Below are 57,671 nucleotides of genomic sequence, written 5' to 3' on the forward strand. Positions count from 1 at the left end.
CCGCAATATTATATAGAAAGTACAATTAAGGAATTTTATAATGAAAAAAGAGTGAAAAATGAAATAATTAATATAAGCCAGGAATGGAATGGTTGGTTTGTTGCTGTTGAGGATGGAGAAATTATTGGTGCTGGTGGCGGTGGATTCATTGGTGAAGAAATAGCAGAGTTATTTGTAATATATTTAGACCCACATAGAAAACGAGAAGGAGTAGGCAGTAGATTACTTTCAGTAATTACCAATGATCAAGTTGAACGTGGTGCAAAAGAACAGTGGGTTTCAGTTGCAAAAGACAACTTTATGGGAATACCGTTTTATGAAGCTGTTGGTTTTATATATCAGAATGAGCGTCCTGCATACGGACTTCCAGTAGATGAAGATTTTAAATCAATTAGATATAAACGCAATTTAACAGGTACTTTAGTTAAAAAGTAGTTTGAAAAAGACCTCACAAATTGAGGTCTTTTCTTGCACACTTCTTCATATTTTGAACAGTTGTCTTTTATTGTTGCCTGTTTCCTCTAATAAGAATCGCATAGCATATAAAATACTTCTTTTTTGGTTCATTAATACTTGTATTAAATGAAAGTAACTAATTATTAAAGAGGGTTTTTTCATATCGATTCCTATTGTTTCTAATAACCATGCTAGGGGAGAAGATGTAGAAGTAGAGAAGCATACACATTAAATAGACTCTTTTCATGATGCATGTTTATACAAAATATTTAGAAGAAGAGTGGAGAAAGTGTTGCTAGTAACAGTTAATTTTGTCACATAGATTGAAAATTGAAGAAAATCCAGTAACACCTCTTTTATAGAGGCTTTTTCTATGCACTCCTTAACATCTTCAACGTTGTTTGCAAAGGTTTTTGATAAGCTAAAATAAGCACTTGTTCTACTTGACTTTCAAATCCTAAGTTTTTATCGAGGTATTTAGTTACCAATCATTGAACCATATTTTATGAACCTTTGTATGGTATGGTCAAGAAAGCCACAATTCTTGCTCCGTGGTTAGCGGGTGCTGCGATGGCATTTAGTTCTGTATCAATTGTGTTAAATGCATTATGACTTCAAAGGGTAAAATTGTAGACGGCTTTCGAACTGTCTATTTTATTATGAAAAAGAGCGACATATTCAGCATTTTAACGATAATTTTGTTTTTTGAAGAAGCTGCTGTTACATAAAAAAGTTGGATTTTCTGCAATCTCTTCTGCACTCTAGGTAGGAATTTTTGCATAGAATGTAGAAATTTCCAAAATGGTCTTATCTTTTTAGTTGTAAAGGAGGTATTGTAATGGAAGTTACTATTCGTGCTGTGCAGATACATGATGCTAACGCAATTCATCGTATCTGTACACAAGATGCTGTTCTACCGTATATGGTTTTTCTTCCCAGTATGCGAGTGGATGCTATGGAAAATAGGATTCGTAACTTGGGACATAATCAATTTGAATTTGTTGCGGAGTTTGGTGGTAACGTTGTTGGATTTGTAGGTTTAACCCAAGGACAAGGTCGAAGGTCGCATTCGGGAGATATATTCATTGGCGTAGACAGCGAATATCATAAAAAAGGAATTGGGAAAGCGTTACTTACGAAAATACTTGACCTTGCAGACAATTGGCTAATGCTTGAAAGAGTGGAACTTGGTGTTCTCGTAACAAATCCTGGTGCACAAGCATTGTATGAAAAGTTTGGGTTTTCAGAAGAAGGAAAAAAGAAAGGTAGTTTAAAAGCTCACGGTAGATTTATCGATGAAATAATGATGAGTCGCCTCCGTCCAAACGGCCTTCTCATACATACTTAACTATTATAAGAAAAAAGGGTACTTTCCATGGAAGGTACTCTTTTTTTATGATAGTCATCATTTTACCTTAACAAAGACTACTATTAAAAAACACTTTTTCAAATGTCTTGGATGTTTGACGAAAAATTCCGTCAGGGAAAGGGTTAGCAAAAAAATTATCGATGCCAGATGTAGTCCAAAACTTTAACGAATTAAATGGCAGACTTGAAGAAAAGAAAAAAGCTTCCCCAACTAAAGGGTGCATTAGCTAAAAAATAAAGGAAGACCCATATTAGTTATGTATAATATGAGTCCTCCTTTATTTTTTCATTATAGTATATTTAGCGTTTCATTAGCTTTTTGTGCCAAGTTTGCATGAATCGCAGGAATTTTCTAAGGTCAAATTAGCAAAACATACATTTTACCAATAGGTCTTTTTTAGTATATTTTTCAATAAGACCCAAATGGGATGCGCGCTTTCGTTTTGTTCCATTCACTTTGTCAGTAAGCATATACAGGTAAACCTTGTAGGTATTGAGAAGTTATGAAATCGTATGATAAAAAGCTTTCCGAATAGCGGTTTCTCTTGGATCATCAAACATTTGCATGCCAACTCTTGTCATTGCATAAGCGAAGCCAACTTGATTTATAGGATCTGCGAAACATAAAGAACCGCCTGCACCTGGATGACCAAAACACGAGGGATTTCCGTAATGGGAACCCGTTTCTAGTGGTTTGAAAAAACCTAGAGAAAAAGCGGTATCTACCGTTTGTACAGCATCACGCCATCCGCTATTAGTTTGTGTAGGTGGTTGAGATAGTTCATCCAATGTAGGGGGACTTAAATGTAAAAAAGGACCACCGTTAGCAAATTCACTATAGATTTTCGCCATATCATGTACTACACCGATACCGTTTCCAGATGGGAATTCTACTTCTCGTAGTTCTCTTTTGTTAAAATTATCATGTGCTAGTAATCCCTTTGGATCCACCATACTGCGTTTTGCTAAAGACTTTGGATTCATAAATGCCCATAGTAAGCTTTTGGGAAAGGAACCAAAGCTTTTAAAAATGTCAAAAATGGATTGAATTCCTTTGATAGTCGCAATTCGCTTATCAGGAAGGGATGTTGGTATTCCAATATACATCTCTGCATTTAATGGCTTTGCAATTTCTTCATTAAAAAATCGAGTTAAGTTTCGTCCTTTCGGATCTACATGACGAATTAATTCACTTATAAGCCATCCAATTGTCCATGTATGGTATCCGTGCTGGATTCCAGGTTCCCAAGCTGGTTTCATTTGTTCTAAATAGGGGACAACATGTTTTGTATCAAAATCGCCAAGCTTATGTAATGGTAATTTGTTAATACAACATAACCCTGCTTGGTGTCCAAGCAGCTGCCGAACTGTGATGTTTTCTTTTCCATTTACTCCGAATTCTTTCCAATAAGTAGATACTTTCTCTTCGTAATTTATATAACCTTTTGAATGTGCTAAGGCCAATGCAAGAGCAGCAAATCCTTTTGTTCCAGAAAAGATGAGAACCGCTGTATCTTCTTGCCGAAGTTCTTTTGTATTATGGTCACGATATCCACCCCATAAATCAACAACGCATTCACCTTTGTAATAGATGCAACAAGCTGCCCCTAATTCATCATGAGTTGTAAAATTTTCTGTAAATACATGTTTTACTTGTTCAAATCCAGGTCTTACGAAACCATCAACATGAATAGTTTGTTCCATTTGTACAGCCCCTTATTGTTTTAACTGTAACATGTTAAAATATTAATATATATAACAATACTCCACCAATATATGTAAATCCTGCTTCTCATTTAATAGGGGAAAGGGATAACAGCTTTCAACGACAAAGATGCATATATATTCAGAGAGACTTTCAAGATAAACGGAAATATAATGAATAGTAACATTAAATTTTGTCACATAGATTGAAAATTGAAGAAAATCTAGTAACACCTCTTTTTGTAACAAATAAAAAAATCGCGACCTATATATGCGGGTTTGCGACGAAAGCACCGAATAGGTTAATTAACTACTTGTTTGAGAAAACGAATGTGAAGATTCTTAATGCCGTCGCTCTAACACGTAATATATCCTCGAATAGGGTCATTGAAAAAAGTGGGTTTAATTTCATAAGTAGTATTGAAATTGAAAACGAGGAATACCACTACTACCAACTAAGCAAGCAAATATTTTAAACGGTTTTTAATCTTTCAAAGACGCCATTCTTTTGTATTTTGAAGGATTAAATATAAATTCTAATTAAGCTCCTAGTATCGCAAGACTATTAGGTATTCATGTTGAGCATTAATGATGAGAGGAAATAAAAAATGGAACCAAAAATAATAAGTATTCCAGCAAAGAAAATTGTAGGGATTAGGAAAGAAACAACTTTTATAAAAGATTTCGAAATTACAAGGGGAATATGGCAAACATTTATGCCATTAAGAAATAGCATCCCTCACAGAAGTAACTCTTGTTTTCTTTCCGTAAAGGTGTTAAAAACCCCTTGAATATGGGTGATATGAACTATACTTATCAAAAATGGGCTGCTGTGGAGGTTAAAAGTTTTGACAAAGATATTTCTTCAGAATTATCCACACATACATTAACCGGAGGCTTATATGCTGTTTTTATACATCAAGGAACGGCATCTGATATGAGCACATTCCAGTACATTTTTCAAGAATGGTTACCGAATTCAAATTATAGTTTAGACTTAAGGGAACATTTTGAAGTTATGGATGATACTTATCGCCCGGACGATTTAAACGCAAAAGAAGAGATTTGGATACCAATAAAAGTTAAATGACGAATAAAGATATAAATACTATGAAACGGATTATTAGAATGAAAACATGTATGCATATGGAATCGATAAATAAGAGAGCTGGAATTTTTCTTTCCAGTTCTCTTATTATTTTTAGGAATATATTTAAAAAAATCACGTTTTTATCAAAAAATGACTTCTTACCAAGAGGTCTTTTTTAGTATGTTTTTCAAGAAGAATCTGTTAGTGGGAAATCGAATCATGACTACTGATAACGGGATTTATGTCAACTTAAGATAAAGTTAAAAGTAATACAAAAGACTTATATACTATGAACATCTAAGTCTTTTGTATTACTTCATTCTTATACTAATAAGGGATGTAACGAAACATAGGACTACTCTATACTAATAGATGAAAGCGCTCTTAAAATTATAAGGAGGAAATTGCATGAAAAAGTGGGTTCAGTTTAGAATAGCAAGACCGACAGATAAATTTGAAGAAGTTATAAAATTTTATGAAGAAGGTTTAGGTTTAAAACGCATAGGTGAGTTTCAAAATCATGAAGGTTATGATGGGGTAATGCTTGGATTACCTGATGTAGAGTATCATTTAGAGTTTACAAAGCATATTAACGGAAGCCCGTGTCCTGCTCCAACAAAAGATAACTTACTTGTATTTTATATGCCTGATAAAGCTGAAATTGAAAAAATGAATAATAGACTAAATGCAATGGGGTATTATGAAGTTGAACCCGAAAACCCTTACTGGAAAGAAAAAGGTACTACAATAGAAGATCCTGATGGGTGGAGAATTGTACTAATGAATACAGATGGGTAAAGAGAACTGCCGTATAGTATAGAGACAGTTCATTTCAGTTTCAAGCTAATAGATACGTTTTATAAAGAGTACACGTAAAAGGAGTCTATTTTGATTAAATTGTTTTCAAAAACAGGCTCTTTTTATTGTGGTTAGATTGATGGCTATGTGCGGTACAGCAATTAACAACATACAAACTTATTGCTAAGAATCCTCATCTCATTTTATATTTTCTTCAGCTTGGAGTGCAGTTATTTCTAATGAACCTCAATAGAAAGCTTAGCGATTGTATTTTCATTTTCTTTAATCGTTAAAATAACATTTCCAGTCTCGTTAAACGTATGAGATGAGAGTTGATAAAGCTCTTGTATCTTAAATTTTTCTTTGATTTTTTTTACAGATTCACTTTTTATTAAAGATAAACTAGGTTTCCAAACCTCTTTTTTACCAGAAGGGTAGTTTATTATAATATGAGCATCTTTTAGATTCAGTTCTTTCCAAGAAGCTAAATAAAGTTTTGTCTCTTGTCCGTTTTTTATTAACTGTTCTGAAAAATATCCTAATTCACCGATATCCCCAAGAATAGTATATTGTGTGTTATCTATTTTTATATCTTGAAAGGGAGGTTGATATGTGACGGCATTGTAAATTCCATAAGAAAGAGCTAAAGTAGAAGCAATTGTAAGTCCGATTATAAATTTTTTGAAGCCGCTTCCTTTAAAGCTAGTCATCATTACTGAATTTGGTGTAAACTTCTGGGCTAATAAAAAAATAATCAGGATTACAATGAGAGAAATACCTATAAAAATATACATACTCATAACCCTCCTCTTCATTTTACACCAAACGCTCACTTGATAAATGTAGATGGAATTTGTGACAACTTTTTTTGAATGTTTTTAGTGAAATAAAGTGAAACTTTAATCAGTGGGGGTTTTCTTCATCCCCCACTGATTATTAGCCCTCACCAATCGGGCTTTTACGGGCAGTTTATCCCGCACCTATCTTCTTTGATTTTCTTAGAATCTTGAGGTGGGGGTATTACTGCCCGTTAATGCGGGATAAATTTATATTGTTACTAATATATTAACATAAATATCCAATTATCCTTCTTGATATTACAAAAGATTGTAGATGAATTTCAGCTATCTGATATTGATAGAGAGGAAGTTCTTACTTATAATATTTAGTTACTTCTTTTTTCATTCTCCATATTCCATATGAAAGTAACCCTCTAACAATGATTGCAGTTATCATTAGATTAGTAAACATTACATTTTTATAATGGATTATATTCATTTTACGGGCATAAAAATATTTTTCATGATACTGGATTGTTGTATAGAAGGAAAGTAAGATACTAGTTGCAATTCCCATGAAAACAGCAGATAAATCAATCCAAATATGTGAAAGGGGAGCTGAAAAACCACAAATCGTTGCGAATACTGTGGGCAGTAGAAAACTTAACAATAATTTGCGTGTTTTACTTTTCTTTCAAATGAATTGATGAGAAAAGCTCCCGTATACTTAAAAGTATAAAAGGTAATAAGGGGAAACCAACCATAAGAAGGAGATGCAATCAAAGGAGGCGAAATGGTTGAAGAATGGTATAGATATAAATATTTAAGATGCAAATCAAAAAGAAGAAGGGTTTTCTGATATAATATATCAATAGACAGAGAAGGAGGGTCTCGATGGCATTTCCTATTTTAGAAACAAAAAGGTTACATTTAATTGAGATTGAACAATTACATTGTCAAAAAATATATGATATTTTTTCACTTGAAGAGGTAACGCGTTATAATGGTATGAATTCTTTTACAAAGTTCGGACAAGCTTCTCGAATGATTGAATCTTTTTCGAAAAATTATTTTGAAAAAAGTGCGATTCGTTGGGGAATTGTTGTGAAAGAAACAGGTGCATTTATAGGGACAGCTGGTTTAAATAATTTACAACTTTGGAGTAAACGATCTGAAATTGGATACGAGTTACACCCTTCTTACTGGGGAAAAGGATATGCATCTGAAGCCGTTCGACAAATAGTAACATACATTTTTCAGGAACTAGGTTTATTCCGCATTGGGGCAATTACATACCCTGAAAATATAGCCTCTTCTAGTATGTTATCCAAAATAGGATTTCAAAAAGAAGGATTATTAAGAGGATATATTAATCAAGGTAACCGGCAACGAGATGCTTTTATATATTCTATGTTACTAACTGACTGGGAAAAGAGTTATGGAATATAACTTGCATGGCTCTTTCCTGTGCTACTGTTAATCAGATACAGGGGCATAAAGAACCCCTCTTACAAAAATGTAAGAGGGGTAATGAAAGTATTAACCTAATTTAGGTAATAAACGTTCTCCACTTTTCATGCTACTTTTACATAAAGGGCATTTTGGCTCTTCTTCAAATGAAAAGTTTTTTCTCATCCATCCTAAACAATCTTCAGATTCACATTCCCATACAGGGGTTTCCTCTGGTGGTACTTCTGCTACGTCGTTCTTTCTATTTCGATACATGGGACCACTCCTTTTATGTAAAATATTTTGTTTATATAAGTAAAAAGGTTGTTAACCGTTCGATGTTAACAACCTTTTTATTGTTTAAATTATAGCTTTACAACGTTTTTCGCTTGAGGTCCGCGGTTGCCGTCTTCAACTTCAAAGCTAACTTCTTGACCTTCGTCAAGAGATTTGAAGCCGTCGCCAGTGATAGCTGAGAAGTGAACGAATACGTCGTTACCGTCTGCAACTTCGATGAAACCGAAACCTTTTTCGCTGTTAAACCATTTTACTTTACCTGTTAATGTCATGGTAAATGCCTCCTAAAAATAAGAAAAATGAATTGCAATATGATCCGTCTTATTTCATTGAAAATAAAAATTCACATATTATCAAAAACCCATAAGGAACGTATATTATCCCTAATTGATGCTTGATAATATGTAAAGTAAACCATTTGTGTATTTATCCTACAACATATCTTACAACAAATGGAGAGAAATAGCAAGTGTTGGAAGGATTAGGAATTTTATATCATTTACGTTATTGTAAATAACCTGTAAAAGTATGTGGAATAACAAATAAAGTGTAAAATAAGTAATAGTTATTATAAAATTAGAAATTAATAACAGAGGAGGGACTATTTTGAATAAGGGTTCATTTACAATGATCGAAGCAGCACGAGAAGGACGAAAGAAAATCCATCCCATTTTTGCAGTTATTCTAGCCATTTTATTTTTATCATTCAGTGGAGTATTTATGTTATTCATGCTAGTTTTACCAAAAGTGGAAACTACATTCATGAAAGGTATCTATGACAATTTAAGACTGTTATTAACGTTTGGTGGAACCATTCTATTCGTATTTTTATGGGTTCGCTTTGTTGAAAAGAGACCATTTTCATCAATTGGCTTTTGGAAAGGAGAAGCCTGGAAAAAGTATTTACGCGGGGCTCTGTTAGGTTTTGTTTTCATATCAATTCCAGTGGTATTACTTGTTATTACAGGATTTGCAAAGCTAGAGATGCAACACATTACGAGTACGTTTATTTTAGGTGTATTAGGTTCTTTAGTTGCCTTTTTAGTACAAGGTGCTGCAGAAGAAATTGTTGTACGTGGTTGGTTATTCCCAATCATTTCTGTAAGAAGTCGTATATGGGTTGGGATTGTGGTTACATCGTTTTTATTTGGTTTTCTTCATTTGTTTAATCCTGGAATTACAGTTCTCTCTATATTAAATATTATTTTTGTTGGTGTATTTGCAGCACTTTATGCATTAAAGGAAAATAGTTTATGGGGCATTTGTGCTTGGCATTCCATTTGGAACTGGGCTCAGTATAATATATACGGATTTGCAGTAAGTGGGACGACTATTTATTCTACACCGTTGTTTAAATCAACGATCACTGGCTCAGAGAAATTGAATGGTGGTGCATTTGGAATCGAAGGAAGTATCATTACTACGCTTATGCTTGCAGTTGCTTCATTTGTTTTATGGAAACAAATATGGGGAAGAAAAGCTAAAAAACGTATAAATGGCTAAGATATGCTGAAAGAAATAAGAAATTGGTTAGAACAGAATCAAGCATAAAGAATCGTAATCAAAAACGAGTACTGTTTGAAATATTGATACTCGTTTTCTTAAGAGAATTGAAGTTTAGTTTAGGTAATGAAACACGCTATTGATTTATCTTGTATGACTATAACGTTTGCCTTTTTGTTTTCTCGACATATAAACCGCGGCTATGGATAACAAAAGGTGACCTGCACTCGTTTTCTCTCTTTGTTTTCACTTGGCATGGGACAGGAAAAGGATCTGACCGCTTCTATGCATGGCCGGATACTCTTTCCCACCTAAAAAGAAGGGGTTTATGTCGGTTTTTTAATTTGTATTTATATAGATAACTGTTTTTTACTTGCTGCAAGACCGTTTTTTCGCAGTCAAATTTGAATGTTCTAGATTTCGAAAATCGATATCTTCATGTGAATAAGAATGGAGTTTATTTTATAAAATCATTATCTTTTTACAGAATAATCTTGCAATATTAAAATGGAAACAAATACAATAAAAGGAAATGTATATAGTGATTTTGGGGAGAGCGTATGAACGAAGCTAGTTTATGGAGAGAAGAACTTGCACGCAGTATCTGTTTGGCGTATACACAAAATACGTCTGTCGATGCAGTCATGATTGCTGGCTCTGTGTCTCGCGGAATGGCTGACAAATATTCCGATATTGAAGTGCATATTTTTTGGTCGCAGTCACCTTCAGATGAAGAACGAATTGCAGCTATGAAACGTGCAGATGGCATTTTAGTAGACTTTTATCCATATGAAGAAGATGAATGGTCTGAAGTATATAAAGTTCAAGGGGTCAAAATTGAAGTAAGTCAATTTCTTTCTAATACAATAGAGCAATACATAAAAGAGGTAGTGGAAGACTGTAATATGAATATTGATAAGCAAGTTTTATTAGCATCTGTCCAATATGGGTTGCCTATATATGGTCATGATAAAGTAAATGGGTGGAAAAAATGCATTGAATATTATCCTGATTCATTAGTAAATGCTGTAGTAGAACAGCATTTGAATTTCGATGCTTTATGGTATTATGAATCTTTAGCTTATCGTGAAGACTGGTTGATGTCTTGTGAAGTATACAGTAGTGTAATTAAAAATATGATAGGTGTTCTACATGGGTTAAACCGAATGTATATTGCTCATCCCCGGTATAAATGGGTGAATCAATCTCTAGAAGAGATGAAAATCAAACCTCACAATTTAAACAATCGTCTACAACAAAGTATTTGTAATCTATCTTTTTGGGGAGTTTCTGAATTACAGTGTATTGCAGAAGAAATTTATACGCTAGTAGAACAGCAGTTACCGATGTTAGAAGTGAAGCGGCCAAAGCAAAGAGAGTTTTGGGATAAAAAGCCTGATTTATTGTAGTAATTTGTATAATAAAGTTATTCTGTTTTAAAAAAAAGAGAGGTGGGCTTCATGAAGAAACTTCTAAATGAGATTGAAGTTATTCACATCGTACAAGTTGGAATTGCTTTTCTTGTATGGATTTGTACGACGCTTATTAGTTGGTATGAGGGAAGTAAATTATTAGATAATCCATGGGAGTGGAAATACACAGCCAAGTTTACAAAGTTTTTTCTAGGTCATGCAACGAATGAAGGAGATATTCTTCAGTTAGATTTTTTCATTTATAGTGCGAAATTTATCCCGCTTCCTTTTTTTATGATGATTATTAGTTTTTGCTATATGTTGTTAGTCATGCTGCACGTGTGCTTAAAAGCTTTCTATTTCAAAAAAATTATAGAAGTGTGATTCATTATGAAACTAGGTGATGGGGTGCATTTAGTTTCGATTAACTGAATATAAGGAAAAATAAAGGGAATGAAATGAATGGGGAGGGAATAGATACAGTGAAAACACTATTAAAAACACTAGGGGTACTTGCTGGCATGGTCGCATTAGGTGTAGCACTGACTTATGGCATGTTACATTTTTTCGATTATAAAAAATCAACTACTAAAAAAACGTCATCCTTATCTTCAGCAGCAGTTTTAGCGAATAGTGAGGTGAAAGCTGAGGATGCGAAGATGATGGACAATGGTAATTACTCATTGCCAAATAGTGAGTTTAATACAAACTTTACTTGGAAGGATACAGAGGTGCAAATCGCATTACACGAGATGGCACATCAAAAAGTAAAGGCGGATCAAAAGTGGGGATTTATTATGATTACACAAGAGCGTATCGAGAGTTTATTAGGTATTGTTAAAACTAGTAATATGAATCATAAAAATACATACATGGAAATATTAGAACGATGGAAGCAAGGGAAATATGAGACTGTTGATGATGATCATAATGCGATATGGAAACTACAAAGTGGAAACCTAGGAGAAGGGAAAGGCGTTATGTCACCAGAAGAACAGAAAGAGTTGGTTCAGAAAGTGTTTATGCAAAAAGAGACATTTTCCGGGAGTACATTAATAGCGGGTGTTGAACAAGTTGAAAAATGATATATATAGAAATTAAATTAATCATTTGACATATGAAATATATAAGGAAGTGCTTTTTCAGATGGATGAGAAAAAAGGAACCTATACGGAAATATTCGAGATGTCTATCATCAGCTGCAAAAGAATTTAGATAAAGAAATAGAAGAATATGATATAAGCTATGTACAATTTGGCGTTATTCAAGTACTTGCGAAGTCTGGAAAAGTATCAATGTCTAGACTAATTGAAAATATGGGGTGTGTCCCAAGTAATATGACGACGATGATTCAAAGGATGAAGAGAGACGGTTATGTTGCAACGCAAAAAAATCCAAATGATCAACGAGAAACACTTGTGTTTTTAACGGAAAAGGGAGAACAAGCGAGAGAACAAGTAGATGTAAAATATGCAGTTTTTTTACAGGAAAACTTTAGTGTATTCACTGAAGAAGAAGAGCAACAACTACAAAAATTATTACAAAAGTGGAAGCGTCAGTCAAACTCATTCTGATATAAAAGTAAAAGTAAAAGTGTAATAGTCCGTTACCTTTTTAATTCAGATTCAAAATTCAGTTATTTATGAAAAATGATATGATAATATAAATGGTAAGGGAGGGATATGCAATGATGCCAATCATATTATCAATTATTCTTATTATGAGCCTCATAATTTCAATATATTTTATCTATAATAAAAGAAAAAAAGCAGGAATAACGGGATTAAAAAGCGCTTTAACCTCCATTTGTTGCTTGCTTATTGCAATTTTAAATCTATTGGCATATTGGCTCAGCTTTGTAGGCATTTTAAGTTGGTTATTGTCAATAAGTTTACTGCTAGTAGGCGCTTATTTTACAAAATATATTCCGATATCTAAGAAGGTACATTAATGAAATAGAGGAAACGTTGGATATGTAACATACATATTATCAAATTCAGTTTAATAATGTAAGCTCCATCATATAAAGGGGCTAGTCTAAAAGATCGCTATTCAATGATTTTTTAGACTAGCCTCTTTTATATTTAAATAGTTAAATGACGTTTTTGTAAGTTTCATTCATAAATTGTAAGGGAAATCGATGTAAAAAAACGAAAATGAATTTTAAAATTTAAATAGAAGTTACGGAAAGCAGAGGTGAAATGAGTGAATCAAGCAAACTTTTCGACCAATTCCATTATTCTTTTTGATGGCGTTTGTAATTTATGTAACTTTTGGGTGCAGTTTGTTATTGAAAGGGATCCGAAAGCAGTATTTAAGTTTGCTCCGTTACAATCAGAAATAGCGAAAAGTTTAATCATGAAATATGGAAAAGAATACAAAAGAGAAGACTCTATCATTTTATTTGAGGAAGGAAAACTTTATACAAAATCAACAGCAGTTTTAAAAATTCTTCGGAAGTTGAGAGGACCAATAAAAGTATTATACATATTTATTTTTATCCCAAAATTTATTCGAGATAAGATATACGATATTGTTGCTCGAAACCGGTATCGTTGGTTTGGGAAACAGAAATCTTGTATGATTTCAACGCAGGGTGTACAGAATCGTTTTTTGGAAGAGGATATCTAAATGAAAGAAGGGATTCGAATGGAAAAAAGGATTATAAGAATAAAGCTGAAAAAGAGTGTAATTACATCTTTTAGGTGGTTTTTAGCAATTATGTTTATCATATATGGCATTGCAAAAATTTATCCAGGTCAATTCTCAACTGGAGATTTTATTTTTGATTCAACAAAGGATTCACCGATGAAATTAGCATGGTATTTCTTTGGGTATTCTAATTTTTATAATTTATTTATTGCTTTTGGTGAGTTAACAGCTGCACTTTTATTACTTATCCCACGAACAGCAACAGTAGGGAATATCATTTACTTGCCGATTACTGTTAATATTACAGTTTTAAATTACTGTTTTGATATCCCAGCACTTCCTATCAGTATTATGTTAACGTCATTAAGTATTTTATTACTTTTACTTGAGTATTCAAAATTGAAAAGAGTGTTTTTTGAAAACGGAGTTGTAGATAAGCAGAGAGATACAGAAGAAAGGTGGATGAATGTAAGATGACAATCTTTAATATAATTCTTTTATTCGTTATTTTTGTGATTTCTTGTTGTTATTACTTTTTTATAGATAAGAAAAGTGAATAATAGAAAATGTGAAAATAGAGGGAGTTATATACAGACTCTCTCTATTTTTAATGTGAACATATTCATATTTGTTAAAAAGAATCTACAATCGCCTTTAATTGCTTAATAAACATCTGTGTAGATGCACTCATATATTTATCTTTTCTATAAATAACGCCAATTTCTACGATTGGAGTAGGATTCGTAATTTTTATTGCTTGAATACGATCGTGGTTTAGAAAGTCTATATATGGTTTAGGTAAGACTGTAATTCCCATTCCTTTTGAAACCATGTGAATTAGTGATTCCATTGTACTTATTTCTAATATTGGCTTTGGTGTAAATCCGAAATTTTGACAATGTGTTGAAATAAGCTGTGTTAAAAAGAAATTTTTTGGTAGGAGTACAACGGGATATCTTTGCAATACTTCCATCATCACAGTAGTGTGTTGTGCTAATTCGTGACCAAATGGAACCACTAAAGTAAGTTCATTTTGATAAAGCGGTTTGTGTATACTCCAATAATCACTATTCGTATTGGGAAAAAGAATTAAATCGAAAGCTTACATACGGTGCTTTTGGTGAAAATATGACAGTGCACGAAATGCTTGAAGGGGATATATGTATAGGGGATATTTTTCAAATTGGTGAAGCTGTGGTGCAAGTAAGTCAGCCAAGGCAGCCTTGTTTTAAATTGGCAGAGAAGTATGATATTCCGCAATTACCACTTTACTTTCAAAACACGGGATATACGGGGTTTTATTTTCGTGTTTTGAAAGAGGGGTGGGTATCACCAACAGATACTCTTATACAACTTGAGTCACATAGTAATGGAATAACAATTGCTTTTGCAAACTGTATGATGCATAAAGAGAAACGTAACTTTGAAGGAGTACGGAGAATTTTAGAAGTAGAGGCACTTTCAGCAAGTTGGAGAAAAACATTTGAAAAACGATTGGAAGGGCAAGAAGTAGATTCGAAAGCACGATTAGAAGGAATTAGTGAATAATGGATACATAGATGGTTTACATGGTAATGGAGTTCAGCTCATTGTATAAATCATCAGTCGATAATAATGGGGAATGAAGAAAAAGGTGTTTTTGAAGGAGCTATTTAGCTACTTTAGGAACACTTTTTTTATAACGAAAATATAGCTCTTTTCCCATATAGATCACCATCTTGGAATGGAAGTCACTTTTAATCCTAAGTTACAAATGTTAAGAGTGACTTTCATGCATCTACCTGGATGGATTCGTGCAAAATATATTTGTAGTGAAAAATAAAATTTTGGATAAATATCGGCTGTTTGTAAGAAGAAAGATAAATAGCATAGTTCTCATACCAAAATTTTGTTTATAAAGGTACGTTTAGGAGGAAATGAAGATGAAAATTGGGTTGATTGGTTTAGGGAAAATGGGATTAAATTTAGGACAAAATTTAATTGATAAAAACTATGAAGTAGTGGCGTTTGATTTGAATGTAGATGCTGTGAAAGAAATAAAAGAATATGGAGCGGAAGGTACATCCAGTCTCAGTGAACTTATCCAATCATTAGAAAAACCGAGAGTGCTTTGGATTATGGTTCCACATGCGGTTGTAGATTCTGTTATTAGTGACATTACACCACACTTAAGTGAAGGAGATATTGTAATTGAAGCGGGGAATTCGCATTATAAAGAATCGACACGTCGCTACAATGAGCTCAAGGAATCTGGCGTGCATTTTATGGACGCTGGAACATCTGGTGGAACAGAAGGGGCACGTCATGGAGCTTGTTATATGATTGGTGGAGATCCCGAAGCCTGGGACATCGTAGAACCTGTGTTTCGAGATACAGCGGTAGAAAATGGATATTTATATGCTGGAAAAGCAGGAAGTGGTCATTTTTTAAAGATGGTTCATAATGGAATTGAATATGGAATGATGGCTGCAATTGGTGAAGGTTTTGAAGTATTAGAGAAAAGTGAATTTGATTATGACTATGAAAAAGTAGCAAAAGTGTGGAATAATGGTTCTGTTATTCGTTCATGGCTTATGGATTTAACGGAACGTGCATTCTCAAAAGATGCAAAATTAGATGAAATTAAAGGGATTATGCATTCTTCTGGTGAAGGGAAATGGACGGTTGAAACGGCTCTTGATTTACAAGCAGCGACTCCAGTTATTGCTTTGTCCTTATTAATGCGATATCGTTCATTAGAAAATGATACCTTTACAGGTAAAGTAGTAGCGGCACTGCGTAATGAATTTGGTGGACATGCGGTAGAAAAAAGCGAAAAAAACTAAATCGTCATCATGATTGAAAAGATTTTCTAGTATGAAAGCAAAATAAACAACCCTGTTCACATGAGAACAGGGTTGTTTATTTATTATTTAAATTTAAATTCCCTTCAAAAGAAGAACACGTGCTGGAGAAGCATCTGTCCCAACTAATTTTAATGGTGCTGCCACCATAAAATAATGGCCCGCGGGTACGTTTTTTAAACGTAATCCTTCAATGACGATAATATTCGCACCGAATAACGCTTTATGAGTAGGGTGTCCTGGTTGATTGCGTTCAACGCCAAGAGCATCAATGCCAACGCCTCTAATTTTACGTGCTGCTAGATAATGGGCGCCATCTTCTTTTAAAAAAATAAATTCATAATTAAAGTCATCTTCAAAAGAATTACGGGTTTGAAATAAAATAAAATCATTTTCTTGAATATCAAGTTTTTCTAAATCTGTTTTTGAAATCCCATCTTCAACGGTTGTTAGGTCAAAAATTTTAGCAGGTCCAACTAATTTCTCTAACGGAATACTTTCAAACGTTTCTCCTTCATTGATCATATGTAAAGGTGCATCAATATGCGTACCTGTATGGGCGTCTAATGCGATACGTGACTCGGTCACATGTGCATTTGTTGTCCTTGAAAACTTTGGTTGTTTTTCAGGTTTATTTTTATAAACGGTCATTCCTTCAAAAACAGGTGCTGTTATATCATATATTTCCATTCGTATTTTCTCCTTTTAAATGAGCAGTTACCGTTGGCCACCAATGAAAACCATCGTTTTCTAGTAAAGCATCTGATTCTTTAGGGCCCATTGATCCCGACTCATAGTTAGGAAAATGTTTAGCACTTTTGTTATTCCAAACATTTGAGATAACATCAACAAATTGCCAAGAAAGGGATACCTCATCCCAATGTGTAAAGTTAGTTGAATCACCACGCATACAATCATAAAGAAGAACTTCGTATGCTTCAGGTGTGTTCATTTTATCCGTACAATTATTACAATAACTTAATTGAATGGGTGTCGAAGCAATTCCGCTCTCCGCTTTTTTTGCATTTAAATATAGTGTGATTCCTTCTTCGGGCTGAATGTGAATTACCAGCAAATTAGGGTGAACTTTGTTTTCATTATTAAAATATAGGTTCATTGGTAAGTCTTTAAATTGTATAACGATTTCAGTGCATTTTTCCTGCATTCGTTTTCCTGTTCGAATATAGAAAGGGACTCCTGACCACCTGAAATCTTCAATCATTAGCTTTCCAGCAACAAATGTTTCTGTGTTCGATTCTGGATCTACTGCATTTTCTTCACGATAGCCGATTACTTTGTTTTCATCTACAATACCTGGTCCATACTGTCCACGGATAAAATCACGATCCACTGCATCTTCTGAAAGAGGTTTTAACGCACGAAGGACTTTTACCTTTTCACTTCTGATTTCCTCTGCGGTCAGTTTAATTGGCGGTTCCATTGCAAGGAGAGCTACCATTTGTAACACATGATTTTGCACCATGTCACGTAGTGCCCCTGAATCTTCGTAATAGCGCCCACGATCTTCTACTCCTAATACTTCACTTGAAGTGATTTGGATGTTAGCAATATATTGATTGTTCCAAAGAGGTTCGAAAATAGCATTCGCAAAGCGAATAACTTTAATATTTTGAACCATCTCTTTTCCTAAATAGTGATCAATACGATAAATTTCGTCTTCTGTGAAGGCGTGGCGAATTTGATTATTTAACACTTGTGCGGATTCATAATCATGGCCAAATGGTTTTTCAATGACTAAGCGAATCCAGCCTTCCGTAGAAGTTAATCCTTCTGATTTTAAATGAGTAGCAATTGTACCGAAGAAATCAGGAGCCATCGCTAAATAAAACATACGATTTCCTTCTGTATGATAACTTCCATCAAGAGTAGTTAACAAATTTTTAAGCTCCTGATAAGAAGATATATTTGTGACATCGAAAGGATGATAATAGAAATGTGAAGCAAATGTATCGTGGCTCATATCCTCTTTGTGGAAGTCACGAATAGACGTTTTTACGTTTTCACGAAACTCGTCATTCGATAAAGGTCTCCTCGCTACGCCAACTACGGCAAAGTCTTCAGAGATTTTCCCTTTTCGAAAGAGTCTGTAAAGGGAAGGGAATAATTTGCGCTTCGCTAAATCACCTGTTGCACCAAAAATAACGATAATACATTTAGGAGTATGAATTTTCATGGTTAAATAGCCCTCACTTTATCCGAAATTAATTCCCACTTAGTATGTTAATTATTTAATAATACATGTAAGAGCAACATGAAATAATTTTATAACTTATACAAACAGGCATACAGAATTTCAGTCTAAATAACATTTGAAAGGACAATTCATAAGATCAGGGGCCTGCTGGATAGTTCATACAGTGTAGTTGACTTTCTTTGCACCAAAAATAATAACAGCAGGAGCTGATATCATTACTATACTTGGAGCAGCTGGAGACATGTCAATCAAGGGTGCGGTAGACTTAATAGCTGATGAAGAAGCTGATAAGTTGGTAAATAAAATTCTTAAATCGAAGAAAGTTTTTATTTGAAGGAGTCATTTAAATCCTAATATCATCTTATTATAATTTTTTAAAAATTCGCTAAACTTTTAAAAAATACACCCTTTTGGTATATTTTATGATACTATGTTGAATTGTAAGAATTATTCTTTCATTTATAGATTATGGAATATGACTAAATTATGAGAGATAAATTAATGGAGGACCAACATGGGGAACTTTACTCTTTCTGAAAGTTTTATTTTGGAAGAACCAAAAAAGGAACAGTTATATCAATTATTCGAAGATGTATTTGGCATTCCTGTTCAAACGCTACAAAATTTTGAGGCAAGGGGATTTTGGGATTGTACATATAGACCTTTTGCATATTTGAAAGATGAGCAAGTAATTGCAAATGTGTCGATGTTTTCGCTTCCGATGCTTGTGAATGGAGAGCGGATAAAGGCCGCTGGAATTCAATCTGTCATGACGCATCCGGATTATCAGAGAAAAGGTTTGATGAAACAAATTTTCAACGAAGTGTTAAAAGAAGTAGATAAACAATATGAATGTGCTGTGCTATTTACTGAATACCCAGAGTTATACACACCATTTGGTTTTCGCGTTGTACAAGAACATCTGATGACATTATCATATGAAGATATTCAAAATAAAACGACGTCTCTACGAAAATTAGATTTCTATGATGAAACAGATATGCAGTTAGTGAAGGGAATCTTAGAAAACGGACAATCGCTTTCTCAAGAATTTACAACCTTAAATTACCAACCTTCTTTTTATTTTAATATGTATGATGCGAGATGGAATGATAAGCTATATTATTCAGAGAAGTTGGATACGGTTATTGTATATGAAGTGAAAGATCAAGTGTTGAAACTATTTGGTGTTTTTGCACCTATTATTCCAATATTAGATGAAGTGTGTGCCGAAATACATGAATCATTTGTAGAGATTAAGTTTTACTTTTATCCCGATGAGTTAGGGGTTGAAGATGCAAAGCATAAAGAGTATCAATCTAAAAAGCATTTGATGATTCGCGGGGACGATAATATTGAGTTTAAAGGATATAAGTTCCCAATTCTTGCTGAGTTTTAAATGAAAAAATATATGTAGAAAGCAGCTTGTGAAAGCTGCTTTTTTTGTTTGTAAGCAGGAAATAATTGATGAATGGAGAAGAAGTGTTGGATATATGGAATTTGAAGAGCAATCCTACTAGTCAACTACCCACCACTTAAACGCTAACGCGTTTTGAAGTGGGGGCTTGTAAAAAGCCCTGGTTGTCTAGCCTCAGCCTTTTGTAGACTACGTTCGTAGGTTGCATACCCAAGAATAATTCCCTAGTTCTTGGCTCTATGATGGCTCTGTAACAGTTCTGGTTGGGAAGGAACGGTCAACCACAAGCCTTCTTTCATAAAAAGTTGCTAACACCTACAAACATTGGCGAAGGGAAACAAACTCTTAGGAGGGACAAAGCATGCGTGTATTTGTCAAGAATTTACGAGGAGAACCGCTCATGCCTTGCAGTACTCGTAAGGCACGGCTTCTTCTCAAACAAGGGAAAGCAAAAATTATAGGTTACACACCGTTTACCATTCAATTGCAATATGTGACTGGTGAAACAGTACAACCTGTTACAATCGGTGTCGATAGCGGTGCAAAATATGTGGGAATCGCAATTACAACAGAGGAAAAAGTACTAATCAAAGGAACCATTGAATTACGTCAGGATGTCAAAGAAAATCTCACGCTTAGAGCCACACTACGTAGAAGCAGAAGACAACGTAAAACTCGCTACCGAAAAGCACGCTTTCTGAATCGAAAAAAGAAAGAGGGCTGGCTTCCACCATCGATTCAAAGCCGAACTGATAACATCATTCATTGGATTGAAACATTCAAATTACTATTACCTTCTCCAAAAGTCATTGTAGAAGTTGGCAAGTTTGATGCCCAAAAACTAAAGAACCCTGATATACAAGGGAAAGCGTATCAACAAGGAGACGCATTTGGCTTTTGGAATACAAGATACTATGTGTTTGCGAGAGACCATTATACGTGTCAAATCTGTAAGAAAAAAGGTGGCGTTTTGCATACGCACCATGTGATTGAGCGATGTAATGGCGGTTCAGATATGGCAGATAACCTCGCGACAGTACATGAAGACTGTCATCGAAAATTCCATCAAGGGAAAATTAAGCACGTTTTTAAGGAACCAAAACAGTATAAAGAGACCGCCTTTATGAATATTTTGCGGCTTCAAATCATGAAGCGTTTAGAATGTGAGATTACGTATGGAAGTTGCACAACACCGAAGCGAAAAGAATTAGGATTATCGAAAACTCATGTGAATGATGCGATTGCGATTACCAATCTGAAACAATTACAAGAATATCAGCAAAGTGGTGAGTTTCGCATCAAACAATTTAGAAAGAAAAAGCGTTCTCTTCATGAAGCAACTGCAAGAAAAGGAAGAAAAACGAAAAATAGAACAGCGAAAAGAAATAATAAAAATACACCGTATGTAGGCACAATGTATCTAGGTGATAAGGTGAAAGCGTTTGGACAAATAGGATTTGTGACAGGATTTACAGGGAAGATGGTGTATGTGCAAGATTTGGACGGCCATTATATACAAAATCCTGCTAAATCTTATAAACAAGTGAATATATCGGATATTGAATGTATGCACCACAATCATAATTGGTTATTCTTACAAGTCAGTTAGGCGATGCCTAACCGAAATTCATCCCCACCTTATCGCTTGGCTATCGCCCGTCACGCGCTTGAAGATGGGGACTTCTTTCGGGAAATACGTTAAATGGAGGCACTATGAAAACATCTTACATACCAAATTATACACAGCAACTTACCATCATGAATGAACCTAAACATTGGGACGTGAAAGAAAGTACTCTTATTGTCCATTCAAAAGAAGAGACTGATTTTTGGTTAAAGACACATTACGGCTTTGAAGTGATGAACGGTCATGTGTTTTACGAGGAAATTTCTACGGACTTTGAAGCAAAGGTTTTGTTAAGTATGAATCCAAAATCAACATACGATCAAGCTGGTCTGTTTATCATGGTATCTCAAGAATGTTGGCTAAAAACATCTCTTGAATATATACCGAATGGATCGTCTCATTTAGGAGCTGTTGTGACGAATGCTGGATATTCAGATTGGTCAACACGAAATTTTCCGAATGAACTTGTTACTCAAAAATTACATTTTCGTGTTATTCGAAAGAATGGTGATTATACTATCTATGTAAAAACAGAACAATTGCACAATGAATGGGAACAGATTCGAATTGCGCATCTCATTGAAGATTATGGTAATAGACCTATAAAAGTAGGGTTTTATACATGTAGCCCAACAAAAAATAACGGTTTTGAAACGACTTTTTATGATTTTTCTATTGAAATCAAATAGACTATCTCATCAATCTTATTACTTTTAGCAATCTATATAATCATTTTTTATGAAAAACCGCATTTTGAAATAAAAGAATGCGGTTTTATACATATGATAGTAAAGCACATTTATTGACGAAAATATTGAGGATGGTTATCATTTAATAATGTTAAATATTAATATGTGGAATAGAATAAAATCATGATGAGAATGTTTCATGAATGAATAAAAAGGAGGAAGATTTTTAATTTACATATGACAAATACATAAGAAAAGGAGACAATGTATGAAATCATTTCGCAAATTGTTACAGTATTTAAAACCATACATGTTCTTCGCTATAATCGGACCACTGTTTATGGTACTTGAGGTTGCGATGGATTTAATTCAGCCAACCATTATGCAGCATATCATTGATGTTGGCATCGCAAATCAAGATTTGAATTATGTGATCAAAATGGGACTTCTAATGATTGGAGCAGCAGCGCTAGGATTGATTGGTGGACTTGGGTGCATGATGTATTCCACGAAAGCTGCCGTTAACTTTGCGACAGACATAAGAAAAGAAGTCTTTACAAAAATCGAGACGTTTTCTGGAAAGAACCGTGATACGTTTGGAACAGGAAAATTGCTTACAATCGTGACAAATGATGTTACGTCCATTCAAGCTGCAATGACAATGACACTGCGCGTTCTTGTTCGTGGACCTTTATTATTTATAGGAAGTATTGTGATTGTATTTGTAACAGCAAGGGACTTATTTTCTATTTTACTTGTGGTAGTACCTATTTTATTAGTAGCAATTGTTCTCATTGCCGGTCAAGCGAGTGGGTCCTTTAAGAGGGTGCAAGAAGCGCTAGATAAAGTAAATACAAAGCTACAAGAAAACTTATCTGGTGTGCGTGTGGTAAAGGCGTATGTAAGACAAAATCATGAAATTTCCCAATTTGAAAAAGTTAATAAAAACTTAACAGGAATCAACATTCATGCGGTGCAAATTATTTCATTGATGATGCCAATCATTATGCTTGTCGTAAATGGTGGTATTGTAGCCACATTATGGATAGGCGGCGTAAAACTCTTTAACGGAACGCTTCAAGTTGGTGCGATTTTAGCATTTATTAACTATTTAAATATTATTTTAATGTCACTCATGTCCATCAGTATGGTATTTATCCAAATTGCTCGTGCTTTCCCATCTGCTGATCGTGTACAAAATGTACTGGAAACAGAAGTGGATATTACAAATGAAGTAGAAGCGTATAAACCAGAGCAAATGAACGGAAAAGTTGAATTTAAAAATGTAAGTTACAGCTACAGTAAAAATGATGAGTACGTTCTAAAGAACATTTCATTTACCGCAAGGGAAGGTGAAAAAATAGGCATCATCGGTTCTACAGGAAGCGGGAAGTCTACAATGGTTAAATTGCTTCCACGCCTGTATGACGTTGATCATGGCGATATTTTTATTGATAGTGTAAATGTGAAAGAGTACGATTTACAAACATTGCGTTCCTCGATTGGGTTCGTACCACAAAAGGCTTTATTATTCTCAGGAAGTATAGAAGAGAATATGCGATATGGAAAAGAAGAGGCTACGCTTGGTGAAATTGAAACAGCAGCTGAAGCAGCATGTGCGATGGAATTTATTGAAAAGCTTGAAGATACATACCAGTATAATTTAACGCAAGGTGCAACGAATCTTTCCGGTGGACAAAAACAGCGTCTTTCTATCGCAAGAGCACTTGTACGAAAACCATCTATTCTTGTTTTAGATGACTCTACATCGGCAGTAGATGCAAATTCAGAAGCAATTATCCAAGGAGCATTGAAAGAGGAATATACAGGAACGACAACATTTCTGATTGCCTCTAAAATTTCATCGATTTTGGATGCAGATCAAATTCTCGTTCTTGATAACGGTGAGCTAGTTGGAGCTGGCAAGCATGAAGAACTTTTAGAAACTTGCAGTGTGTACCAAGAAATTTATCTTTCCCAAGGTGGAAGTTTGCATCGAGAAGGGGGAAGAGAACATGCGTAATTTTCAAGGACAGTTTGGAAATAAAAACGGACGTAACAATTCAAGAACAGGAAAAACAAAAGATACAAAAGGAACAGTAATGCGGGTTTGGAACTATATGGGTTACCAAAAAGCAGCACTTATTTTTGTTATTGTTCTTGTATTTGTAACGACGCTACTTGGGTTACTTGGTCCTTATTATATGGGAGTTATTATTGACGAGTACATTGTACCAAGAGACTTAAATGGAACGGCAAGAATGTGTATGCTGCTCATTGGTATCTACGGTGTTACAGTATTATTAACGTGGTTACAAACGTACGTAATGGTAAACGTTGCATTAAAAACGATACAAAAAATACGACAAGACATTTTTGAGAAAATCCAAACTCTTTCTCTTCGTTTTTTTGATGTTCGCTCACAAGGAGACTTAATGAGCCGTGTGACAAATGATATTGACAGTTTAAATCAAGCGCTGACGCAAAGTGTTGTGCAAATTATTTCTTCCGCTTTAACATTTGTCGGTGTAACAATTGCGATGTTTTCATTAGATTGGATTTTAGCAATCGTAACATTAATTACGGTACCGATTATGTTTATCGTTACGAAAAAATTAGTTGCGTATAGTAGTAAAAACTTTGCGAAGCGGCAAAAAGATTTAGGAGAATTGAACGGTTTTATTGAAGAAGCCATTACAGGTGCAGATGTCATAACGTTATATGGAAAAGAAAAAGAGACTGTAAATAAGTTTCATGCAATTAATGAACAGCTGAGAAGCTCTGCAACGAAGGCAGATACATTTTCTGCCTTTATTTTCCCAAGTATGAACTTTATTAATAACTTAGGAATGGGACTTGTAATTGGAACAGGTGCAGTTATGGTGTTAAACGGTATGACAACGGTTGGGGTCATTGCTGCATTTATTAACTATTCTCGTCAATTTTCAAGACCACTTAGCCAATTTGCAACGCTTATGAATACAATTCAAGCAGCGGTTGCTGGTGGAGAGCGTGTTTTTGAAATTATGGATGAAGTACCAGAAATTCAAAACAAAAAAGCTGCGGTTGTAGCGGAGAAAATGCAAGGAAATGTTGCGTTTCAACATGTATCTTTTGGGTATACGAAAGAAAAAGAAATTTTAAAAGATGTAAACTTACATGCAAGTCCAGGAGAAACCATTGCGCTTGTTGGACCAACTGGTTCAGGAAAAACAACAGTTATTAATTTATTAACACGTTTTTATGATATTCAAAAAGGACAAATTATGATTGATGGGAAAGACATAAAAGATTACGAGGTTAGCTCGTTACGAAGTAAAATCGGCGTAGTCCTGCAGGATACGTACTTGTTCGCTGGAACGATTATGGATAACATTCGTTATGGCCGATTAGAGGCGACAGATGAAGAAGTAATTGCTGCAGCGAAAGCGGCTTCTGCTCACTCCTTTATTAAACATTTGCCAAAGCAATATGAAACAAAGATTGCTTCAGAAGGATCTAATTTAAGCCAAGGACAAAAGCAATTACTTGCGATTGCAAGAGCCATTTTAGCGGATGCAGATATACTGATTCTTGATGAGGCAACTTCTAACATTGATACGAGAACAGAGCTGCAAATTCAAGCGGGATTAAACAACTTAATGAAGGGCCGTACAAGCTTTGTCATTGCCCACCGTTTAAAAACGATTGAAAAAGCAGATCAAATTCTTGTCATTCAAAATGGAGAAATTATTGAGAGAGGAAATCATGAATCTCTTATGGAGAACAATGGTTTTTATTACGGTCTGTATACAAGTCAATTTAAGATTTAAGGAAGAGAGGTCTTGTGATCTCTCTTTTTTTATTCCACATTAATGGGTAGTAAAAAATCTGATTGGTGGGGAAAATGATGAGTAGGGATGAAGAATCCCCACTGATGTAAGTTTCACTTTATCATTTTACATTATCTATTCTATCTTTTGATGTTAATTCTTTATTTGTTTCATTTACATTTTTTATATGTGTAAAATCCGTATGTTCTTCCGAGAATTCTGTTGCATATCTGTTATGATTAAGGGTTGAAAATTCTGCTTTTTCAGTAGTATGATTTAAAACAAGCTTCTTCATATAAATATGAAACAGTATTTCAACTACTCCAATGATTGCTGCTGAAAAGAATGCTTCTGCTGCAATGTTACGAGTTGTGTCTATTAGCAGATAGTTTAAAAACCAAATCCCTAAAAAGCTCATCCCAAAGTCTGTGATTGTTGCAATAGCATTTCCATACTGAGGTAAGATAAACAGGTCGCCAACTACATACGCTGCGCCTGTAATTAATAATGAAATTACCAATATTCTCGGAATGGTTGCATCTCCCAAAATACCTAAAATAAAAAGTAATACGGCACTAATTGCAGTGTACTTAATTAATAGTGCAACAAGATGATTCATTATTGTCCCTCCATTTTAACTCATGTCATTTTACTTATGATTTCATTTTTTCATTTCCTTATTAGACTGTCTGAATGTATGTGAAGAATTCAGGGAATTGTATCCAAAACTTTAATAACTCAGTTTTTTTTCATGTCATAAGCATTTATTCTTCTTCAGCAGAATTTACATTCCGATTTTCAAACTATTTCCGGATATGCACTCATACTTTTGATTGATGTAACTGTTAAGGAAAAAAGGTATTCTATCTTTACATCCATGATTATAAAGGAGTGAGTTGTTTTGTCGCTTAGTGAAATGATTAGAAAAGAAATTCTAAGCTGGGAAGGTGTGTCTGAAAAGCCGCATCGATTTGGTGGGATTGAATTGAATTATAAAAATAAAGAACTAGGTCATCTTCACGGAGATACGTTAGCTGATCTTCCATTTCCAAAATCAACAAGGGATGAAATAATAAAACAAGGATTAGCCCAACCACATCATGTATTACCTGATTCGGGATGGATTAGTTATCATATGAAAAGTGAAGCTGATCTTCCTTTGCTCATTCAACTTTTTCGTATGCAATATGATAGATTCGTAAAAAAATTAGAAAAAAGATGAAGTTGATACTTCACTTAGATACAAAAGAACTAGGTATATATACCTAGTTCTTTTGTGAATTATAGAGGATTTCTTACTATTTTGGAGTAACTAACTTTATTTTAAAACGACAGCTGTCGATAATGGGAATTATGTGAACTACAAAACCCTCCATTTGAAAATAATGAAGGGTTTAATCATGAAGTATTCTTACTTAAATACAAATATTTATATCCCCGTCTCAAATTTCTGCAGAAAGCAAAGAAGTTAGGTGGGGGAGGAAGAAAACCCCCACTTATTAAAGTTTCACTTTATTTCTCTAACATTTCTAGAGGAACATCTTTTTCCCCTAATACCTCGAATTCAATTTCTCCGTTCTCTTGGTAAATTCTTTTAATTATCGGTATAGTTATCATGTGAGTTTTTTTCTGCTTTCGTTTTCTAGCAGCTTCTAGATCAATCACGTTCATGTTTTAGCATCCTTTCTGAATATGGTTATAAACAAAAGAAAATGCGTCCATAAAGGGCGCGCTTCTTCGATCTGCAATACCGATAAATAGTATGAAAAATCCTAAGTCCAGGTAATAATTATCTGACTATATTAATCTTATAATTTCATTCGGGAAATGAAATGGTGTATCGTTGTTGATTATCACGTAGAAATTAACTTTACCAAAAAATAAAACGAAGTGCTACAAAAATTTCAATAGTTCTTTTTATTGTAGGAAAAAATTCCTTCCTTAGTATATAATTGTAAGTAGATATACATAATCAACTTTCTCATCAATTATGATTTTCTATGAAAATTTGTTGGAAAGGTGATGAACAAAATGAGTGATATAGAAATGCTTTTGTTAGAATTAGAAAAACATGGAGATGATTATGATCGAACAAAGGAAAAACGTGAAGATAGGCTACGAAATATCTCGCGTGAAATGGGACAATTTTTATCTATCTTAGTAAAGGGTTGTAACGCACAAAGAGTATTAGAAGTAGGTACATCAAACGGTTTCTCTACATTATGGCTTGCCCATGCAGTGCAAGAAACAAATGGTATCGTAACAACCATTGAAATTTCTACTGAACGCGTTTCACAAGCGCTTGAAAATTTTAGAAAAGCAAATCTCATGAATCGAATTGATATTCATAACCAAGAAGCTAGCGCGTTTTTAGATGCACAAATTGATTGTTCATTTGATTTTATTTTCTTAGACTCAGAGCGGACGCAGTATATGTGGTGGTGGGAAAATATAAAGCGTATTTTAGAACCAGCAGGATTTCTTGTAATTGATAATGCAACTTCACATGCGGAAGAATTAAAAAACTTTATTCAGCTAATTGAAGAAGATTCTAAATATGAAACAGTATTACTTGCGTTTAATAGTGGTGCTTTCGTTGTTCGGAAAAGAGAAGAATCGGCCTTGAGCACGTAGCCTTCTAGGTCTTAAGTCTGAGGAAAATTATGTGTAGAACAGGTATACTTATGATAAGAAACAGGGAATGACTGCATTAACTGGGGATTTTAATGAAAGTTGATATATTCAAAACAGATTTTGAGCATTGAATCCTCTAACATGGTTGTTCCATTTTGAATATATTAGATAGAATATATAAGATACGAAATATAGTGCATATAATTTCGCACATATAAATAAAGGAGCGATTTTGTTGACTGAATTACAAAAAAAAGAAACCGTATCCGGATCACAAGATAATCTGCAAGTTGTAGTGGATACAGTAATTAAAGATGAAGAACTTGTAGAACTGAATAAAGAAGCTGATTTATATGTACAAAAGTTAAATAGTGAACAAAACATGGATCTTTCGAAAGTATTATCACAGCTTGGTGATTTAGGGGATAAAGAACAGCGCGATGCAGGGCAGACATTGTCAGCATTAAAGAGACCGGTTACAGCAATGATGAACGGGAAAAATGAAGATATTCCAAATACATTATTGGATTTGCGTAAAGTTGTATCAGAGTTAGATCCAAACTCGTTAAAAACAACGGGAATGAAGAAGATTATGTATAAAGTGTTTAAGAAAAATCCGATGGAAACATACGTCCATAAATATCAATCCATCGATAAGCAAATTGAAGAAATTATTCGATCGTTACTTGTTGGCCGTGATAATCTACAAGAAGATACCGTGGGCTTAGAAATGTTAAAAGAGCAATCGTATGCTAAAATTCATGGGCTAGATAAACAAGTATATCTTGGAAGAAAACTTGCTGGGATGCTTGAGGTTGAAAAGCAAAATCCAGAGCGCCAAAAAGATATTCCGTTAATAAACGATGCATTAGAAAAAATTCTTGTACGTACGCGCAACATGCAGCAAGCAAAAAGCGTCTTATTACAATCCATTGCATCTGTTGATATCATTAAGAAAAATAATGAAAAGTTATCAGAAGCGATTCGTAATGCGATTACAATGACACAAAACGTTGTGACTGTTTCTGCCGCAATTCAGCTTGCATTAACGAATCAACGTAAAACAATTGATGCGGTTAATGCTACAAATGAAGCAATTGAATCTATGGTGTTAAGTAACTCACAAGCTTTGAAACAAAATACAGAAGAAACAACAAAATTGCTTGAAAATCCAGCAATTGGTATGGATAAGCTTCGTGAATCATTCCAAAACGTTTTTGCAGCAATTGAAGCATCTGAAAAATCATCAGAGCGTATCATCGAGTCTAGTAAAAAGTTTGTAATCGAACTTGATACATTTAACGATGAAATGAAGCAGAAGCTCATTCGGCGTCCAACGAAATAATGGATGATTAGAGGAGGTGAAGATATGGGTTTCTTTGAATTTATTTTAATGCTTGTCGGAATCGTGCTTTTAGTAGGATTCACAGCAGTGGTTTTACTTGTTTACTTCGGACGAAAATTCTTTTTATCATGGACGAAGCCGTATAAACGAGCGAACGAATCAATTGAGAAATTGTCAAACAAATCAACGCCATTTTTACAAGAATTTACGCAACACCCCCTATATTATCGCTGGATACGTACGGAAGGAAAAAAGGAACAAAAAGCATTTAATACTCTTTTCTGTGCGGCGGACCAACGAACAAGGGAACAAGTTTTCTCAATGCTGCCGAAAGAAAAACAGAAAAAAGTGCATGCTGTTGCAAAAACGACAAAGCAGATTACAAACGAAGATATTGACGTAGCAGCGATGAAAGTAAAAGACTTTTTACGACAAGAGTCACAACAATCATCGAAGCCGACGGATCTGTCGTTCTACAAATTGTACTTTTATGATCGTTACCCCGATGCATTAAAAACAATCGAAGCGTACAAACGATCAGTCAATCCTTCGTTACAAAAAACGATTAATGATATTACAATTTCTGTATTAAATGCGATTCCGTATTATCAAGAACACCGCATGTTTGAACAACAACACAAACTGGAAACGTTCTTAATGAAAGATTTGACGGACATGTTGTCGTTAATCGCACAACTGCCGCCATCACAGCGCCCAGAAAAGGAAGAAGAACTAACGGTCTACTTACAAAACTTCAAAAAAGAAATGGAAGAAGTAGAACGTAACATTCGCGATTCTATCGATCACGATTTGAATGTGAAGATGAGAGCGGCGAAGAAGAAGTTTAAAAGTTGAAAGAAGCTGCCCTAAAAGGTCAATGAAAGTTACCTTTTAGAAGGCAGCTTCTTCTTTTGGTGTTTTCTCTTTCTGTAATTTCAATATAATCCATCTATCTCCAAGAAACGGTAAGTTATGAATATGTATATTGTAAATATTTCTAAATGGTGTCTACTCTTACTTTTTTGTAAGCGGTTACAACTAAACGTAAACTGTTCTTATTTGTATAAAATTGATGTAGTAAATATTTTACATATATTTTCTGTAAATTAAATGGTAAAATATAGAATGTTATATTGGGATTTTTAAATGCTAATCGGAGAGTGATTATAATTTGTATATTTAAAATGGGGTACTTAAAATGAAAAAACATTTTGAGGAAAACAGTAATAAAGAGAATGAGAGTTTTAAGCAAGCGCTAATTGTTATCATATTATTTGTTGTAGAAATAACACTTCTTTGTACAATGATCTATTGTACAAGTGAAGATTATGAAGAGAAAAGCACTAATCATATAAAAAATGAAGAACAGAGCGCGCAAGAAAATTCTAGCGGAATACAAGATAACAACACTAACAATGAAACCAATGAAACAAAGATGGACGAAAGTAAAAATGAAACGAATAATAGTTTGGATGATAACGAGAATATAGATGATAATACGATAAAAGTAGAGACGACTGAATCAAACCTAGCTTTTATTGGGAGAGATATTTTCTATCAGTATGTATTGAAAATGTCTAGCAAAGAAGATGGAAATGAAAAATGGCAAGGCTCAGCTCAAGTAGTTGATCAAATGTTAGTAACAGAAAAAGAAAACAATTATTCTGTAGCAATAAAATTTAAAGTTGACTCTTTACAAGAAAAAAATAAGTACCATGCAGAGTGGGATGCAACTGACAATGAAGGAGAAATTACAGACAATCAATGGATTATAAAATTTAATAAAGTAAATCCGTATACTTACACATTTTTGAGTAAAGAAAAGGCACCCGCTACATTAAAATGGGAGAATGGTCTAAATGATAGTGAAATAGAAAATATAAAGATAAAGAAACATGACAAAAATTATATGATTGAGAATTCAATTCTGAAAGTTACGTATGACGGAAAGAAACCGTTTAGAAAAGTCCCTGTTGATATTGATCAATTCATGCGTGAAGATGGACGAGTAAATGAAGATGAATTACAAGAAGGAAGCTATTATATTACACCAGCAAAGACTGCTTTTGTACATGGTGGTCATCATAGCCCAGTAAAAGTTACTATGTCTGATGATGAAGGAAAGACATGGGAGACTGTAACAGTGGGGGATGATATTGATAACCGGAGACTTAGTTTTATTGGGTTCACCTCAAAAGAGAATGGTTATATCGTTATAACTGGTGATAGAACGATGAGCTTTGAAACGAATATTGTATATCAAACAACTAATGGTGGGAAATCATGGATGAAAATGGGAAGTACATATGATCTTACACAATTTTTTGCGACGGGAGTAAGTTTTGCTACTGATCAAATTGGATTTATTACATTTAAGGATTCAGGTGGAGATCCTGATGTTTATCGTACAGAAGATGGCGGGAAAACATGGGCTAAGTTAGATATTAAATTGCCAAATAAATACCATAGTATTTTTACATCTGTAATGCCTCCTACTTTTGCTGGATCAAAAGGTACGTTACTCGTATCACAAGAAGAGGGAAGAATGGATCGAGAAGGAAAGATGGCGAGATTTGTATCAGAAGATTTTGGTGCTACATGGACATTTGAAAAAGTAGTAAATATCTCTTATGAAAAATAGATCAAAATAAGGAGAGCATCGTATTGTGCTAATGATTATTTTTATGTTTCTCGCATTATTATTATTTATTATCCCAATTGAGAGGATTTGGAAAAGTTTTTTACAAGAAGGAGAGATTACCTCAAGTGTATTCCAAGTTAAGAAATTGGAATTTATATCTATTTGCATAAGCTATTTTATATTATGGCTAGGCATAATGGGAAATCTAAGCGACGTACAAGCAGGACAGCCTTTACACAAATATGAATATAATGACCTTATGCAAGATCAATATGCTTCTTTAGCTTCAGATCATATTTTTATTGTCGTTTTGTTGTTCATTTTAGGTGGTTTTTCATATTGGAAATTAAGTTCAGATATAGAAAAGCTTTCGCCTGTTATGTATATTGTTTATAGTTCGTTATTGATCTTAAATGTTATATTTACAGTGGTTTATATAACACATACGGGTATTGCTGTTTTTGCAGAACTTCTAAGGTTCAGATATATTTCAGTCTTGTTTATTCAAGCGAGCACTCTCTCAATCAGTTTATTATTCATATCTAAATTAAAAGATTCCTTGAATTATTTTATTCAGTGTCAGAAAAACAGAGACTATAAACAGGAAAATATGTTTATGATGTTTTTATACCGTATTTCTTTTGGATATCAAAAGATGTCGAGAATTTGGATGGTTAGTTTATTTCCTATTTTATTGATTATTCAATTCATATTAGTACTTTTTGGACAAAGGCCAGATAGTTTTATTCGAGTGTTTTTTGAAACGAGCAGTTTTAATTATTCGAAAATTGCTGCGCCTAGTCCCGAAATTCTTCATGGTGATGGGCATTACTTGTGTACGGTCTCTGTAAAAGGACATAAAAAAATTGTTAAACCTCTTAGAGCAGGTATTAGGCACGGAGAAAGAATTACTGTAAATCGGCAGCTATTAGTTGCGAACGCTTTTGAAAATATTATTGAGGAACGTGCTCCAAAATGTCATAAAGTCATTCGGGATTTTTACGATAAATACGGCTATCCAATTAGTCAGCATATAAATACAAAGTGGTCAGCCGATTTCATTTATATCATAATGAAGCCGTTAGAATGGTTTTTCTTACTTGTATTGTATACAGTAGATAAAAATCCTGAAAATAGAATTCATATTCAATATAGTGAACTGAGAAAATAGTACTTGGCTTATATATAAATACAAATGAAAAAACCGACATAAAACCCTTCTTTTTAGGTGAGAGAGAGCATCCGGCCATGCATAGAAGCGGTTAGATCCTTTTCCTGCCCAGACATAGTGAAAACAAAGAGAGAAAACCATAGCCACGGCTATATGTCGAAAAATCAAAATGGATTTATATAGAATATACGCATGATAATAATAAAATCCCCCACGTTGCATGTGGGGGATTTTATTATTATTTAGCTTTAATAGTAGTTTTGCTAGAAGGAACACTTTCATTATGCAATCGATCTACAGCAGTCACCACATACGTATACGTCTCACCAGGCTTTGCGGTATTATCTACAAATAGTTCCCCAGGTTTCGTTTTCCGTACAGTTGTTAGTAAATTCTCTGCTTTTTGAATATCCACGTCGTTTTTTCCAGTTGTTCGATAGATTGCATAATACGTAGAATCATTGTTTATATCATCTACGATTCCTAAAGCGATTCCATCGTTTCTTGGTATGGCCCCTTTTAAAGTGAGCTGTTTAGGTGGTTCATTGTCTAGCCATGGCATAGATGGAATTAAAGCAGGTTGTTTATAAATGTCATTTTGCAGGCGATCTTTAATTCCAAGTGGATTACGATTAATATCTTTTAAGCTAAAGTGCATGCTACCTTTTATTTGTGAATATTGATGGTTTAATGCAATTTGTCTTGGATATTCTTCAGGATCTGACCAGGCAGGAACCGAGTTGTTGTTTATTTTGTAGGCAGCTTGTCCGATGTATAAGTGAATTGGTTTGTCTGCCGTTTCTTTTACCCACCAATCAAGTAAAATGTCATACGCTGCAGGAGCAAAGCCAATATTCCAATAGATTTGCGGGGTGATATAGTCAATGTAACCTTTTTGAATCCATTCTCTCGTGTCAGCATATAAATCGTCATAGTTTGTTTGTCCAGCAGTCGTATTGGAACCGGTCGGATCATTTGCTATATTTCGCCATACACCAAAAGGGCTAATGCCAAACTTCACATAAGATTTTTCCTGTTTAATTGCGGTGTTCAAGTCACGTACGAGTTGATTGACATTATCACGACGCCAATCTTCAATGGTAGGAAATTTTCCGTTATTGTATGTTTCATAAGTGTTTTGATCTGGAAATATTTCTCCAGCAACTTTATATGGATAAAAGTAATCGTCCATATGAACCCCATCAATATCATAATTTTTTACAACCTCTAATACACCATCGGTTATAAAGTTTTTCACTTCTGGAATACCAGGGTTATAGTATAGTTTTCCACCATAGGAGACTACCCAATCAGGATGCTTTTTAGCTGGGTGATTATCAGCTAAGCGGTTTGAGTCTGTATGATTCATTGTAATTCTGTAAGGGTTAAACCAAGCGTGAAATTCAAGGTTTCGTTTATGAGCTTCTTCAACCATAAATGCGAGTGGATCATAGCGGGGGTCTTTTCCTTGTACACCAGTAAGATATTCGGACCAAGGACCATATTCGGAAGGATAGAAAGCGTCAGCGGTAGGTTTGATTTGGACGACAACTGCATTCATTCCTAATTTTTTTACATCATCTAGTAAATTGATAAATTCTTGTTTTTGTTGTTTGGTAGATAATGCTGGTTTGGAAGGCCAATCAATATTTAGAACAGATGCAATCCATGCAGCACGGAGTTCTCGCTTTTGATAAGAGGTAGACACTTCGGCATGTACAGACTTAGAGGCAGTGAAAAGTAAAGGAATAAAAAAGATGACACTACAACAAACAATCAATATTTCTCGTAAAATCATCATAAACCTCCTTACTTAATCTATTATCGGAACTACTATAACATGGAGATAATAGATTAACAATTGAAAAAGACAGAATATTGAAACTTTTATTCGGTGCAAAAAAATATTTTTATTGAAATTTCATTTCACGAGAACTATTATGCCTGCATTCTTCATATGATTTTTAATAAAGTAAAATTTCAACTAGTGAAGTTTTAATCCCTGTTAGAGCCCTAGTACATATTGAAACAGTTAGGAGGATTGAGAGATGAGAGTATTGTTCGTCTGTTCTGGAGGAATGTCCAGTTCCATTGTTGTAAACGCTTTAAAAAAAGAAGCGGAAAAGAAAGGTATGAATATGGATGTGCTAGCGATTGGCACGAGTGAAGTAGAAGAAGAAGTGAAAAAAGGCTGGGATGTTGTAATGGTTGCGCCGCAAATTAGGCACAGGTTTGAATCTGTGAAAAAAGCAGCGGATCAAGAGTCCATTCCATGTGGTACCATTCCGCCGCAAGCGTATACACCACTTGGAGGTCCAACGTTATTAAAAGCAGTGAAAGAATTGATAGGATAGGAGGATGCCTTATGAATAAGTTTATCTCATTTCTTGATAATAACTTATCTGGACCAATGGCAAGGCTGTCCGAGCAAAGACATTTGCAAGCCATTCGTGATGGTGTTATTTCAGCATTGCCATTTATTATTGTAGGTAGTTTCTTTTTAATATTCGCGTTTCCACCCGTTCCAAAGGATAGTTTTATTGCGGAGTGGGCAGCGAAAAACATAACAAGCATTTTAATACCATATCGCTTAACGATGTTTATTATGTCACTTTATATAGCCTTTGGTATTGGATATAATTTAGCGAAAAGTTATAAATTAGATGCGCTGTCAGGCGCACAAATTGCCGTGTGTTCATTGCTTTTGACGTTAACACCGGAATTGATTAAGGATAAAGGATTCATGCTTCCAATGACAAACCTTGGCGGGCATGGATTATTTGTGGCCATGATTGTTTCCATATTATCAGTAGAAATTTTAAGATTTTGTAAGACAAAAAATGTGATAATCAAGATGCCAGAACAAGTACCACCATCTGTATCTCGTTCGTTTGAGGCACTTATACCTGTTGCTTTCGTTATTATTCTTATGAGCATTATTTCCGTTGTATTTCGCATTGATTTACATCATGTAGTGGATCAAGTGGCTGCACCGTTAGTGAAAGCTGGAGATAGCTACTTTGGTGTTATCATTCCGGTATTTTTAATTACCTTTTTTTGGTCTTTTGGAATTCACGGTGTATCGGTAGTTGGCACAGTTGCTCGTCCATTATGGGAAGTATATATAGGGAAAAATGCCGAAGCGGTTGCGGATGGTGCGAGTAGTATTCCTTTTATAGCGCCAGAACCATTATACCAATGGTTTATTTGGATTGGCGGCTCAGGAGCAACGCTAGGACTCGTATTAGCAATGATTGTTTTTGGTAGATCAAAATATTCTAAAGCATTATCAAGAGCGTGTATTGTTCCTGGTATTTTTAATATTAACGAGCCGGTTATATTTGGATTACCAATTGTCTTAAATCCGATTCTTATTATTCCATTTGTTATTACGCCACTAGTTACTGCTACAATAGCTTACACTGCAACAGCAATGGGTCTCGTTTCTCCAACCTATATTATGCCGCCATGGACATTACCCGCCCCAATTGGTGCCTATTTAGCAACAGGTGGGGACTGGAGGGCTGTTGTATTAGTCTTTATTAATATTGCAATCTCATTCTGTATCTATCTTCCTTTCTTTAAAATGTATGATAGAAACATGGTTGAGGTTGAAAAGAGCGGTGATGGAGACCAGGATTCTGTAACTGTGTAATTAAAAAGTGGGATCATTTTTATGATCTCACTTTTTTCATAACATGATATAGGAGATGGAAAGATATGAGCGTAAAATTTAGTTATAAAGGCATATTTTTATTTCTATTTGGAGTGGTTTGTTCAAATTTTATTTTCACTCCTCTTTTACGTATGTTCCACGTATCTTCTCAACAGAGTATTTGGATCGTTACAAGTATTTCCGCAAGCATTATGCTGACGATTGTCGTTTCTTTTATAGATGGAACGTACAAATCGAAATTTCAATTATTTGTGAGATTTCTATTCTTTTTAGCAGGATGTACCTTTCTCACATATATTCTTGTTTTTTAAACTGGGAACATGTTTTGCAAATGCTGTGAAAAGGGTATGTAAACAAGCTGAATTCCACTGATTTACCGCTGTTAATAAAGGGATATTGTAAAAAATGTTGAAAATAAGAATATAGAAAGGAGGTGAAAGAAAGAGAAACGGTAGAAAGTAAAAAATACTTATTCTGAGAAAGTGATTGAGAGTATGATAAGTATAAATCAATTCATGTACCTAATAGGTGCATATGCAATAGGTAGTATATTAACTGCATATATCCTTACAAAGTGGAAATATGATTTGGATATTCGTGAAGAAGGTAGTGGGAATCCGGGTGCAAGGAATATGGGGCGCCTGTATGGGAAAGGTTTTTTTGTGGCTACATTTTTAGGTGATGCGCTAAAGGGAGCGATCATTGTTTATATAGCAGATCTTTTGTTTAAAGATCCTAGTTATCTATTACTTTCACTGCTTATTGTTATTGTAGGACATTTATATCCCATTTGGTTCCGCTTTAAAGGTGGAAAAGGGATATCGACATTTATCGGAGGATTACTTGTCTTTAACCCTTTGATAGCGCTTTCTCTCGTTGGGGTGTTTATTTTGTTTTATGTAATTTTTAAAAGTTTCACAAAAGCAGGTTTAATAGCAATCGCTTGTTTACCTCTTTGTATGTTTTTGTTTTCTTACACCACGGGAGCGATTGTGTTAAGTGTTCTTATCATTGGACTTATTTTATACGCACATAGAAAATAAAGGGGATTGCAGCATGGGATTAATATATAAAGTCGCAGATCAAGCTTGGGAATTTGAAAGTATACACAAACTGAATTACAAAACGTTCGTAGAAGAGATTCCGCAGCATGAGCAAACAGAAGAACGAATACGAATAGATGCGTTTCATGAACAGAATACGTATTTAATTTGTTTAGATGATGATAAGTTAGCTGGTATGGTTGCGGTGCGAGGACAGCGGCCATTTTCTCTAGATAATAAAATTTCAAATTTGAATGCATGTTTACCAGAACATGGTGATACGATATATGAGATTCGTTTATTAGCTGTTGAGCAAGAGTACCGAAACGGAAGAGCTTTGTTAGGGTTAGTCCGATTTTTACATCGTTATTTGCTTCTAAATGGATATGATATGGCGATTATTTCAGGGACAACACGTCAGCTTTCCGTTTATGAACAAATGGGCTTTCGTCCTTTTTATCAACTTGTTGGAACAGAAGAAGCAGCCTATCAGCCGATGTATCTAACGCCGGCATTATTTCAACAGTCTAGAATTGCGAGTATCGTAACAAAAGAATATACGTTTTTACCAGGACCTGTTGAAATTGCAGCTAATGTACACCAAGCATTTTGTTCGAATCCGATTTCTCATCGGTCGAATCAATTTAAAGTAACGCTGACAAATGTTAAGAAACGATTGTTACAGATGACGAAAGCGAAGCATGTCCAAATTATGCTTGGAACAGGAACGTTAGCAAATGATTCAATTGCTTTACAGCTAAGTTTGTTAAAGGGACGAGGACTTATTTTAACAAATGGAGAGTTTGGAAATCGTTTAGTTCAGCATGGCATTCGGGCAGGATTATCGTTCGATACGTATGAAAGAGAAATGGGAAGTCCTTTTCTATATGACGAAATAGAAGAGTTACTGACTAATCAAACGTACGAATGGCTATGGTTTGTTCATCATGAAACATCCACTGGTATGCTGAATGATATGGAGAAGATAGTTCGGCTATGTAAGCAGTATCATATAAAACTATGCGTAGATTGTATTAGCTCTATAGGAGCATGTCCTATCTATTTGCAAGATGTATACTTTGCGAGTGGTGTAAGTGGAAAAGCAATTGGAGCATATACGGGGTTATCATTTGTTTTCTACAATCACACTATTGAACCAAATGAAAAATTGCCAAGATACATGGATATAGGAATGTATGAGTTGAACGAGAGTGTACCATATTCTCAGTCTTGGAATTTAATGCGTGCACTGCAGGAAGCGTTAAAGAAGTTTGCAGACGACCGTGTATATGAGAAGGTATGTGAGACTCACTCATTTATAGAGAAAGCTATTATAAAAATGGGGTTACAAATTGTTACACCGAAGGAACATGCTTCGTCAATTATTATTACAATCGCATTACATAAAGAGCTTTGTTCTAAACATATAGGAGATACATTAGCGCTACAAGGGTTTATCTTACATTATGAATCTACCTATTTACAAAAAAATAATTGGATTCAAATCGCTTGTATCAATCATTACAAAGAACGGGAAATGAATAGCATGCTGAATTGCTTGCGAATGTATGCGGAAAGTGTACATGCATATTAAAAAAAGACGGTTCATAAGCCGTCTTTTTTTAATTGCAGAAAACATAAGATTCATATTATTTCATACAAATAAGGAGAAGAATGACGTTTAAGGGGGGAGTAAAATAGGGTTCTTCATCGACATGATTTCAAATATAATTCTGCTATATCCAAGAGCTGATTTGAAATTAAGGCATCATATTGCAATGTTAAGCGAAGAAGAGTGGTTTCGAGCGTTGCATGAAGATGCAAGATTCACAAGTCTTATATGGAATAATAGGCGAATAAAGAAGTTTCTTTTATTATCTTCTAATATGGAATTGTTAACAAAATCAAAAAGTAAGCAGCAAGAACTGACTCAATTAATACATAGCGAGTATGAAAGGAGGAGATAAGAATTTTCTTATTTTTCATATTTAGGCGAACAAATGGTACAATAAAAACTTAATGTGAAAAATAAGGAAAAGAAGTGATACGTTTGAAAGATTTTTTAGAATTAGGAATTAGTGAAACGTTTAATGATACATTACGTGAAAACGGTATTGCAGAAGCAACGCCAATACAAGAGAAAGCAATCCCAGTCGTATTATCTGGAAAAGATATAATTGGTCAAGCGAAAACAGGAACTGGAAAGACGTTGGCGTTTATATTGCCAATTTTAGAGAAGATTGATCCGAATTCAAGCGATGTACAAGCTTTAATTGTTGCACCAACGCGGGAATTAGCACTACAAATTACAAGTGAAATTGAAAAAATGCTTGTTCATAAAGAAGATATCAATGTTCTTGCAGTATATGGTGGGCAAGATGTTGCGCAGCAAATGAGAAAGTTAAAAGGAAACACACATATTGTTGTGGCGACACCAGGTCGCTTATTAGATCATTTACGCCGTGAAACAATTGAACTGTCAAATGTTTCGATGCTTGTATTAGATGAGGCAGATCAAATGCTTCATTTTGGCTTTTTATATGATATAGAAGAAATTTTAGAAGCAACACCAGAGAGTAGACAGACGATGCTATTTTCAGCAACGATGCCAAAGGAAATTAAAAAGCTTGCAAAGCGATATATGCAAGGGCCAGAGGTTATTCAAATTCAAAGCGCAGAAGTAACAGTAAACAACATTGAACAACGTGTTGTTGAAACAACTGATCGAGCAAAACAGGACGCATTACGTCAATTAATGGAACAAAATCAACCGTTTTTAGCAATTATATTCTGTCGTACAAAGCGTAGAGCGAGTACTTTATATGCAGCGCTAAAAGGGTATGGCTATAATTGTGATGAACTTCATGGTGATTTATCACAAGGAAAACGTGAACGTGTTATGAAAAGTTTCCGTGATGCAAAAATCCAATATTTAATCGCAACAGATGTAGCAGCTCGAGGATTAGATGTGGAAGGTGTAACACATGTATTTAACTACGATATCCCAGAAGATGTAGAGAGCTATATTCACCGCATCGGCCGAACAGGACGTGCTGGCGGAGCTGGACTTGCAATCACATTTGTGGCTCCAAAAGATGAAATGTATTTGAAAGACATTGAAAAAGGGATTGGCGCAACATTACAAAGACAAGTGTTAGAACAATCAGAAGCTGCAAAGAGTGAACAAAAACAGAAACAACATACGAAGACGCCGAAAAAAACAAATAATTATGGGCAAAAAGACAAACGAGAAGGAACAAAGAATTCGAAACAACGTTCATTTGATCCAAGTAGAAAGAAACGCAGTGCAAATTCAGGTCAGCAGAAACGCGGCCGATAAAATAGAATCGTTTTTGATGCAATAGGCCGTTTTCCTTTAGAAGAGGAAGCGGCTTTTTCTTATGTTTGCAGGATTTTTTTGCGAAGATAGTAAATAGAGTAAGTTATATAAATTGATGGATATAAAGAAAATAGAAATCACATTGCAATTATTGAACTTTTCGGATTCTTATGTATAATTAGAAAGAATTATATAAATTGTTGAATGTAAGAATAACTAAAATTATGGATATGATTGATTTTTAATTTTGGATTTCTTGTGTAATCGTGTGTAATCGTGTAGATACATGTTACATCAGGTAATCCTACTGTTACATCTTAAAGAGAGTTTCTAAGTAGTAACGGAATCGTAGAAAAAGGGAGAGAGCGGAATGGAAATAGGGAAAGAAAGTCTAGTAAATGCTCTAAAAGTTGTGCTTTCAGAAAGTCAGGTAACGGTAAATCTGACGGTAAGAGAGCAGCGTGGTAAGGATGAATCGTACCATGCTGTCAGTTTACCAGATGTTGTCGTTTTTCCAGCAACCACAAAAGAAGTGAGTGATGTAATGAAAATAGCAAACAAGTACCAAGTTCCAGTTGTACCGTTTGGATTGGGATCTAGTTTGGAAGGCCACGTTATTCCATATGAAAAGGGGATTACAATTGATTTTTCACTCATGAATAAAGTGTTAGAGGTAAGGGAGAATGACTTTCTTGTTAAAGTGCAACCTGGAGTAACTCGTTTACAGCTAAATAAAGAGCTAAAAAAGTACGGTTTGTTTTTCTCTGTAGATCCAGGAGCTGATGCTACACTAGGTGGAATGGCGGCTACGAATGCGAGTGGAACGACGTCAGTAAAATATGGTGTCATGCGTGATCAAGTTCGTGATCTAGAAACAGTTCTTGCTGATGGAACGATTATTCATACAGGGAATTTAGCCGAAAAATCTTCATCCGGTTATCATTTAAATGGCCTTTTTGTAGGGTCAGAGGGGACGCTGGGTTGCTTCACTGAATTAACGCTAAGAGTATACGGGATACCCGAGCACATTATGGCAGCAAGAGCATCATTTCCAACAGTAAATCATGCAGTGGAAGCCGTCATCGCTATTTTACAAGCTGGTATTCCAATCGCAAGGATTGAACTCGTTGATGAGCCCTCAATGAAACAGGTTAATCATTTTAGTGAAACTAACTATAACGAAAAACCAACACTGTTTTTAGAATTTCACGGAAATGAAGCCGGACTGAAGCAAGACATTGAATTCACGAAAGAAATTGTAGGAGATAATCAGTGTGAAGGCATTGAGTTTGAGACAGATAATGCGGCTAGAAACAAGCTATGGGAGGCTCGGCACAATTTAGCTTATGCCTATGTCCATGGATATCCTGGGAAAAAGCTGATGGTTACAGATGTTTGTCTGCCAATTTCGGAGTTAGCTGGTGCGATTCGTCATGCGAGGGAGACGCTTGACTCTTTAGGCCTTAACGGTGGAATTGTTGGCCACGTAGGTGATGGGAACTTTCATGCTCTCTTGATGATTGATACGAATGATAAACAAGAGATTAACAAGGCTGAACAATTAAATGAACAGATTGTTATGTATGCTCTTGCACGCGGCGGAACATGTACAGGTGAACATGGAGTAGGCATTGGTAAACAAAAATATCAGGAGAAAGAACATGGAGATGCACTGCTTGTTATGGAAAAGATTAAACAAGCACTTGATCCACATAATCTTCTTAATCCAAATAAAATTTTAAAATCAAAACATAAAGTGTGATCGTATGCAGATTTTAGAAAGAAGTCGTAGTCTTTAGGAACGACATGAATCACAGTTTTTTCATAATAAATCATAGGAGCAACGAGAGTAAAAAAGCGCACGCTCAATAAAAAGGGACGTACGCTTTTTGTTTTATAGAGTATTAAGAATTTTGTTTTGCAAATCGCTGTGCAAGTTTTGCTAACAATTCTGGTTTATCATCACGGTCGATAACGACTTCAATGAAGATAAGGTGTTTTGTATCGTGAGCGACTTTCGTTAAAACGTCTTCAAATTCAATTTCATTTTTGACTTTAAAGGAAAGGCTGTTTTCTTCAGGGCCAAGAACGGAAGGTAATTTATGATATTGCCACATTTGAATATCATTGTAAGATTGATTTTCACCATGTATTGCACGTTCTACTGTATATCCATTGTTATTAATTAAGAAAATAATTGGTTTAATGTTTTGTCGCAACATAGTTGATAATTCTTGACCTGTCAGTTGGAAAGAACCATCTCCAATAATTAAAACATTTCGGCGCGTTTGATCAGCAATTTGTGTTCCTAATAGGGCAGGGAGTGTATAACCAATTGAGCCCCATAACGGTTGGCTCACAAAGGTTACTTTGCTTGGTAATGGCATAGTGGTTGCGCCAAAAAATGGTGTACCTTGTTCAGCGAGTAATACGTCACCTTCTTGTAAAAAGTGATGCATACGTTGCCAAAAACGTTTTTGCGTTAATAATGTATTTGGCTCAGCTGTGAATTTTTCGGTAAATGAAGGGGATTCAGAGACGAACGGACGAATGTCTAGTTCTTCTACATCACGGTGGTGTAAATATGTACTTAATTGTTGTAATACGTCCTTCATAACGACTGGTGCATATTTTTTGTTTTGGACTTTCACCGTAAAAGGATGAATTTCAATCACTTGATTTTCAGAAAAACCTTGAGAAAATCCACCTGTAATCAAATCTGTTAGTTTTACACCAATGCTAATGATGCAGTCTGAATCATCTATCCGTTTTTGAATATAAGGAGAGCTAACATCCCCATTATAAACACCAATAAATTGTGAATGTGTTTCAGGAAAGACACCTTTCCCCATGCTTAATGATGCGACAGGAAAGCCTGTTTTTTCTGCAAATTCATATAGAGTTGGCTCAGCGTGATAACGATTAACTTCATAGTCTGCTAAAATAATTGGTTTTTTTGCTGCTTCAATCATCGAAATAATATGTTGAAGCAGCTCGGTCATTGCTTCTGCATTACTTGTAATTGGTTCATCTAGTAATGGTTTTGTCGGTTTGTTAATTGGTTTGTTGTACACATCGATTGGCAAATTAATATGGACAGGGCGTTTTTCATTCCAACAAGAAAGTAAGACACGATCAATTTCTCCAGCGGCGTGTTCAACTGTTAAAAATGTTTGAGCAACTGTTACTTCTTGAAACATGTTTGCGAAGTGATCAAATTTTCCGTCTCCTAATGTGTGATGTACATATAATCCGTTTTCCATAACGTTTGTAGTTGGTGTGCTAGTAATTTTTACGACAGGTACGTTTTCAGCATAAGAGCCGGCGATCCCATTAATAGCACTTAATTCCCCAACACCGAATGTTGTGGCAAGTGCTGAAATTCCATTTATACGAGCATATCCATCTGCTGCGTATGCAGCATTGAGTTCATTACAGTTTCCAATCCATTCTAAACCTTCGTAATTGATAATATCGTCTAAAAAGGTGAGATTATAATCACCTGGTACGCCGAATATGTGCTGGATTCCCAATTCGTAAAGACGGTCTAATAAATAGTTGCTTACTGTGTATTGAGTATTCAAATGAATCACCTTCCTTTAGGTTGATACGTCTAATTAGGTCAAATGTATTGACTTAATTACTTGAGAATGAAATGTGGTATAATTTACATATAGGGGGAAAGAAGATGACTCAACATAAAGAAGAGCAGATGAATCAAGCACTTGCTTTGTTTTATTTTGCATATAAAACATTTACGGAAAAACCAGATCAAATTATTAAAGAATATGATATTCAGCGTGTGCATCATCGTATTTTATTTTTTATCGCTCGTTTCCCGGGAATAAGTATAAATGAATTATTGTCCTTATTAGAAATAAGTAAACAAGCTCTTCATGGGCCACTGCGTCAGCTTCTTGAAAAGGGGCTTATTGAAAGCAAAGAAGCAGAGCATGATCGCCGTGTAAAACAGCTTGTTTTGACTAAAGAAGGAACAGAATTAGAAAAGAAACTAAGTGACGTGCAAAGAGAACAAATGGGAAGTATTTTCACGCAATTTGGTGAAGCCTATGAAGAAAATTGGCTGCAAGTCATGACAGAGTTAGCAAATAGTCGCTTAGGATTTGATGCATGGTCTTCAAAGCGGAAAGAAAAATCAGACCAAGAATAGTCCCCGTTTGTTTATAGAATTTGAAATAACGCTCATTTTGATTCAGCTATAATTCATCAAAAGTGGAAATATCATTTTCAGAAAGGGGATTACAATGATTAAGCTTGTACTCATTCGTCACGGCCAAAGTGTATGGAATCTTGAAAATCGTTTTACAGGATGGACAGATGTAGACTTATCGAAAAATGGTTTGAATGAAGCAAGGGAAGCGGGTGTAATCTTAAAGAAAAATGGATATACGTTTGATGTTGCCTATACTTCTGTATTAAAACGTGCAATTCGAACTTTATGGATTATTCTTCATGAAATGGATCTCGTGTGGGTTCCTATACATAAATCATGGAAGTTAAATGAAAGACATTACGGAGCACTGCAAGGCTTAAATAAAGATGAAACAGCAAAAAAATATGGTGATGAGCAAGTCCATATTTGGAGAAGAAGTATAGACGTAAGACCACCAGCACTTACGGAGACAGACCCGCGATATGAGGCTGCTGATCCAAGATATAAAGGGCTAGAAAAAGATGAATTCCCGCTTAGTGAATGTTTAGAGGACACTGAAAAAAGAGTGTTGAACTACTGGCATCAAGAAATCCTATCAACGCTGAAATCTGGTGAAAAAGTCATTATTTCTTCGCATGGTAATACGATTCGGTCGCTCGTGAAATATTTAGACAATCTATCAAATGATGGGGTTATGACATTAAATATTCCGACAAGTATTCCACTCGTATATGAATTAGATGATAATTTAAAACCAATTCGTCACTATTATTTAAGCATGGACGGAGAAGTTCCAGAAGGGGTAATACCGAAACATATACCCCTTTTAAAAAATATGTTTGAAAATTTGAAATGACGGCTTGTCTACATATACAATAAAAGTTCACTCGTGGTTAAAAACGTGGCTTCCTTCTCAGTATATGCAGTGTGACTGACTTTAGAAGGTTGTCCATGTCTTTTGTCATAATGAAATCAAAACGAGCATGTAATAATGTATCGTGAGATGTTTTTGAATGGAGGGTGAGGCGGTTGACAGTCTCTAACATTCGAATTGGTCTATTTCTCCTCGTGGTAGCCTTTTTATTTCTCATTTTATTTTATTGGAAAAATGAAGAACTGTACGAAGAAAAAAAGCAGCTGATTCGGAAAACATGGTATGGTGTGTTTATTTCGACAGTCACTGTGTATTTTATGGTAAAAGGAATTGATTTGACCCTCTGGAAAAACATATTAATGTTTGTGGCAATGGTAATTTTTGTTGACATCGCGTTTATTTTAACACCGAATATTTCAGAAATATGGGGTGCTAAATTTAGCGATATTGGAAGGACTGTGCAATCAATTAAAAGGTCTCTTATTGCTTCGAAAGCACGTGGAGAAATCTATACGACACTCATTCAAAACGTAAATCCAGCAGCATTTGGAAGGATGGAATGGCGAACAGAAGCAGAATACGCTGAAAGTTTAAATGCATTTCTAGATACTTATGCCGAAAAAATTGGAGCAAAGGTCGTTGTATTTGTTGCTTCAGATGAATTAAACACAAACTTTCGCGGCGTACGTTCCCAATTTAGTATCATGTTACCACTAGAACATATAGAAAAACTAAATGAACAGAAAGCAGTTCAAGTTGAAAATGTCGGGATCATCCCAGTGAAAATTTTAAAAGATGTCTTTATTGTAATTGACGGTCAAAAGAATAATTTACAAGATCGTGACTTTGAAAATGTATATAATTTAACGATTCATCATAGTTATTTTAGTAAGTAAGAGGACAGAATCAGGATTTCTGTCCTTTCCTTCATACATAAGTTCGGACAAATTTCGTGAAAATGAAACAAAATTGAATAAAATAGGACAATCACCCCAACAATAGTACGTAGAGGTGATTGTAGTGGAAAAACAATATGACAACGATTTTTTCAAAGAAGAGAAGGATGATGCGACGGATTTCTCTTTAATAAAAGGAGATACGATGCAGCAAGTAGAAGACTTAGAAGAAGAGTTAAAAAGAAAAGGATAAAAATGCACGCTGCCTATTTCTGATATATAATAAAGATAGATAAATAAAAAAAGTTAGCATCTATTAACAAGAAGGGGGAGTAGAAATGAAAGAGATACAGCAACAAAGCTATTCTTTTTTTAAGGAAAAGAAAGAAGAACCAAATACAGACTTCTCTCTTGTAAAAGGTGCATTGACGGAAAATATAAATCGATTAGAAAAATTAATGAATAATAGTTCCTCTAAATATATACAAGGGAAAAAATTAAAAGAAAATGCATAGAGGCATTTTCTTTTTTCATTTTAGTTGTAAATACTTCAAAGTCCAGTTTCTCATAATACGAAATGTCCTCTTCTGTACAAAATAACTGTAATCGGAACTTTTGCTAACGGATGTTATGGTAATCTGGATTTAAACTAGGACAAGGAAAGAGAGCGTACATCATGTTGCAATTTACAATTGGAGAAATATTAACATTTGAAGAAATTCTTATCAGAGCAGTTAAAGTGAATAAAGAGTTTATTAGTTTTGAAGTTTTATCAAGTGATTATGAGGGAGATGAAGGCGATATAATTGATATTCCTTTATCATACCTTGAAGATAATAAAGAATGGATTAAACGATAAGCAACTTTCGATAAACTGACTTATGTGAACTAGAAAATCTCCTGAAAATGAGGTAGTAAGGAGGATAAAGTGGAGATCCTTGAATTTAGAGATTGGAAGTTAGAAATAAACCCAGAGCTAACAAGAACATTTTATACAGATTTACCTTTTATAGGTGAAGACCCGCACTGTTCTTGTATATATTGTAGAAATTATGTATTTACTACCAAATTGTTTCCTAAAGAAATTCAACAATTATGCTCTAGTTTAGGCATCGATTTAACAAAACAAGGTGAAGTAAACCATTTCTATCAAGATGAAGATGGTAGTCATTTTTACCTAACCTTTTATCACTTTGTAGGAAGAATATTAAAACAACCAATGAATGAAGAAGATATTACAATATATAACGGTAGCAAACAAATGGTATTAGATATTTCTAATACAGTTGACTTATTTGATCAGAGTTTCACCTCTCCTGTACTACAACTGAATATAGAAGCATATCTACCTTGGCTGCTGAAGGAGTTGCCTGAGCCAACATAAGTCAATATACATTATTTATTTTATTTTGAGTGTATACTTTTGTTAGTGTTTTTGTAGAAAATGGACAAAGTATAATAAACTCAATATGGGGACAAAGACTTTTGAATTTCTTCTGTAAATAGTTGTAACTCATCAGATACAGAAACGGGCATAAAAAAACGTTATTCTTTCCTATGGTTCACAGAAAGGATAACGTTTTTTATTTTTTGCTTTCTCAAAAGTTTTTCGATTTGTTTTTTGAAGGTAGGATGCGTTGTTCAGTCTTTTCATAAAGAGAAAGTAATTGCGTTATGAAAGAGACTTTCGGCATTAACCAGTACACAAATAAGGCTGAAATAATGCCGAAAAGAGCTCCTGTAGCGACATCGACAGGGTAGTGAACACCTACCCAAATTCGGGAGAAGGCTACACAGAATGCAAGCACAAGCCATAGCCATCCTTCCTTTTTGCGAACAAGCCAGAATGAAACGCAAATTGAAAAGAACATAATCGAATGGTCACTCGGAAACGAATTATCTATATCATGTTCAATAAGTTTATTGACGTGCGATAGTACTGCAAATGGCTGGTAATGAGAATGAAGGTGACCAACCATTTTCCCTAGGATTTCAGCAAGAATGAAAGCAGTCACCGCATGAATGACCATCATTCTGTTTGTATTGGTTCGAGTGAACCAATATACAACAATACCCAAACACAAAAAATATAACATATATTCTGCTAAAAAGACTACAATTGGATTTAGGGAAGAATACTGTTTACCTAAATCATTAATCGATCGAAAGACATCAATATTTAACTGGGAAAAAGACATTTTTCAATTCCTCCTATTTCAAAAAATATTTAATTTATATATTAATCTAAATAAATTTTATCCGCCTTTTTAAAGTAGACGATTGTTGCTATGAATCCAATAAAAGATGTAGCAATAATCGATATAAGAAATAATGGCGGATATGTTGGGAGAAGTGTATTTTTTGCTATGCCGAGTGCAGAGCTGCTTAAGGCAATCTTTATGTTCTGAGCCCGATGTCATTACGTTTATCATCGTTATAATGATAGTCAATACGATAGGGGGACATACGTCTTCATTACAAGTTTGATAAGTATGATAGGATAAAAAGAAATCCTCAAGCTCATATTTACATTATAAGAAAGCGGATTTAATTGCTTCTTAACGATTTCTTAATTATTTCTTAAAATCCGTTTTAATAGAGGCAAGGAAATTTAACTGTAAAGAGATAAAATTTTCGTTCTGGAGGGGTGCTTCAAAAGTTTAGTTTGATGACGATAGAATAGCACTCCATATAGGATTAAATAAATAGTTAGAGGCACAAGCATGGTATAATGATATGGAGCAGTAAGCTTTCTAATTAAAACTAAGAATTTGATATCCTAGAAATTTATAATTTCGAAAGGGGCATTAGTATGTATACTAATCTAGAACAACTAACAAAACATCCTGTATTTCATCATTTTGCAGAAATTTCAAAGATTCCAAGAGGATCTGGTAATGAGCAAGAAATTAGTGATTATTTAGTGAAGTTTGCACAAGAGCGAAATTTAGAGGTTGTGCAAGATAAAGCCTTAAACGTGATTATAAAAAAACCAGCAACTGCGGGTTATGAGAATGTGCCTGCTATTATTATTCAAGGTCATATGGATATGGTTTGTGAAAAGAACCAAGCAACAGTTCATGATTTTGAGAAGGACCCGATTCAATTACGAATAGTTGGAGATATGTTGTATGCAAACCAAACAACATTAGGTGCTGACAATGGGATTGCAGTTGGTTATGCGTTAGCATTGTTAGACGCAAAAGACATTCCGCATCCAGCTCTTGAAGTTGTCATTACTACAGAGGAAGAAACAACAATGGGCGGTGCTTTTGCGGTTGATCCGAAGCATTTTGATGGGAAAATCTTTATTAATATCGATTCTGAAGAAGATCATAAATTGTTAGTGAGCAGTGCGGGTGGAGCAAAAGCAGTTGAAACCATTCCAGTTGTATGGGAAGAAGTGCCTGCTGATACGGCAGCATATCGTTTATACGTTGGTGGCCTAAAAGGTGGTCATTCCGGTATGGAAATTGATAAAGAACGCGGAAATGCTAATAAAGTGCTAGGTAGAGTGCTTCATGATTTATCAAATGAAATCTCATTTGATATTAGTGAAATTCATGGTGGATTAAAAACAAACGCAATTCCACGTGAAAGTATCGCGACAATTTTACTTTCTGCAGGTGATGTGCAAAAGGTAGAAGAGAAAGTAGAAGAATGGACACGCATTTTACAAGAAGAACTACGTGCGGTTGATCCAGATGTCCATGTTTCTCTTACAAAGTTAGAAGAAATTGTGGAAACAGTATTTGCAAAAGAAACACAAAAACAGCTTATTTCTTCTTTATTCTTAATTCCAAATGGTATTCAAAGCATGAGTATGGATATTAAAGGACTTGTTGTAAGTTCTACAAACTTAGGTGTTGTCGAAACGTTACATAATGAAATCAAGTTAAGAAACGAAGTAAGAAGTTCTGTAAGTAGCTTAAAACAACATATTGTAGATGAAATTAAGCACATTGCAGAATTAGTTGGTGCGCAGTTCGAGAAGGAATCTGAGTATCCAGAATGGCCCTATAATCCAAATTCACCAATTCGTGATTTATTTGAAAAGGTGCATAAAGAAAAATATAATAAAGATGCTGAAATCTTTGCAGTACATGCAGGCATTGAATGTGGTGTGTTTGTCCAAAAAATGCATGGATTAGATGCAATTTCACTTGGACCAGACATTTTTAATGTTCATACACCAGATGAACATATTAGTATTTCGTCTGTAATCAATAACTGGGAATACTTTATCGAAGTAATGCGAGAAACAAAATCACTTGTTTAATAGCTCGAAAAAACTGTCTAAGATTTTCTTAGGCAGTTTTTTCGTGTTAAAAATAGTAAATAATCGATGGATTCAACTCATTATGTGGTAAAAGTGTGTGTTGTTAAATATTAGATGGCTATTATAAAGTGAAACTTTTATCAGTGGGGTTTTCTTCATTTCCACTGATAATTAGCCCTCACCAATCGGGCTTTTACGGGCAGTTATCTCCTACCTATCTTCTTTGTTTCTCTCTCTCTGAATCTTGATATTACTGCCCGTTAATGCGGGATAAAAGAACAACTGGCAACGAGTATATTACGTATATGAATTTTTAGCACGGAGATCACTATAATTATAACTTTCATTCGTTTTTTTATAATAAATGCCTTTATAGTTCATATGTGTATACAGTTCTTGGATTGTCTGCATAACTTATAATAGTCATATATATAGTGAAACTTTTATCAGTGGAGGGAGGGCTTTTACGAGCAGTTTATCTTCCACCTAACTTCTTTGCTTCCTGCCGAACTTTGAGGTGGGGGTGTGACTGCCTGTTAATACGGGAGAAAAATAGAAGTGTGACAGGAGAGATATTATGAAAGTCATAATTTTGTGTGGAGGAAAAGGGTTAAGAATGAGGGGAGTTCTAGAGGATGTGCCTAAACCATTGGTGCGAGTCCAAGGGAAACCAATCATTTGGCATATTATGGACTGGTATAGTAAATTTGGCCATGAAGAATTTATTTTACCATTAGGATATAAGGGAGAAAAAATTAAAGAATATTTCATGGATTATAACTGGAAAGAACATGATTTTATGCTAGATTCCTCGAAAAATCAATATCAATTATTAGAGAAAATGGAGCAGTGGAATATAACGTTCATTGATACAGGAATAGAAACAATGACTGGAGCAAGGGTGAAAAAAATTGAAAAGTACGTAGATGATGAGATGTTTTTATTAACTTATGGGGATGGATTAGCTCATATAGATATTAATGAACTTATAAAATTCCATAAGGAAAAGGGGAAAATTGCAACATTAACTGGAATCAAGAAGAATAGTCAGTATGGTGTATTAGAGGTTGAAAATGGAATTGCAAAAGATTTTAAGGAAAAGCCAATACTTGATGCTTTAATAAATGGAGGGTTTTTTGTATTCAATAAAGAGATATTTACTTATTTAAGCGATGAGAATGAGTGTATTCTTGAAGAAGAACCCTTACGTAATTTAATAAAAAATAATGAACTAGCAGTTTTTGAATATGATGGATTCTGGATTGGAATTGATACACCGAAAGATCTTAAAGATGCGAATGAAAAATGGGTTCCTGACAGAAGAAATTAGTTGAAAGGAGCGAATAGACATTGAATTTCAAACATGAACTAGAGTTTTTACCAGATATTTATATTCCTTCTGAAGTAAAAAAAGATATTCAACCATCTCAAGACCATCCAATAACAAATCAAATAAAAAACCATGTAGTGAATAAAAGTATCCAATTAGCTCGTAATAAGCAATCCAAACACGGAAAACATGTTTGTGTCATAGTAGGAAAAGAATATGTATTGAAGGTAATTGCATTACAGCAATCCCTAATACAGAACACAAAAGAGTTTACATTGTGGATTTGTTGTATAGATTCATTTGCGTATTCAATATTGGAAAAATTAAATTTAAATAATGTTATCCTCTTGCAAGTAGAAGAATTGGAAGATGAACAACTAAAAAATGTTAAGAAAAAAAGAAAAATTAATGAATATTGTTGGACTTTAAAGGCTGTGCTTATTGAGTATTTGTTGGTAAATTATAATTTATCATCTGTTCTTTATTGTGATGGAGATTTATTTTTCTTCGCTGATCCTTCACCTATATTTGATGAATGGGGAGATAATTCGGTTTTTCTTTGTCCTCAAAGGGACCGTGATTGGGTAGAACAAAAATATGGGAAATACCAAGCGGGATTAATAGGGTTTAAAAATGATGTATATGGGTTAAAGAGTGTAAGGTGGTGGAAAGAAAAATGTTTAGATTGGTGCAGTGCTGAACCTGATAGGGGAAGATTTGGAGACCAAAAGTATTTAGATTATATCCCTATTTATTTTCCAAAAGTAAAGATATCAAGAAATCTAGGAATAAACGCAGCTCCATGGAATTGTATTTATAATAACGATTATAATATTTCTAAAAATCTTAATGAAGTATATATCGAGACAGATAAATTAGTTGTTTATCATTTTGCATGTATCACAATTTTTAGTGAAAATGATTTTGATCTTTGGTCCTTAGGAGAAATCTCAATACCTAATAATATATTGGATTGTATTTATACTCCTTATTTAAATCAAATCCAGTTAATTCTTGAAGAATTAAAACCAAAAATTGGTGAACAAACAAGGGAACTCTTAAGTACAAAAGAGGTACAAGAAGCACAAACTTTATATAAAGATTCTCAATTAAGAAGAAAAATGAATCAATGGGAGAAATTCTTGAACTTTTCATTAATTATAAGTCGAGAATATTTAATTAAAGGATTAGCTTGTTACTATTCACTAGAAAAACAAGGGAAAAACTTTACTGTTTGGATTTGTTGTATGGATGATCTAACTTATCGGATTTTAACAGAAATGGAATTAAAAAATGCCATACTCATTCACGTAAAAGAAATAGAAAATAAAGAACTCTTAGATATAAAGGATGAAAGAAGCTTACAAGAGTACTGTTGGACGTTAAAAGCTCCTTTATGTCTCCATATTTTTAATTATTATTCTGAGGTTGATCATATTATATATTGTGATGCAGATATGTACTTTTTCTCAAATCCTAATGTAATTCTAGATGAATGGTGGAAGTATTCCGTTTTTCTATGTCCACAGAGAGGCACAACAGAACTTGAAAGTGTACACGGTATGTATCAAGCTGGGTTAATTGGATTTAAAAATGATAAAAATAGTAAGGATATTCTAAACTGGTGGAAGGACAAGTGTCTAGAATATTGTCGAGATATATATGATGTTGAATTTAATAGATGGGGAGATCAAAAATATTTAAATCATATTCCTGATTTATTTTCTAATATTAAAATCATGAATCACAAAGGAATTGATGCTGCACCGTGGAATTTGATTTTGAATAATCATGATTATGTAGGAAGAGAAGACAACAAGGTTTTTGTGGATAATGATGAATTAATTGCTTTTCACTTTGGGAGCATGCAAATTTTTAATACAGATGAATTTGATTTATGGAAACAGGAAGCTATAAAAATTGATCAACCAATTTTTGAAAATATTTATATTCCTTATATTGAAGAGATAAGAAATACATGTCACATACTTCGTAATACTTTTAGAAACCCTCTTACTCCTTTATATGTAGAAACATCAGATAAATCCTCAGCGAAAAACTATGTTAGGTATCCATCCTTCCGTTTAAGGCGTAATTCATTTTTCAGTTTGGTTTAAAAATTAGTAAGGTTTATTCTTCGTTTTTAACATCCTAATTAAATCAACAGGTCTTGTTCGATTATTAGGGAGCATTCAAATATATTAAAAGCTATTTAAAAGGGGAAAATAATAATTTTCAATTCAATCGTATAGTTTATCCCCCACCTCAAAGTTCTGCAAGAAGGAAAGAAGTTAGGTGGGGGATAAACAGCCCGTTAAATCCCGATTGGTGAGGGTTAATGATCAGTAGGTGATGAAGACCCCCCCACTGATCAAAGTTTCACTTTATATTTTCTACAAAAAAATTCACAAATGAGATTGTTATTTTTCTCTTATGCTTATGAAGATAATTATATAAATACAAATTAAAAAACCGACATAAAACCTTTCTTTTTAGGTGGGAGAGAGCATCCGGCCATGCATAGAAGCGGTCAGATCCTATTCCTGCCCAGACATAGTGAAAACAAAAAGAGAAAACGAGTGCAGGTCACCTTTTGTTATCCATAGCCGCGCTATATGTCGAAAAATCAAAATGGATTTATATAAATAGGTGTAAAAAAAGGATGAAATGATGATGACTGACCCTTTTAAAGATAAAAAGGTAATTGTTACGGGTGGATACGGATTTGTTGGTTCCCATTTAGTACAGAGATTATTAAAACAACAGGCAAAAGTAGCTGTTTTAACAAGAGAAACATCAAATCCTTGGCGCCTTAAAGAAGTATTAAGAAGTATTGAACTATATAAGGTAGATATACGAGATAAAATTCAAGTTCAAAATGCCATAAAAAAATTCAATCCAGATTACATTTTTCATCTTGCGGCATATGGAGTAAATTCGTCTAATACAAACTACATGAGTGCTGTTGAAACGAATGTTATAGGTACCATTAATATCATTCAAGCTGCAAAACTAGTAGATTGCAAAAAAATTATTAATATTGGAAGTAGCTCGGAATATGGAAATAAGACAGAACTGATTCATGAAAATATGGTATTAACACCTGTAGATATTTATGGAAGTAGTAAAGCATCGGCCACAATAATAGCTCATCAAATTGCCTCTGAAAATAATATTAATATTATAACTCTCAGACCCTTTGGGATATTTGGTGAAGGTGAAGAATCACATAAATTATTTTGCCATATCATTTTACATGTATTGCACAAGAGAGACGTAAATTTAACGTTATGTAATCAATTGAGGGATTACTGCTATGTTGAAAATATCATAGATGTTTGTATGTTAGCAGTTGAAAAGGAATCTGTACAGAATGATATTTTTAATATTGGAAGTGGTGAAATCTATCCATTAAGGTACTATGTGGAATTACTCTTTAAACACTTGCAGACAGATAAAAAACCGAATTATGGTGTATTACCTTATAGAGACAATGAAAGATGGGTTCCTAAACCAAATATTAATAAAGTTAAAAAGATGCTTTCCTGGGAGCCGAAAATAGCTATTGAAGAAGGAATAATCAGAACTATTAATTGGTATAAACATAATAAGCATTTGTATCCGGATATGTAAAACTAGAAAATTACAGTCAAAAGGTGTGAATCACTTGTTAAACAATGGCTTTAATAATGTATTTAAAGGAAAGAGAGTTTTAATTACAGGTCACACAGGCTTCAAGGGTTCTTGGTTATCGATATGGTTACAAGAATTGGGAGCGACCGTTATTGGATATTCTTTGGACCCTGAAAATAAAAATGATAATTTTGTTTTAACGAATATCCAAAATGAAATGATTGATATTCGCGGAGATATTAGAGATTTTAATAAGGTGAATGAAGTTTTTAGTCAATATAAACCTGAAATTGTATTTCATTTGGCTGCACAATCACTTGTTAAATATTCATATCATCATCCAAAATATACGTATGAAGTAAATGTTATGGGAACGATGAATGTATTGGAAGCAATCAGATTACATGAATCAGTTAAAGTTGGAATTATGGTTACAAGTGACAAATGTTATGAGAATAAAGAATGGGTTTGGGGATACCGAGAAAATGACCCTATGGGCGGGCATGATCCATATAGTTCTAGCA

General features: G+C 34.3%; 57 protein-coding genes and 5 pseudogenes (2 of these 62 running past the window's edge). 50 read left to right on the forward strand and 12 right to left on the reverse strand.

Annotation, left to right across the window (positions count from 1 at the left end):
• The 3 genes and pseudogenes from QRE67_RS11660 to QRE67_RS11665 all read left to right on the forward strand — a co-directional run.
• Window positions 1-435 carry the 3' portion of a GNAT family N-acetyltransferase gene (locus tag QRE67_RS11660; RefSeq protein ID WP_286124987.1) on the forward strand. The gene continues 93 nt to the left of window position 1, outside the view, so the window shows 435 of its 528 coding nt (coding positions 94-528); its start codon lies off the left edge, out of view; the stop codon is at window positions 433-435.
• Between the two features lie 564 nt (window positions 436-999).
• Window positions 1,000-1,068 (forward strand): annotated as a pseudogene (locus QRE67_RS28870) (hypothetical protein); the annotation flags it as partial.
• Between the two features lie 226 nt (window positions 1,069-1,294).
• Complete coding sequence (locus QRE67_RS11665) at window positions 1,295-1,804, forward strand: GNAT family N-acetyltransferase (RefSeq protein ID WP_286124988.1); 510 nt, start codon at window positions 1,295-1,297, stop codon at window positions 1,802-1,804.
• 521 nt (window positions 1,805-2,325) lie between these two features.
• Here QRE67_RS11665 and QRE67_RS11670 read toward each other — a convergent pair.
• Window positions 2,326-3,528 carry a serine hydrolase domain-containing protein gene (locus tag QRE67_RS11670; RefSeq protein ID WP_286124989.1) on the reverse strand — a complete coding sequence of 401 codons (1,203 nt, stop codon included), beginning with the start codon at window positions 3,526-3,528 and terminating at the stop codon, window positions 2,326-2,328.
• A gap of 275 nt (window positions 3,529-3,803) precedes the next feature.
• On the opposite strand from QRE67_RS11670, the pseudogene QRE67_RS11675 reads away from it, so the two are divergent.
• From QRE67_RS11675 to QRE67_RS11690, 4 genes and pseudogenes are all read left to right on the forward strand, one after another.
• Window positions 3,804-4,004 (forward strand): annotated as a pseudogene (locus QRE67_RS11675) (GNAT family N-acetyltransferase); the annotation flags it as partial.
• Window positions 4,005-4,136: 132 nt separating this feature from the next.
• Window positions 4,137-4,319, forward strand: coding sequence for a hypothetical protein (locus tag QRE67_RS11680; protein ID WP_286124990.1), 183 nt, complete (start codon window positions 4,137-4,139; stop codon window positions 4,317-4,319).
• Between the two features lie 2 nt (window positions 4,320-4,321).
• Window positions 4,322-4,618, forward strand: a complete 297-nt coding sequence (locus QRE67_RS11685; RefSeq protein ID WP_286125263.1) for a GyrI-like domain-containing protein — start codon at window positions 4,322-4,324, stop codon at window positions 4,616-4,618.
• A 408-nt stretch (window positions 4,619-5,026) separates the two neighbouring features.
• Window positions 5,027-5,416 carry a VOC family protein gene (locus QRE67_RS11690; protein WP_286124991.1) on the forward strand — a complete coding sequence of 130 codons (390 nt, stop codon included), beginning with the start codon at window positions 5,027-5,029 and terminating at the stop codon, window positions 5,414-5,416.
• Window positions 5,417-5,652: 236 nt separating this feature from the next.
• Here QRE67_RS11690 and QRE67_RS11695 read toward each other — a convergent pair whose 3' ends face one another.
• Window positions 5,653-6,210, reverse strand: a complete 558-nt coding sequence (locus QRE67_RS11695; RefSeq protein WP_286124992.1) for a hypothetical protein — start codon at window positions 6,208-6,210, stop codon at window positions 5,653-5,655.
• A gap of 879 nt (window positions 6,211-7,089) precedes the next feature.
• Here QRE67_RS11695 and QRE67_RS11700 point away from each other — a divergent pair.
• Window positions 7,090-7,644: a GNAT family N-acetyltransferase gene (locus tag QRE67_RS11700; RefSeq protein WP_286124993.1), complete on the forward strand. Its 555-nt coding sequence runs from the start codon at window positions 7,090-7,092 to the stop codon at window positions 7,642-7,644.
• A 90-nt stretch (window positions 7,645-7,734) separates the two neighbouring features.
• Here QRE67_RS11700 and QRE67_RS11705 read toward each other — a convergent pair whose 3' ends face one another.
• Both QRE67_RS11705 and cspD read right to left on the reverse strand, forming a co-directional pair.
• Window positions 7,735-7,920 (reverse strand): cold-shock protein, encoded by a 186-nt coding sequence (locus QRE67_RS11705; protein WP_286124994.1) that lies wholly within the window; start codon window positions 7,918-7,920, stop codon window positions 7,735-7,737.
• An 89-nt stretch (window positions 7,921-8,009) separates the two neighbouring features.
• Complete coding sequence (gene cspD / locus QRE67_RS11710; RefSeq protein WP_000176365.1) at window positions 8,010-8,213, reverse strand: cold-shock protein CspD; 204 nt, start codon at window positions 8,211-8,213, stop codon at window positions 8,010-8,012.
• A gap of 355 nt (window positions 8,214-8,568) precedes the next feature.
• Here cspD and QRE67_RS11715 point away from each other — a divergent pair, with 355 nt between their 5' ends.
• From QRE67_RS11715 to QRE67_RS11750, 8 genes are all read left to right on the forward strand, one after another.
• Complete coding sequence (locus QRE67_RS11715; RefSeq protein WP_483298701.1) at window positions 8,569-9,444, forward strand: CPBP family intramembrane glutamic endopeptidase; 876 nt, start codon at window positions 8,569-8,571, stop codon at window positions 9,442-9,444.
• A gap of 560 nt (window positions 9,445-10,004) precedes the next feature.
• The gene (locus tag QRE67_RS11720) at window positions 10,005-10,853 is read left to right on the forward strand and encodes a DUF4037 domain-containing protein (RefSeq protein ID WP_286124996.1); all 849 of its coding nucleotides are present in this window, start codon (window positions 10,005-10,007) and stop codon (window positions 10,851-10,853) included.
• A gap of 51 nt (window positions 10,854-10,904) precedes the next feature.
• Entirely contained in the window at window positions 10,905-11,240 is a 336-nt protein-coding gene (locus QRE67_RS11725; RefSeq protein WP_483298675.1) for a YjdJ family protein, read from the forward strand.
• Window positions 11,241-11,338: 98 nt separating this feature from the next.
• Window positions 11,339-11,941 carry a PRK06770 family protein gene (locus QRE67_RS11730; protein WP_286124997.1) on the forward strand — a complete coding sequence of 201 codons (603 nt, stop codon included), beginning with the start codon at window positions 11,339-11,341 and terminating at the stop codon, window positions 11,939-11,941.
• Window positions 11,942-12,034: 93 nt separating this feature from the next.
• A complete protein-coding gene (locus QRE67_RS11735; protein WP_286125265.1) occupies window positions 12,035-12,430 on the forward strand; it encodes a MarR family winged helix-turn-helix transcriptional regulator in 396 nt (131 codons plus the stop codon).
• Window positions 12,431-12,543: 113 nt separating this feature from the next.
• Window positions 12,544-12,807: a hypothetical protein gene (locus QRE67_RS11740; protein WP_286124998.1), complete on the forward strand. Its 264-nt coding sequence runs from the start codon at window positions 12,544-12,546 to the stop codon at window positions 12,805-12,807.
• Window positions 12,808-13,061: 254 nt separating this feature from the next.
• Window positions 13,062-13,487: a thiol-disulfide oxidoreductase DCC family protein gene (locus QRE67_RS11745; protein WP_286124999.1), complete on the forward strand. Its 426-nt coding sequence runs from the start codon at window positions 13,062-13,064 to the stop codon at window positions 13,485-13,487.
• Window positions 13,488-13,985, forward strand: coding sequence for a hypothetical protein (locus QRE67_RS11750; RefSeq protein ID WP_286125000.1), 498 nt, complete (start codon window positions 13,488-13,490; stop codon window positions 13,983-13,985).
• A gap of 154 nt (window positions 13,986-14,139) precedes the next feature.
• Here the strand turns inward: QRE67_RS11750 and QRE67_RS11755 are convergent.
• Window positions 14,140-14,553, reverse strand: a pseudogene (locus tag QRE67_RS11755) (LysR family transcriptional regulator substrate-binding protein); the annotation flags it as partial.
• Here QRE67_RS11755 and QRE67_RS11760 point away from each other — a divergent pair.
• A pseudogene (locus QRE67_RS11760) lies at window positions 14,544-15,056 on the forward strand (MOSC domain-containing protein); the annotation flags it as partial. The pseudogenes QRE67_RS11755 and QRE67_RS11760 overlap by 10 nt on opposite strands.
• A gap of 374 nt (window positions 15,057-15,430) precedes the next feature.
• Window positions 15,431-16,333: a phosphogluconate dehydrogenase (NAD(+)-dependent, decarboxylating) gene (gnd, locus tag QRE67_RS11765; RefSeq protein ID WP_286125001.1), complete on the forward strand. Its 903-nt coding sequence runs from the start codon at window positions 15,431-15,433 to the stop codon at window positions 16,331-16,333.
• A 93-nt stretch (window positions 16,334-16,426) separates the two neighbouring features.
• Here the strand turns inward: gnd and QRE67_RS11770 are convergent, their stop codons facing one another.
• Complete coding sequence (locus QRE67_RS11770) at window positions 16,427-17,041, reverse strand: cyclase family protein (RefSeq protein WP_286125002.1); 615 nt, start codon at window positions 17,039-17,041, stop codon at window positions 16,427-16,429.
• A complete protein-coding gene (gene zwf / locus QRE67_RS11775; RefSeq protein WP_286125003.1) occupies window positions 17,028-18,545 on the reverse strand; it encodes a glucose-6-phosphate dehydrogenase in 1,518 nt (505 codons plus the stop codon). The genes QRE67_RS11770 and zwf overlap by 14 nt, the downstream gene beginning before the upstream one ends.
• A 208-nt stretch (window positions 18,546-18,753) precedes the next feature.
• On the opposite strand from zwf, the pseudogene QRE67_RS28875 reads away from it, so the two are divergent.
• From QRE67_RS28875 to QRE67_RS11800, 6 genes and pseudogenes are all read left to right on the forward strand, one after another.
• Window positions 18,754-18,876 (forward strand): annotated as a pseudogene (locus tag QRE67_RS28875) (hypothetical protein); the annotation flags it as partial.
• A gap of 204 nt (window positions 18,877-19,080) precedes the next feature.
• The gene (locus QRE67_RS11780) at window positions 19,081-19,965 is read left to right on the forward strand and encodes a GNAT family N-acetyltransferase (protein ID WP_286125004.1); all 885 of its coding nucleotides are present in this window, start codon (window positions 19,081-19,083) and stop codon (window positions 19,963-19,965) included.
• Window positions 19,966-20,344: 379 nt separating this feature from the next.
• Window positions 20,345-21,592, forward strand: coding sequence for an RNA-guided endonuclease IscB (iscB, locus tag QRE67_RS11785; RefSeq protein WP_286125005.1), 1,248 nt, complete (start codon window positions 20,345-20,347; stop codon window positions 21,590-21,592).
• 104 nt (window positions 21,593-21,696) lie between these two features.
• On the forward strand, window positions 21,697-22,299 hold the full coding sequence (locus tag QRE67_RS11790; RefSeq protein ID WP_286125006.1) for a DUF1349 domain-containing protein: 603 nt from the start codon (window positions 21,697-21,699) through the stop codon (window positions 22,297-22,299).
• Window positions 22,300-22,567: 268 nt separating this feature from the next.
• Window positions 22,568-24,322 (forward strand): ABC transporter ATP-binding protein, encoded by a 1,755-nt coding sequence (locus QRE67_RS11795; protein WP_286125007.1) that lies wholly within the window; start codon window positions 22,568-22,570, stop codon window positions 24,320-24,322.
• The gene (locus QRE67_RS11800) at window positions 24,315-26,111 is read left to right on the forward strand and encodes an ABC transporter ATP-binding protein (RefSeq protein ID WP_286125008.1); all 1,797 of its coding nucleotides are present in this window, start codon (window positions 24,315-24,317) and stop codon (window positions 26,109-26,111) included. The genes QRE67_RS11795 and QRE67_RS11800 overlap by 8 nt, the downstream gene beginning before the upstream one ends.
• Before the next feature lie 121 nt (window positions 26,112-26,232).
• Here the strand turns inward: QRE67_RS11800 and QRE67_RS11805 are convergent, their stop codons facing one another.
• Window positions 26,233-26,730 carry a YndM family protein gene (locus QRE67_RS11805; RefSeq protein WP_286125009.1) on the reverse strand — a complete coding sequence of 166 codons (498 nt, stop codon included), beginning with the start codon at window positions 26,728-26,730 and terminating at the stop codon, window positions 26,233-26,235.
• Window positions 26,731-27,012: 282 nt separating this feature from the next.
• Here QRE67_RS11805 and QRE67_RS11810 point away from each other — a divergent pair, with 282 nt between their 5' ends.
• Entirely contained in the window at window positions 27,013-27,333 is a 321-nt protein-coding gene (locus QRE67_RS11810; protein WP_286125010.1) for a luciferase domain-containing protein, read from the forward strand.
• A 290-nt stretch (window positions 27,334-27,623) separates the two neighbouring features.
• Here QRE67_RS11810 and QRE67_RS11815 read toward each other — a convergent pair whose 3' ends face one another.
• Window positions 27,624-27,782, reverse strand: a complete 159-nt coding sequence (locus tag QRE67_RS11815) for a hypothetical protein (protein WP_286125011.1) — start codon at window positions 27,780-27,782, stop codon at window positions 27,624-27,626.
• Between the two features lie 360 nt (window positions 27,783-28,142).
• Between QRE67_RS11815 and QRE67_RS11820 the strand changes: the two genes are divergently transcribed.
• The 5 genes from QRE67_RS11820 (at window position 28,143) to QRE67_RS11840 (ending at window position 33,902) form a co-directional block, all read left to right on the forward strand.
• On the forward strand, window positions 28,143-28,745 hold the full coding sequence (locus tag QRE67_RS11820) for an O-methyltransferase (protein WP_483298676.1): 603 nt from the start codon (window positions 28,143-28,145) through the stop codon (window positions 28,743-28,745).
• A 235-nt stretch (window positions 28,746-28,980) separates the two neighbouring features.
• Window positions 28,981-30,090 carry a toxic anion resistance protein gene (locus QRE67_RS11825; RefSeq protein WP_286125013.1) on the forward strand — a complete coding sequence of 370 codons (1,110 nt, stop codon included), beginning with the start codon at window positions 28,981-28,983 and terminating at the stop codon, window positions 30,088-30,090.
• A gap of 24 nt (window positions 30,091-30,114) precedes the next feature.
• Window positions 30,115-30,945, forward strand: coding sequence for a DUF3974 domain-containing protein (locus tag QRE67_RS11830; RefSeq protein WP_286125014.1), 831 nt, complete (start codon window positions 30,115-30,117; stop codon window positions 30,943-30,945).
• A 343-nt stretch (window positions 30,946-31,288) separates the two neighbouring features.
• On the forward strand, window positions 31,289-32,731 hold the full coding sequence (locus QRE67_RS11835; protein ID WP_286125015.1) for a WD40/YVTN/BNR-like repeat-containing protein: 1,443 nt from the start codon (window positions 31,289-31,291) through the stop codon (window positions 32,729-32,731).
• A 31-nt stretch (window positions 32,732-32,762) separates the two neighbouring features.
• Complete coding sequence (locus tag QRE67_RS11840) at window positions 32,763-33,902, forward strand: DUF6688 domain-containing protein (protein ID WP_286125266.1); 1,140 nt, start codon at window positions 32,763-32,765, stop codon at window positions 33,900-33,902.
• Between the two features lie 238 nt (window positions 33,903-34,140).
• On the opposite strand, the gene QRE67_RS11845 is transcribed toward QRE67_RS11840, so the two are convergent.
• Window positions 34,141-35,700 carry a glycoside hydrolase family 10-like protein gene (locus QRE67_RS11845; RefSeq protein ID WP_286125016.1) on the reverse strand — a complete coding sequence of 520 codons (1,560 nt, stop codon included), beginning with the start codon at window positions 35,698-35,700 and terminating at the stop codon, window positions 34,141-34,143.
• 250 nt (window positions 35,701-35,950) lie between these two features.
• On the opposite strand from QRE67_RS11845, the gene QRE67_RS11850 reads away from it, so the two are divergent.
• The 8 genes from QRE67_RS11850 to QRE67_RS11885 all read left to right on the forward strand — a co-directional run bounded on the left by QRE67_RS11850 (window position 35,951) and on the right by QRE67_RS11885 (window position 43,723).
• The gene (locus tag QRE67_RS11850; protein WP_286125017.1) at window positions 35,951-36,256 is read left to right on the forward strand and encodes a PTS sugar transporter subunit IIB; all 306 of its coding nucleotides are present in this window, start codon (window positions 35,951-35,953) and stop codon (window positions 36,254-36,256) included.
• Window positions 36,257-36,267: 11 nt separating this feature from the next.
• On the forward strand, window positions 36,268-37,557 hold the full coding sequence (locus tag QRE67_RS11855) for a PTS sugar transporter subunit IIC (protein ID WP_286125018.1): 1,290 nt from the start codon (window positions 36,268-36,270) through the stop codon (window positions 37,555-37,557).
• Window positions 37,558-37,622: 65 nt separating this feature from the next.
• The gene (locus QRE67_RS11860) at window positions 37,623-37,889 is read left to right on the forward strand and encodes a hypothetical protein (protein WP_286125019.1); all 267 of its coding nucleotides are present in this window, start codon (window positions 37,623-37,625) and stop codon (window positions 37,887-37,889) included.
• A gap of 183 nt (window positions 37,890-38,072) precedes the next feature.
• Entirely contained in the window at window positions 38,073-38,621 is a 549-nt protein-coding gene (plsY, locus tag QRE67_RS11865; protein WP_286125020.1) for a glycerol-3-phosphate 1-O-acyltransferase PlsY, read from the forward strand.
• A gap of 13 nt (window positions 38,622-38,634) precedes the next feature.
• Window positions 38,635-40,215, forward strand: a complete 1,581-nt coding sequence (locus QRE67_RS11870) for an aminotransferase class V-fold PLP-dependent enzyme (protein ID WP_286125021.1) — start codon at window positions 38,635-38,637, stop codon at window positions 40,213-40,215.
• 121 nt (window positions 40,216-40,336) lie between these two features.
• Window positions 40,337-40,588: a hypothetical protein gene (locus QRE67_RS11875; RefSeq protein ID WP_286125022.1), complete on the forward strand. Its 252-nt coding sequence runs from the start codon at window positions 40,337-40,339 to the stop codon at window positions 40,586-40,588.
• A gap of 74 nt (window positions 40,589-40,662) precedes the next feature.
• Complete coding sequence (locus tag QRE67_RS11880) at window positions 40,663-41,961, forward strand: DEAD/DEAH box helicase (protein ID WP_286125023.1); 1,299 nt, start codon at window positions 40,663-40,665, stop codon at window positions 41,959-41,961.
• A gap of 370 nt (window positions 41,962-42,331) precedes the next feature.
• Window positions 42,332-43,723, forward strand: a complete 1,392-nt coding sequence (locus tag QRE67_RS11885) for an FAD-binding oxidoreductase (RefSeq protein ID WP_286125024.1) — start codon at window positions 42,332-42,334, stop codon at window positions 43,721-43,723.
• Window positions 43,724-43,865: 142 nt separating this feature from the next.
• On the opposite strand, the gene QRE67_RS11890 is transcribed toward QRE67_RS11885, so the two are convergent.
• A complete protein-coding gene (locus QRE67_RS11890; RefSeq protein ID WP_286125025.1) occupies window positions 43,866-45,545 on the reverse strand; it encodes an alpha-keto acid decarboxylase family protein in 1,680 nt (559 codons plus the stop codon).
• Between the two features lie 104 nt (window positions 45,546-45,649).
• On the opposite strand from QRE67_RS11890, the gene QRE67_RS11895 reads away from it, so the two are divergent.
• From QRE67_RS11895 to QRE67_RS11925, 7 genes are all read left to right on the forward strand, one after another.
• The gene (locus QRE67_RS11895) at window positions 45,650-46,132 is read left to right on the forward strand and encodes a MarR family winged helix-turn-helix transcriptional regulator (protein WP_286125026.1); all 483 of its coding nucleotides are present in this window, start codon (window positions 45,650-45,652) and stop codon (window positions 46,130-46,132) included.
• Between the two features lie 94 nt (window positions 46,133-46,226).
• Window positions 46,227-46,991 carry a 2,3-diphosphoglycerate-dependent phosphoglycerate mutase gene (gene gpmA / locus QRE67_RS11900; RefSeq protein WP_286125027.1) on the forward strand — a complete coding sequence of 255 codons (765 nt, stop codon included), beginning with the start codon at window positions 46,227-46,229 and terminating at the stop codon, window positions 46,989-46,991.
• 173 nt (window positions 46,992-47,164) lie between these two features.
• Window positions 47,165-47,905, forward strand: coding sequence for a type II toxin-antitoxin system SpoIISA family toxin (locus QRE67_RS11905; RefSeq protein WP_286125028.1), 741 nt, complete (start codon window positions 47,165-47,167; stop codon window positions 47,903-47,905).
• Window positions 47,906-48,029: 124 nt separating this feature from the next.
• On the forward strand, window positions 48,030-48,158 hold the full coding sequence (locus tag QRE67_RS11910) for a D-alanyl-D-alanine carboxypeptidase (RefSeq protein ID WP_286125029.1): 129 nt from the start codon (window positions 48,030-48,032) through the stop codon (window positions 48,156-48,158).
• A gap of 85 nt (window positions 48,159-48,243) precedes the next feature.
• Entirely contained in the window at window positions 48,244-48,420 is a 177-nt protein-coding gene (gene spoIISB, locus QRE67_RS11915) for a stage II sporulation protein SB (protein ID WP_286125030.1), read from the forward strand.
• Between the two features lie 161 nt (window positions 48,421-48,581).
• Window positions 48,582-48,764, forward strand: coding sequence for a hypothetical protein (locus QRE67_RS11920; RefSeq protein WP_286125031.1), 183 nt, complete (start codon window positions 48,582-48,584; stop codon window positions 48,762-48,764).
• 69 nt (window positions 48,765-48,833) lie between these two features.
• Window positions 48,834-49,289 carry a hypothetical protein gene (locus tag QRE67_RS11925; RefSeq protein WP_286125032.1) on the forward strand — a complete coding sequence of 152 codons (456 nt, stop codon included), beginning with the start codon at window positions 48,834-48,836 and terminating at the stop codon, window positions 49,287-49,289.
• A 214-nt stretch (window positions 49,290-49,503) separates the two neighbouring features.
• Here QRE67_RS11925 and QRE67_RS11930 read toward each other — a convergent pair whose 3' ends face one another.
• Window positions 49,504-50,103, reverse strand: a complete 600-nt coding sequence (locus QRE67_RS11930) for an undecaprenyl-diphosphatase (RefSeq protein ID WP_286125033.1) — start codon at window positions 50,101-50,103, stop codon at window positions 49,504-49,506.
• A 614-nt stretch (window positions 50,104-50,717) separates the two neighbouring features.
• On the opposite strand from QRE67_RS11930, the gene QRE67_RS11935 reads away from it, so the two are divergent.
• The 5 genes from QRE67_RS11935 to rfbG form a co-directional block, all read left to right on the forward strand.
• A complete protein-coding gene (locus QRE67_RS11935; RefSeq protein WP_286125034.1) occupies window positions 50,718-52,184 on the forward strand; it encodes an aminoacyl-histidine dipeptidase in 1,467 nt (488 codons plus the stop codon).
• A 577-nt stretch (window positions 52,185-52,761) separates the two neighbouring features.
• On the forward strand, window positions 52,762-53,514 hold the full coding sequence (locus QRE67_RS11940; protein ID WP_286125035.1) for a sugar phosphate nucleotidyltransferase: 753 nt from the start codon (window positions 52,762-52,764) through the stop codon (window positions 53,512-53,514).
• Window positions 53,515-53,534: 20 nt separating this feature from the next.
• Entirely contained in the window at window positions 53,535-55,631 is a 2,097-nt protein-coding gene (locus QRE67_RS11945) for a glycosyltransferase (RefSeq protein ID WP_286125036.1), read from the forward strand.
• 556 nt (window positions 55,632-56,187) lie between these two features.
• Window positions 56,188-57,147, forward strand: coding sequence for an NAD-dependent epimerase/dehydratase family protein (locus QRE67_RS11950; RefSeq protein ID WP_286125267.1), 960 nt, complete (start codon window positions 56,188-56,190; stop codon window positions 57,145-57,147).
• 34 nt (window positions 57,148-57,181) lie between these two features.
• Window positions 57,182-57,671, forward strand: partial view of a CDP-glucose 4,6-dehydratase gene (gene rfbG, locus QRE67_RS11955; RefSeq protein ID WP_286125037.1) — the start only. 593 nt of this gene lie beyond the right edge of the window; only the first 490 of its 1,083 coding nucleotides appear in the window; the start codon lies at window positions 57,182-57,184; the stop codon falls past the right edge of the window.

The organism is Bacillus sp. DX3.1, assembly GCF_030292155.1.
Taxonomy (GTDB): domain Bacteria; phylum Bacillota; class Bacilli; order Bacillales; family Bacillaceae_G; genus Bacillus_A.

Excerpts from the sequence above, each read along its gene's own strand:
- QRE67_RS11665 (WP_286124988.1), top strand. The coding sequence starts at position 1,295 with ATGGAAGTTACTATTCGTGCTGTGCAGATACATGATGCTAACGCAATT.
- QRE67_RS11670 (WP_286124989.1), bottom strand. The coding sequence starts at position 3,528 with ATGGAACAAACTATTCATGTTGATGGTTTCGTAAGACCTGGATTTGAA.
- QRE67_RS11680 (WP_286124990.1), top strand. The coding sequence starts at position 4,137 with ATGGAACCAAAAATAATAAGTATTCCAGCAAAGAAAATTGTAGGGATT.
- QRE67_RS11685 (WP_286125263.1), top strand. The coding sequence starts at position 4,322 with ATGGGTGATATGAACTATACTTATCAAAAATGGGCTGCTGTGGAGGTT.
- QRE67_RS11690 (WP_286124991.1), top strand. The coding sequence starts at position 5,027 with ATGAAAAAGTGGGTTCAGTTTAGAATAGCAAGACCGACAGATAAATTT.
- QRE67_RS11695 (WP_286124992.1), bottom strand. The coding sequence starts at position 6,210 with ATGTATATTTTTATAGGTATTTCTCTCATTGTAATCCTGATTATTTTT.
- QRE67_RS11700 (WP_286124993.1), top strand. The coding sequence starts at position 7,090 with ATGGCATTTCCTATTTTAGAAACAAAAAGGTTACATTTAATTGAGATT.
- QRE67_RS11705 (WP_286124994.1), bottom strand. The coding sequence starts at position 7,920 with ATGTATCGAAATAGAAAGAACGACGTAGCAGAAGTACCACCAGAGGAA.
- cspD (WP_000176365.1), bottom strand. The coding sequence starts at position 8,213 with ATGACATTAACAGGTAAAGTAAAATGGTTTAACAGCGAAAAAGGTTTC.
- QRE67_RS11715 (WP_483298701.1), top strand. The coding sequence starts at position 8,569 with ATGATCGAAGCAGCACGAGAAGGACGAAAGAAAATCCATCCCATTTTT.
- QRE67_RS11720 (WP_286124996.1), top strand. The coding sequence starts at position 10,005 with ATGAACGAAGCTAGTTTATGGAGAGAAGAACTTGCACGCAGTATCTGT.
- QRE67_RS11725 (WP_483298675.1), top strand. The coding sequence starts at position 10,905 with ATGAAGAAACTTCTAAATGAGATTGAAGTTATTCACATCGTACAAGTT.
- QRE67_RS11740 (WP_286124998.1), top strand. The coding sequence starts at position 12,544 with ATGATGCCAATCATATTATCAATTATTCTTATTATGAGCCTCATAATT.
- QRE67_RS11750 (WP_286125000.1), top strand. The coding sequence starts at position 13,488 with ATGAAAGAAGGGATTCGAATGGAAAAAAGGATTATAAGAATAAAGCTG.
- gnd (WP_286125001.1), top strand. The coding sequence starts at position 15,431 with ATGAAAATTGGGTTGATTGGTTTAGGGAAAATGGGATTAAATTTAGGA.
- QRE67_RS11770 (WP_286125002.1), bottom strand. The coding sequence starts at position 17,041 with ATGGAAATATATGATATAACAGCACCTGTTTTTGAAGGAATGACCGTT.
- zwf (WP_286125003.1), bottom strand. The coding sequence starts at position 18,545 with ATGAAAATTCATACTCCTAAATGTATTATCGTTATTTTTGGTGCAACA.
- QRE67_RS11780 (WP_286125004.1), top strand. The coding sequence starts at position 19,081 with ATGGGGAACTTTACTCTTTCTGAAAGTTTTATTTTGGAAGAACCAAAA.
- iscB (WP_286125005.1), top strand. The coding sequence starts at position 20,345 with ATGCGTGTATTTGTCAAGAATTTACGAGGAGAACCGCTCATGCCTTGC.
- QRE67_RS11790 (WP_286125006.1), top strand. The coding sequence starts at position 21,697 with ATGAAAACATCTTACATACCAAATTATACACAGCAACTTACCATCATG.
- QRE67_RS11795 (WP_286125007.1), top strand. The coding sequence starts at position 22,568 with ATGAAATCATTTCGCAAATTGTTACAGTATTTAAAACCATACATGTTC.
- QRE67_RS11800 (WP_286125008.1), top strand. The coding sequence starts at position 24,315 with ATGCGTAATTTTCAAGGACAGTTTGGAAATAAAAACGGACGTAACAAT.
- QRE67_RS11805 (WP_286125009.1), bottom strand. The coding sequence starts at position 26,730 with ATGAATCATCTTGTTGCACTATTAATTAAGTACACTGCAATTAGTGCC.
- QRE67_RS11815 (WP_286125011.1), bottom strand. The coding sequence starts at position 27,782 with ATGAACGTGATTGATCTAGAAGCTGCTAGAAAACGAAAGCAGAAAAAA.
- QRE67_RS11820 (WP_483298676.1), top strand. The coding sequence starts at position 28,143 with ATGAGTGATATAGAAATGCTTTTGTTAGAATTAGAAAAACATGGAGAT.
- QRE67_RS11830 (WP_286125014.1), top strand. The coding sequence starts at position 30,115 with ATGGGTTTCTTTGAATTTATTTTAATGCTTGTCGGAATCGTGCTTTTA.
- QRE67_RS11835 (WP_286125015.1), top strand. The coding sequence starts at position 31,289 with ATGAAAAAACATTTTGAGGAAAACAGTAATAAAGAGAATGAGAGTTTT.
- QRE67_RS11840 (WP_286125266.1), top strand. The coding sequence starts at position 32,763 with ATGATTATTTTTATGTTTCTCGCATTATTATTATTTATTATCCCAATT.
- QRE67_RS11845 (WP_286125016.1), bottom strand. The coding sequence starts at position 35,700 with ATGATTTTACGAGAAATATTGATTGTTTGTTGTAGTGTCATCTTTTTT.
- QRE67_RS11850 (WP_286125017.1), top strand. The coding sequence starts at position 35,951 with ATGAGAGTATTGTTCGTCTGTTCTGGAGGAATGTCCAGTTCCATTGTT.
- QRE67_RS11855 (WP_286125018.1), top strand. The coding sequence starts at position 36,268 with ATGAATAAGTTTATCTCATTTCTTGATAATAACTTATCTGGACCAATG.
- QRE67_RS11860 (WP_286125019.1), top strand. The coding sequence starts at position 37,623 with ATGAGCGTAAAATTTAGTTATAAAGGCATATTTTTATTTCTATTTGGA.
- plsY (WP_286125020.1), top strand. The coding sequence starts at position 38,073 with ATGATAAGTATAAATCAATTCATGTACCTAATAGGTGCATATGCAATA.
- QRE67_RS11870 (WP_286125021.1), top strand. The coding sequence starts at position 38,635 with ATGGGATTAATATATAAAGTCGCAGATCAAGCTTGGGAATTTGAAAGT.
- QRE67_RS11875 (WP_286125022.1), top strand. The coding sequence starts at position 40,337 with ATGATTTCAAATATAATTCTGCTATATCCAAGAGCTGATTTGAAATTA.
- QRE67_RS11885 (WP_286125024.1), top strand. The coding sequence starts at position 42,332 with ATGGAAATAGGGAAAGAAAGTCTAGTAAATGCTCTAAAAGTTGTGCTT.
- QRE67_RS11895 (WP_286125026.1), top strand. The coding sequence starts at position 45,650 with ATGACTCAACATAAAGAAGAGCAGATGAATCAAGCACTTGCTTTGTTT.
- gpmA (WP_286125027.1), top strand. The coding sequence starts at position 46,227 with ATGATTAAGCTTGTACTCATTCGTCACGGCCAAAGTGTATGGAATCTT.
- spoIISB (WP_286125030.1), top strand. The coding sequence starts at position 48,244 with ATGAAAGAGATACAGCAACAAAGCTATTCTTTTTTTAAGGAAAAGAAA.
- QRE67_RS11920 (WP_286125031.1), top strand. The coding sequence starts at position 48,582 with ATGTTGCAATTTACAATTGGAGAAATATTAACATTTGAAGAAATTCTT.
- QRE67_RS11930 (WP_286125033.1), bottom strand. The coding sequence starts at position 50,103 with ATGTCTTTTTCCCAGTTAAATATTGATGTCTTTCGATCGATTAATGAT.
- QRE67_RS11935 (WP_286125034.1), top strand. The coding sequence starts at position 50,718 with ATGTATACTAATCTAGAACAACTAACAAAACATCCTGTATTTCATCAT.
- QRE67_RS11940 (WP_286125035.1), top strand. The coding sequence starts at position 52,762 with ATGAAAGTCATAATTTTGTGTGGAGGAAAAGGGTTAAGAATGAGGGGA.
- QRE67_RS11950 (WP_286125267.1), top strand. The coding sequence starts at position 56,188 with ATGACTGACCCTTTTAAAGATAAAAAGGTAATTGTTACGGGTGGATAC.